The organism is Salipiger sp. (assembly GCF_048261495.1).
In the GTDB taxonomy this organism is placed as follows: Bacteria; Pseudomonadota; Alphaproteobacteria; order Rhodobacterales; family Rhodobacteraceae; genus Salipiger.
This window is the reverse complement of sequence record NZ_JBLXFX010000016.1, coordinates 1-55410: the sequence shown is the minus strand read 5'-3', so window position 1 is coordinate 55410 and position 55410 is coordinate 1. Positions and strand designations below refer to the sequence as shown.

The window sequence follows — 55410 nt, the reverse complement described above, 5'->3', positions numbered from 1 at the left end:
CTTCCTCAAAGGTGAAGGCGGAATGGATTTGTTGCGGGGCGGCACGGGCGATGACGAGCTCGACGGCGGCGGCAACAGCGACACGCTGTTCGGCGAAGAGGGGAATGACCTCATCGACGGCCGTGAAGGTTCCGACAGCATTGACGGGGGGACCGGCAACGACGTGATATACGGCGGATCGTCGATGGATACGATCCTGGGCGGGAGCGGCGACGACACGATCCTGGGGGGCGACGACGGAGACCGCATCGAAGGCGGTGCGGGCAATGACATGCTCTTCGGTGACCATGGAGCGGACACCTTCGTCTACGACGCATTCGCCGGCCATGACGTCGTGCGGGATTTCGAAGTCGGCATGGATACGTTCGAGATGGTCGGCATCGATCAGGCCGACGTGACGCTCACCGCAGTGGGCACGGGCGACACGCTGGTCGAGGTTGCCTCGCTGGACATCAAGATCCTCGTCGAGAACGTCACCGTGGCAGAACTGTCGTCCTTCTCGGACTTCGACTTCGTCTGAAACCGATCGGGGGGGCCTTCGGGCCCCTCCGGCGACCGGCCCGGGCGACCCGGGCGCGGATTTCGCGAACATGCTGTCCCGATCCCCCGTGCGGGGCAAGGGCCGCGAAACCGGCACCGCCCTGTTCCGGACCGCCTTCGGGACCTTCATGACAGGGCGCCACGGGTCGGTACCGTTCGGCTCAGGCGGGACGGCGAAGGTCGAGGAGGCAGGCGAGCGGCATCGCTTTCCGGTCGGTTCCGATGCTATCACGGGGGAGGTCGCACATTCGGGGCCGCTCGATCGCAATGGGTCGGGGCGACGATCCTGCGATCCCGCGCCGACGGTCGCACCGCCCGTGTTGCCTAGCCGCCGCCGGTAGATTTGACGCTGAAAGGACATTCGATCTGCCATGTCGAAGCGCAGGGATTCAAGCATATTTCGCCGCCTTGAATATTTCGAGGCAACCGCGCGCCATGGATCGGTCGCGCGCGCGGCCGCCGAGTTGGGCGTGACCCCGAGCGCGGTCAGTCACCAGTTGTCCGACCTCAAGCGTACCATCGGCGAGGATCTGTTCAGCCGTTCCGGGCGCGGGGTCGTCCTGACCAGCGCCGGTCAACGCCTGGCCGAAAGACTGTCAACCGCGTTCGGCATTCTGGAATCCTCGGTCTCGAGCGCCATCGGCGCCGAGCGAGCCTCGGTCAGCATAGCGGCCTGTTCGGCCTTCGGCCCGTACTGGCTGATCCCGCGCTTGCAGGAATTCAACGAGGCAAATCCCGACATAGATATCGAGATCCGGTTGTACTCGACGGATCCGGAACTGACGCAGGCATCGGCGGATTGCATCATTTCGGCACAGGAGGTGAAATCCGGCTACGCCTCCACGGATCTCTTCGAGGAGCGCGCCATCGCGGTCGCACCTCCCGGCATGGTCCGGGGCGGCCGGATCAACGGCGCTCCGCTGATCACCACCCATACCGAAAAGGATGAGCTGGGCGGTGACTGGCACTACATCGCGGAGGCAACGGGGGCCGTCCTTCCCCGCGATCCGAACTGGATCCGCTGCTCGCACTACATTCTCGCCCTCGAGGCCGCCAAGGCAGGGATCGGGGCAGCCATCATCCCGGATTTCGTCGCCGAGCAAGCCATCGGGGAAGGACGGCTCGAAGACCTGGGGCTCGGCGGGCATCGTCTCGAGGATCGCACCTACCGCATATGCTACAAGGAAATACGCGGGAACGAACCCGCGTTGCGTGCCGTCTCATCCTGGTTGGCGCGAACGGTTCGCGATGAAAGACAGGATGAGGATGAATAGCCCCGCGTTTCCCGGAGGTCATCAACCTTGCCCGGAAAGCACCGTCGGTTGTCCTGCAGGACCCGTCCGCTCAGAGTTCGAGCGCGGCGAGGCAGGCCTGGGCGATGTCGCGGTCCGGGGCGTCGGTTCCGGGGACCGTCGCCCAGCCGGCTTCCATGACGGCATCCCGCCGCTGATAGGTCGAGGCGGCACGGATCGTTGCCATCTTGTCCGCCCGTCCCGGGTCGGACTGCGCCATGTCGAGGCAGACCGGCACCATGGAGGCGACCACATCGTCGCGCGACATCGCCATCGCCCGGTCGTGCGCGGTTCCGCCGGTCACCCAGCCGCCCCATGTGAATCCGACGATGCCGACGACGGCCGCGCCGATCAGCGCGCCATAGATGCCGGGTCTGAGCCATTCGGGAGTGTTCATGTTCCGTCCTCCTGCGGGGAAAGCGCCGCGTCGCTGTGATTGGTCGTCCCGGTCGCGGCCGCATCGCGCTTCAGCGCCTTTTCAAGGTCGCTCGCGGTTGTCGCCCGGAGTTCCGTTCCCCCGGCGCGACGGCCCTTGCCACGCACCGTCAGGTAGGTCGCCGTCCGTCTGTAGGCCTCGAAGCTCAGCCCGTGGAGAAGCTCCTCTTCGACAAGAACCTCGTAGTCGCCCGCCGGCAGGTCGTCGGCGTATCCGGACAAGGTGAAAGTGTTCGAAAACGTCACCGTCGTTCTGGTCGACCGCATGGTCATCTCTGGTCTCCGCGATGTCGGCAGGGCCGTCGACCCGCACTATCGAAGCCCGGGGATGCCGGGCATGAGCGGTCGGACGATTGCCCCCTTGTACGCCGGGAGCGCAGGGCCGGCGCTGACCCATGTTAGTCCCGGCCAAGGACCCGGGGCGCGCGAACGCTTCGGGGGCAGGTGTCGACACTGACCTGTGTAAGGGCGCGGAGATCGGCTTGGGCATAGCCTTCTGGAAACAGGGACAAATCCCTGTCCCGCACCGAAGGATCGGAAAGAAGATGACCGCACGTGATATTCTCGACCCGCACCCGCCCGAATTCGACAGATTTCTTCATGCGCCGGTCGGCGAGGACCGGAATGGATCGGTCGTGACCGTCCTCTCCGCGCTTGCGCGGCTCGGGCTCGATCCATGGACGGAAACGGCGGAGCTGGCCACGCTGGGGCGCGAGGCCGCCCGGGTCCGGCTGGAGAGGCTGCTAGCGCGATTTCGGGACGTTCCCGTGCTGGCAGGCACGCACGGCAGGGTCGCACGGGACCTGAGCCGGTTGCTCCCGGACGGACTGCCGTCAGGTCCGCCGAAGCGCGCGGCCGCGACCGTCGGCGTCAGCCACCCCGGCACGAACGGTGCGATCTGGGCGGTGCTCGCGATCATGCTGTTTCTGGTCCAGATGTTCGTGATCGGCGGGGCGGGGTCAGGCGAATGACCGTCTCGACCGGGTCCGCAAGACCACCGGCCCATGCGGCGCACGGGACCGGAACGCTGTCGCCGCGCGAACAGGGCGTGCTCTGGGAGATGGAGGAACACTTCTGGACCAGTGGCGCGGACAATGCGCGGACGACCACATCGACCAATGCCGTCATGATCTTTCCCTATCCGCCCGGCATCCTGCAGGGCAACCAGATCTGGACCCATCTCAGGCAGAGGACCGGCTGGCGCTCCGTCGCCATGTCCGAGCGGCGCGTGACCCGGTGCGGCGACGTTGCGATCCTCACCTATCGGGTCTCGGCGGAAAAGCCCGACGTGGAGATCTTCAAGGCGCTCTGCGCCTCGACCTACCTGAGCGATGACGACAGGTGGCTGAGGATTTCCCACCAGCAGACCGTGGTGAGCTGAGACCCGGCAAGGCAACCGCGCGGGTGCAGGCACCGGGGCTAACCTGCGTCAGTACGGCGGGAGGGAAATGCGCGCCAGGTGAGACGTGCCCACCGAATATTTGGTGGTGCATCCTTTTCCGAGCACCCGAGAAGCGTGTGGGCGTGTCGACCGTCGAAAGGTCGGCACATCGGCACGCTTCTTATTCTCGGAACGTCCAAGAAAGGACAATCACCATGACTCCCGAACAGAACACGACCGCCGAGAAGATGACCTCCGTCAAGGCCGCGTGGGACAAGGCGCCCTCCGGTCCCGAGAAGGACGCGGCGCTGAAGCATTACGAAGCCGCCGAAAAGGCGAACACGGCAAAGAACGACGCCGAGACGAACAAGGAACTCGATGCGGCGACTCACGCCCTCGCGTGACCTTTCGCGTCTGACCTGATCTCCGGGGCCGCCTGCCTGAAACGGGAGGGCGGCCCTTTCATTTCAGCAGCGGTCCGGTCTGGTCCAGGTAGGCCGGATCGAACTCGGCAAGCTCCACCAGCCCGCGATGGTCGTGAAACGTCACATGGCCGTCCCGAAAGGTCACCAGCCCGCTTTCGCGAAGCTGGCGCAGGACCCGGTTCACGTGGACCGCACTCAGCCCCAACGTATCGGCGAGGTGATATTGCGTCAGCGGGCAGTCGAAACCGTCCTTGCTGCCCATCCCGACGAGCGCGAGCCTCGACCCCAGTTCCAGCAGGAAATGCGCCATGCGCGCATCGGCATCGCGCCGCCCGATCCCGACGAGATGCTCCACGACCATCGCCTCGTCCCTCGATGCGGCCCAGAGAATGGCGGTGGCGAGGCGGGGTGTCTGCGCGAATGCGTCAATCAGGTCGCTCGTCAGCACTTCGGCGGCCTCGATGTCCACGATCGGCTCGAAACTGTGGTCGGAGGTGCGCAGGAGAACGCTCCGCAGCCCGAGGAAATCCCCCGGCACCTGGAAATCCACGATCTGCCGGCTCCCGTCGGCCTGCAGCTTGTAGGAACAGACCCATCCCGCGGACAGGATGTAGGCGGCGCGGGCCGACTGGCCCTGATGCACCATGTCACGCCCCGCGACGAAGGACCGCCGACGCTGGTGCAGACGTTCGAGCACGGCCAGCTCGACCTTCGACAAGGTGACGAAGGCAGAGAGCTTGCGGGTCAGCGGGCTGTGCTTGGCGGATGTCATGGGGCCTCCCGGCGTGTGGTGACCCGAGTGCGGAATCCGGTCCCGACACTGCTTTGGATCAGTCCAGCATAGACCACTTCCTGTCAGAAGTACGGATGCATCCGACCCGAATTTTCCGACCGGTCACGATGCCAGGAAAGGAGACCCGGATGTCCATCGCGAGCGAACTTGCAGGTGAAGCGGCCCTGTCCATCTGCGAAGCGCTCCTGCTTGCCTTGAACGATCGCGGAGTGCTTCCGGAGCACGAGATCGCGGGCGTTCTGCGCGATGCCGCCGCAACGCACGAGAACGCCGTGGGGACCGACCTCGAAACCGAAAGGCACCGGGCCGTTGCCGCGTTGATCAACGCGATCATCGCCGGCGGCAATTCGGTGCGACGCTCGTGACCCGCTCCGGCACCCGCGGCGGACGCAGGAACGAAGACCATCCGACAACGAAGGAGACCGTCATTCTCGGCGTGATCGCCTGAGTCCGTAATCCATCACTGCAACCCCAGTCTCAGGAACCCGCGACATGTCCGCCAAGGAAGTCCGATTCAGTACCGACGCCCGCGACCGCATGCTGAAAGGCATCAACACGCTGGCCAATGCCGTCAAGATCACCCTCGGCCCCAAGGGGCGCAATGTCATCCTCGACAAATCCTGGGGCGCGCCGCGCATCACCAAGGACGGCGTCACCGTCGCCAAGGAGATCGAGCTTTCGGATCCCTTCGAAAACATGGGCGCGCAGATGGTCAGGGAGGTGGCCTCGCGCACCAATGACGAGGCCGGCGACGGCACCACGACCGCGACCGTGCTGGCGCAGGCCATCGTCAGGGAAGGCATGAAGGCGGTCGCCGCCGGCATGAACCCGATGGATCTCAAGCGCGGCATCGACAGGGCGGTGGCCGCCGTCGTGGCCGAGATCAGGACCATGTCCAGACCGGTCGGCGACAGCGACGAAATCGCCAAGGTCGGCGCCATTTCGGCCAACGGAGAGGTCGAGATCGGCCGGCAGATCGCGGCGGCGATGGCCAAGGTCGGCAAGGAAGGCGTGATCACCGTCGAGGAAAACAAGGGGCTGGAGACCGAGACCGAAGTGGTCGAGGGCATGCAGTTCGACCGCGGCTATGTCAGCCCCTACTTCATCACCAATGCGCAGAAGATGGTCGTGGAGTTGGAAGACTGCGTCATCCTGCTGCACGAGAAAAAGCTGACCACCCTCGCACCGATGGTGCCCCTGCTGGAGGCGGTCATCCAGGCCGACAAGCAGCTTCTGATCGTTGCCGAGACCATCGAGGGCGAGGCGCTGGCCTCTCTCGTGGTCAACAAGCTGCGCGGCGGACTCAAGGTCGCGGCCGTCAAGGCACCGGGCTTCGGGGATCGCCGGAAGGCGATGCTCGAGGATCTGGCGATCCTGACGGGCGGACAGCTCATTTCGGCCGACCTCGGGACGAAGCTGGAAACCGTGACGCTGGACATGCTCGGCGCCGCGAAGAAGATCGTTCTTACCAAGGATCATACCACGGTCATCGACGGGGCAGGCGACAAGGCCGGGATCGCGTCGCGCATCAACCAGATCCGCGGCCAGATCGAGGACACCGCCTCGGACTACGACAAGGAAAAGCTGCAGGAACGTCTCGCCAGATTGTCGGGCGGCGTGGCCGTGATCCGGGTCGGGGGCGCCACCGAGACCGAGGTGAAGGAGCGCAAGGACCGGGTGGACGATGCCCTCAACGCGACCCGCGCTGCGGTGCAGGAAGGTGTCGTGCCCGGCGGCGGGGCGGCCCTCGTCCACGCGGGCAAGGTGCTGGCCGGCCTGAAAGGCGACAACGCCGATCAGGATGCCGGCATCAAGATCATCCGCCGCGCGATCCAGGCCCCGCTCCGCCAGATCGCGGAAAACGCCGGGGTCGACGGTTCGGTGGTCGCCGGAAAGGTCATCGAGACCGCCAGCCCCACCTTCGGCTTCGACGCCCAGTCGGAGACCTACGGCGACATGCTTCAAGCGGGCATCATCGACCCGACCAAGGTCGTCCGGATCGCCCTGGAGGATGCCGCCTCGATCGCGGGCCTCCTGATCACGACGGAGGCGATGGTCGCGCAGAAGCCGGAACGCACCGGCGGCACCTCCGACGTCGATGCCATGGGCGGCATGATGTGATCCGGCCCTGCGCCGCTCCTTCACCGAAGGCGGCGGCGCGGAAGGCCGACCGACCGGCTCGGTCCCAAACCGGCCACAACCTCAACCCGGAAAGGAAACCGGATGTCCAAAGGCGACAAGACACGTGGAAACCGTGAAGCGAAGAAACCGAAAAAGGTGAAGGAGAAGGTCACCGCGACGGCCGATTTCTCCAAGGGGAAGACGCCGCTCAATATCGGTGACAAGCGGAAGTGACCTGACCCTCGGCGTGGCAACGGCGAGGATCAACCCTCTGTTGCGTCAGGTCGGCAAACGGCAGGGCCCGGGGCGAGGATTCAGGTTCGCAACCTGATCTCTCGTCCCGCAGGCATGCGTTCGACCCTGCGCGAGTCCGGTCCCGGCCGTCGCTCGCGGGCGATCCTGGATGACCGTGGCTGAGTCCTGCCGGAGCCGTCTTGCACGCCACGCGCAGGCGCGGAAGCGCCTTCGCCTCATGCGTTGTCACGCAGGCTGAGCCCGGCGAGCCGCCCGGTGACCGCTTTCCCGACGGTCTCGACAATGGCTTCTGGGAACGCATCGGGCAGGGCCCTTGCGGCACGGTCGAGGGCCTCGGCGGCTTGTGCTTCGACCTGCTCCACGATGCCCCGCGCGCGTTTTTGCGACAGCCCGGCGCGCAGGGCCGTCTGCACGAAGTGCCGGCCGTGGATCTTGTCGAACCGGTAGTGACGGCTGTTGCCGACCGACATCGCCATCCTCATCTGCTTGCGTTTGATCTGGCGGGCGTCCAGCGCCCCCTGCGCCGTCACGATGTCGTAGAGCGGGGTCATGCGATAGCTGCCGCCGGGGCTCAGGAAGACGCTGAAGTTCTTGGCATGGCCATCCGTGGCCCCCATCAGCCAGAAGACGATCTGGGCTTTGAGAAAGGTGTCCTGATCCTCGATCGGTGTGTCGCTGCCCCTGAGCAGGGTCAGCACATCGACCATGCCCGGCCCGCCCTCGTTCTGGTACTTCAGGGTCGGCGGGACCGAGAGCGCCTGACAGCAATCCTCCTGCGGCAGACGCAGCAACCGGCCGTCCCTGGTCCAGCGGCGATCGAAACGTTCGATGACCAGCGCCTTGGTGTCGCCGAAGGTTTCAATGGCGGCGGTGTTCACCGGCAGGCCGAAGGCTTCGGTGAGTTTCAGGCAAAAATATTCGTTCTCGACACTGTCCGAAAGGTCGATCCCTCCCGGCAGTTTGCCGATCTGCGTCTTGATGAGGTGGGTCGTCGGCGTCGTGCCGTGGGGCCTGATCCACCGACCGTCATGCCGAAGCAGCGCGGTCTTTTCCTGCGCGCCCGCGACGGAGATCCGGAAGGCGTCCTCGCGGCTCAGTCCGAGCGGCGCCTGGCTCAGCCCGTTCAGGATCCGTTCGATGGCCGCCTCATCGACCGGGTCGCCCTCGATCTTGCCGAGGGCGTCCGGAACCTCGTCCTCGCCTGCAATGAACTGAAGCGCCCCGACGCAATCCCTGCCGATCTTGCTAAGCATGCTGTAGGCATCGGTTCCGCGCGCGCCGACCTTCTCTGCGACAAGACGGCGAAGCTGGTCGGAATCGGGCAGCAGGTTTTCGAAGACGGCAGAGACGGGCTCGCCGCGATAGGGCGTCTCGCGCAGCGGCAGGGACAGGGAGACGGGCAGGGCGTGTTCCCAGCCCAGCCACTCATCTTCGTATGCAAAGCCGATGGCGCCGCTCGCCTCGCGGCTCAGCGTGCCGACACGGCGATTGTTGAGATGGACGCGCACGGGCGCATGGGCCGGGCGGCGCCCCATCAGAACAGCTCCTCGATGTCGCTGCCATGTCCCTTGGAGCGCGCGCCGATCCTGAATTCGAGGTCGAGAGCGGCAAGCACGGCCAGGATGGTTTCCAGCTTTGCGGGCTTTTCGCCGCTCTCGATCATCGAGACCGTCGCCTGACGAACGCCGGCCCGCTCGGCGAGTTGGCTCTGGGTCCAGTCGGCCTTCTTGCGGGCGCGCTGGATGATGGTGCCGATCTGTCGGGGGGTGCGTGCCAAATCATTCATGGGATGAGTATACGCCGCGGCGCATAAATCGTCAATATTCGTCATGGCGTATAATGGCACTTTATGCGCTTTGGCGTATATATAGTAATTATACGCAGCAGCGTATGAAAGCTACCCGATGCTCAGGCAGAGATACTTCAACTCCTGGTAGTCATCCATTCCGTGACGGCTTCCTTCGCGCCCCAGGCCCGACTGCTTCACCCCGCCGAAGGGCGCAAGTTCCGAGCTGATGATGCCGGTGTTGATCCCGACGATACCGAACTCGAGCGCTTCGGCCACCTTGTATATCCGGCTCATGTCCCGGGCATAGAAATACGAGGCCAGCCCGAAGATGGTGTCGTTGGCAAGGTCGATCACCTCGTCCTCGTCTTCGAACCTGAAGAGCGCCGCGAGGGGGCCGAAGGTCTCTGCCGTGGCGACCGACATCTCGCGCGTGGCGCCGGTGATGATCGTGGGGCCGAGGTAGTGGCCCGGGGCCTGCCGGACCTCGCCCTCGAGGATCACCTGCCCGCCCTTCGCGCGGGCATCCGCGATCTGGTTCTGCACCTTGGCGAGGGCATCGGCGCTGATCAGCGGGCCGAGCTCGGTGCCCTCCTCCAGCCCGTCGCCCATCCGCAGCGCCCCGACCCGCGACTTCAGCTTCTCGGCGAAGGCATCGTAGACCCCGGACTGGACGTAGAAGCGGTTGGTGCAAACGCAGGTCTGGCCGTTGTTGCGGAACTTGCTCAGGATCGCGCCCTCCACCGCCGCGTCGAGATCGGCATCGTCGAAGACGATGAACGGCGCATTGCCGCCGAGCTCCATCGAGCATTTCTTCACCTGCGCTGCGGCCTGCTTCAGCAGCAGGCGACCGACCTCGGTCGAGCCGGTGAAGGTCAGCTTGCGCACCTTGGGATTCTCGCAGAACTCCCGACCGATGTCGGAGGCCGCCGAGGACGGCAGGACGTTGAACACGCCCGCGGGGATCCCCGCGCGGTCGGCCAGGACCGCCAGCGCCAACGCGCTCAGCGGCGTCTCGGAGGCGGGCCGGGCGACGAAGGCACAGCCCGAGGCCAGGGCGGGCCCGGCCTTTCGCGTGATCATCGCGCAGGGAAAGTTCCAGGGCGTGATCGACGCGGCGACCCCGACGGGTTGCCGGATGACCATGATCCGCTTGTCCGGCTGATGGCCGGGAATGGTCTCGCCGTAGTTGCGTTTCGCCTCTTCGCCGTAGAATTCGATGTAGCTTGCGCCGTAGGCGATCTCGGCCCGGGCCTCGGCAAGCGGCTTGCCCTGTTCGCAGGTCAGGATCAGGCCCAGATCGTCGATGTTCGCGATCATCAGGTCGAACCACCTGCGCAGCAGTCCGGCCCGGTCCTTGCCGGTCAGCGCGGCCCAGCGTTTCTGCGCGATCTCGGCGGCGTCGATCGCCTGCGCGACCTGCCGGCGCGTCAGGTCGGCGACCTGCGCGATGACATCGCCGCGGGCCGGGTTCGTCACCTCGAAGGTCCCGGAGCCGCCCTCGATCCAGGCGCCGTTCGCATAGCCGCGATCCTGCAGGAGGGTGGGGTCTTTCAGCAATGTCTTCAGATCGGTGGTCGCGGTGGTCAAGGCAGCTCTCCTGTCATGTGTGACGGCCCGGGGGATCAGCCCCCGGACCGCGCGGTCGGATGGTCCATGCTTGCCCCGTCGGCAGGGCAGGAAGTGGCGCAGGCTCAGCCCGGCACGGCGCTTGCCGGTGCTTCGGTCGCCAGCAGACGACGGGCAATCACCTGCGCCTGGATCTCGCCGGCGCCCTCGAAGATGTTCAGGATGCGGGCGTCGCAGAGGATGCGGCTGATCTGGTATTCCAGGGCAAAACCGTTGCCGCCATGGATCTGCAGCGCGTTGTCGGCGGCGGCCCAGGCAACGCGGGCGGCCAGCAGCTTGGCCATGCCGGCCTCGACATCGCAACGACGGTCGCGGTCCTTTTGCCGGGCGCTGAAATAGGTCAGTTGTCGGGTCACCATGATCTCGACCGCCATCATCGCCAGCTTGTCGGCGACACGCGGAAAGTCGATCAGCGACTTGCCGAACTGGACCCGCTCGCGCGCATAGTTCAGCCCGACCTCGAGCGCGTTCTGGGCCACCCCGATGGCGCGGGCTGCGGTCTGGATGCGGGCGGATTCGAAGGTCTGCATGAGCTGCTTGAAGCCTTGCCCCTCGACACCGCCGAGCAGGTTTTCCGCATCGACACGGAAGCCGTCGAACCCGAGTTCGAATTCCTTCATCCCGCGATAGCCGAGCACCTCGATCTCGCTGCCGGAGAGGCCCGGAGACGGGAACGGCCCGGCCTCGGTGCCGCGGGTCTTTTCCGCCAGCAGCATCGACAGGCCCCGGTAACCCGCGCTGTCGGGATCGGTCCGCACCAGCATCGTCATGAGGTCGGCGCGGGCGGCGTGGGTGATCCAGGTCTTGTTGCCCGTCACCGCGTAGCCGTCCGCGTCCCGTACCGCCCGCGTACGCACCGAGGCCAGGTCCGAGCCGGTGCCGGGCTCGGTGAACACCGCCGTCGGAAGGATCTCGCCCGCGCCGATCAGCGGCAGCCAGTGCGCCTTCTGCGTCTCGGTGCCGCCGCCGAGGATCAGCTCGGCCGCGATTTCCGACCGTGTGCCCAGCGACCCCACGCCGATATAGCCCCGCGACAGCTCTTCCGAGACCACGCACATCGCCGCCTTCGACAGGCCGAGCCCGCCGAATTCCTCCGGAATGGTCAGCCCGAAGACGCCGAGCGCGGCCATCTCCTCGATCAGGTCGAGCGGGATGTAGCTGTCGTTCAGGTGCCAGTCATGGGCGAAGGGCGCGATCCTGTCGTCGGCAAAGCGGCGGAACTGTCCGCGGATCATCTCAAGTTCTTCATCGAGTCCGGTGTTGCCGAAGGTGATGAAGCCCCCGTTGTCCCGCATCAGCGCGACCAGGCGCCTGCGCGCGGCGGGCGTGTTGCCGCCCTCCACCAGCGTCCGCACCGCGGGGCATTGCAGCGCGTCGCGGTCCCCGGCGCCAAGGCCCATCTGGTGCAGCCGCGCGACTTCACCCTGGTTCATCGGCATCCCGCCCAGCACCTGCCCGAGGTATTCGCCGAACGCTATCTGAAGGATCAGCGCCTCCATCTCGCCGAACCGGCCGCTGTCGGACAGCCGTACTGCCCAGCCGCGCGTCTGGCGCAGGGCCTCGTCACAGGCGGCAAGCCAGGCGTAGCCGTGGGTTGCCGCCTGATGCTCGTCGAGCAGGTCGGCGGACAGGGTGTCGTCCACGACCACCATGGCGCGCACCGCCAGGCGGGCGCTCTCGGTCAGGGTCGCGACCGCCGTGACCGCCGCGCCGGTCAGGTCGAGCAGGGAGTCGAGGATCGCGGTCCGATCCCCGGTACGGGTCAGTGTGTCAGTCGTCATGGGATACTTTCCAAGGGATTTCGGAGGGCCGCCGGCGGCAACGCCACGGGCTCAGCCGGTCGCGGCCCCGCCCGGCGCGCCAAGGCCGAAGACGCGACGGACGGTGCCCGCCAGGATCAGGCCGCGTTCTGCCTCGCCGAGCCCCGGGTGATAGCGCACGGCGGCAAGGCTTTCGGCCCAGGATTGCCGGGTTTCCTCGTGGGTGGCATCGCTGGCCCAGAAGATCCGCCCGGCGCCGAAGGAAGCGACGGCATCGAGCAGGCCCTGCGCTTCCATGGCTCCGGGGTCGTCGAAATGTCGGAATGTCCGGTTCGGATGGCTCCATTTCAGCACCGTGCCGGGCAGGTCGCCGAGGCGGATCACCTCGTCCCATTCCCCGGTCGAACCGGCCCAGCCGCAATGGTCGATCACCAGCGTCAGGCCGGGAAAGCGGCGGGCGATCTCACGCGCGAGGCCCGGCAGCCTCGCCGACAGGAAGGCCACCGGCAGCCCCAGATCGGCGGCCACGGCAAACGCCCGGTCCCAATCGCCCGCAAGCAGGGCATCGCGTTCGGCGCGGCTTCCGAGGATCACCCGGAACCCCCGGCAGCCCGGGCTCTGCGCGGTGATCCTCATGAAGGCCTCGAGATCGGGGTCGTGCCGGGTGATGCGCTGCACGAAGGCGAACCGGTCGGGATGCAGGATGGCGGCCTCGACGGCGCGCAGGGGGATCGCCCTCGCGTGGCCGCCTTCGAGCATCACGGCGGGACTGGGAGCGCCACCGATCTGTCCCCAGCTCTCGTAAGCGATCATCGCCCGGATTCCGAGCGCATCCATAGCCGCCAGCGTGGCCTCCGTCCCGTGTTCGAGCCCGAGGTGGAACTGGCCGTCCACGATATCCATCGCGCCGCGCCCGGCGATCCCTCGGGCGGGCTGCGCGGCAGGGGTGCCCCGGTCGCGGCGCCAGGAGCCGTAGGGCGCCGCGACGCCCTTGCGCGCCGCGGCAAGCGCCTGCTCCATCCCGGCGCGGTCCAGCCGGATGCAATAGCCGGGCTTGCCGCGCTCGAACCGCCAGCTTTCCGCCATCGGCCCGGCATCCACCACGTCGAACCCCCACTCGTCCAGCAACCCGGCGACGACCGCGCGGGCCCCGGCATCGTCACCGGCGATCGGCAGGGCGCGGCGCTCGGGGTCGCCGGCGGGGCGGGGATCGGTCACCAGATCGCCCTGGAGGATGGCGTTGAACGCCTTGACCACCCTGGCCCCGGGCAGGTGCTGGGCCAGACGGCCGCCGGTGGTGTCCTCGTTCGCGTCAAGCACCGCATCCTCGCCGTCGCGCGCCGGGTAATGGTTGCAGGTGTCGATCACGATCTTGCCCTCGTAGGGCGCCGGATCCAGCCCGGAGATGGCGGAGAAGGGGATCGAGACGACCACCACCTCTCCGAACCGCGCCGCTTCCTCGGCGGTCCCAGTGGCGCAGCCGAGCGCTACGGCCGTGCTGCCGAGGGTGCGGGGATCGCGGCTGTTCGCGATCATCACCTCGTGCCCCTGGCCGCTGGCCGCCGCCGCGATGGCCCGCCCGATAAAACCCGCTCCGACAATCCCGATCTTCATGTTCGCCTCCTCCGGCATACCGTCCGGGGGCAAACTAGGATCGGCGGCGCGGCGGGCACAACGCACCTGGGGCGCATTTCAGTTATGCGGGTTTCGCGCCCTCCGGACGGCCCTGAGCGCGGTGCGCCGCAGCCCCGACCGCGATAGCTGTTATGCCCCGCTGCCGGCTTGTTCGCGGGGGCGGAAATTGCTTTCCCGGTCCCCGAAACTCGAACGCGCAGGGGGGTGACTGGGATGTATCAGACCTTGAGAGGGCTCAGGATCGTGGAGGTCGCCTCCTTCATCGCGGCCCCGAGCTGCGGGCTGCACCTGGCCCAGCTCGGGGCCGAGGTGATCCGGGTCGATCCCATCGGCGGCGCACCGGACCGCAGGCGCTGGCCGCTCGCCGCCTCGGGCGACAGCCTGTACTGGGAGGGCGTGAACAAGGGCAAGAAGTCGATCTCGCTCGACCTGCGCTCGTCCGAGGGGCGCGCGCTGCTGTTCGATCTGGCCGCCGCCCCCGGCGAGGGCAACGGTCTGCTGGTCACCAACCTGCCGCGCTCCGGTTTCCTCAAGCACGAGGAGATCGCGGCGCGCCGCCCCGATGCCGTGACGCTGCGCGTCACCGGCTGGGGCGACGGGCGCACCGCGCTGGACTACACCGTCAACAGCGCCATCGGCGTTCCGATGATGACGGGGCCCGAGGCGCTCGGCGACCGTCCGGTCAACCACGTGCTGCCCGCCTGGGACATCGCCACCGGCTACTATGCCGCCGTCACCCTGCTGGCAGCCGAACGGCAGCGGCGGCTGACCGGCGAGGGGCAGGAGATCCTGCTGGCGCTCGGCGACGTGGCCATGGCCTGCATGGGCCATATCGGACAGATCGCCGAGGTCAGCGTCGGGCAGGAGCGCCCCCGGCTGGGCAACGATCTCTACGGCGGGTTCGGGCGCGATTTCGCCACCGCGGAGGGGCGTCGGATCCAGATCGTCGGCCTGACCCGCCGGCAATGGGCCGACATGGTTCGCGCGCTCGACATCGGTGCCGGGATCGCGGCGCTGGAGGCCCGCACCGGGGCCGACTTCGCGGCGGACGAGGGCGCGCGTTACCTGCATCGCGAGGCATTGAACGGGATCGTCGCCGAAGCCGTCGGCCGCCACGACCTGCCGGCGCTTGCCGAACGGTTCGCGGGCACCGGGGTGTGCTGGGCGCCTTTCAACACGCTGTCCGAAGCCCTCGGCGCGCCGGGGCTGATCGAAGCGGCCAACCCGGTCTTTGCCGATGTCACCCATCCTTCGGGCGCGCGCTATCTCACGCCCGGCGCGGCGGCGGTGCTGGTCGGGCAGGAGCGCCGAGACCCGGCCCCGGCGCCGCGCATGGCAGAGCATACGGACGAGGTGCTCGCGCAGCTTCTCGACCTGCCGTCCCACCGCCTGCGTGCGCTGCGCGAGGCCGGGACCATCGCCTGACCCTCAGCCGGTGCGCCATCCGACCAGCGCGTCGTCGATCGCCGACTTGACCAGCGGGATGAACGCGCGCGTCGCCCGGGTCGGCACCCGCGCGCTCGGCGTGGCGATGGCCATTTCGCCCTGCATGGTCGGCGGATCGAAGGGCCGGGTCCGGATCTGCCCGGTCCGCACCCCCTGAAGCATCGCGGTTTCCAGCAGCACCGAAAACCCGAGGCTTCGGGCGACCATCTCGATGATCGAGGTGATCCCGTCGACCTCGTAGGCGACATCCAGCGAATGCCCCTCGGCGACCACCGCCGCCTCGACGATCATGCGGTGGCTGGTCTCGCGGCTGGGCAGGATCAGCGGCATCCTTTCCAGGTCGGCGATCCGGTAGCTGGGCTTGATCAGTTCCTCGAAATGCGGCGGAATGTCGTGCGCGGGCACCGCCACGCGCATCTGCTGCTGCCAGGTGTGCCAGATCGAGATCATCGCGGTCGGGCGCGGGTTGGCCAGGATCGCGACATCGCATTCTCCTTCGAGAATCCACTTGTAGACCGTGTCTCCGAACCCTTCGCGCATGGAGACCTGGATCTTGGGGAACCGTTCGCGCAGCCGGATCAACGCCGGCGGAAGGATCACGCTGCCGAACGCCGGGGTGCAGGCGACGACGACGTGACCGGCCGGGGCCTTTTCGGTGTCGATGACGTCGCGCTCGATCTCCTCGACATCCAGCAGAAGCCGGCGGGCATGGGTGTAGAGCCGTTCGCCCGCCTCGGTCGGCCGCATCCCGCGGGCGTGCCGCTCCAGAAGCTTGACCCCGAGCCCGTCCGCCAATTGCTGCAGGCTGCGCGTGATCGCGGGCTGGGCGATCCGCAGATGCGCCGCCGCCGCCGAGATCGACCGATGCTCGATCACCTCGACAAAGTAGCGAAGCTGCCTCAGATCCACGTGAGTACCTCTATTTCAGGCATATTCTATATCTCCATTTTATATTAGACGCATAATAGTCGTTTGACTAACCCTTCTTCTGTCGGGACGGCCCGCCGGGCCGGTCAATCCTTGGGAGGGGAAGCTATGGAATTTCAGCAACTCAGGCATTTCATCGCGGTGGCGGAGCATGGCAGCTTCTCCAACGCGGCGGCCAATCTCAGCGTCCCGCAGCCCAAGCTGTCGCGCTGCATCCGGGCGCTGGAGGACGAACTGGGCACGCCGCTGTTCTTCCGCACCGGGCGGGGCGTCGTGCTCAGCGAGGCCGGAGAATACCTGTTCGAGCAGAGCGCCGTCATCATCCAGGCGTCCCGGGCCATAGAGACCGGCATCCAGTCGATCACCGGCAATCCGGGGGGCACCGTGCGCATCGGTCTTCCCGCCAGCGTCGCGGCACTGGTCGCGCTGAACATCATCGACCGCATCGCCGAGACCTTTCCCCGCGTCGAGATCGAGATCGAGGAGGCCGGCGCGGCACATGTTCTGGAGTGGCTGAGCGCCGGTCGGGTGGATCTTGCGGTGCTGAGCGAGGCGCCGCGCGCCTCGACGCTGCTGACCCAGCCGCTGGCCGACGAGGACCTGTGCCTGGTCTGCCCGGCGGGTTCGGGCGAGGGGCCCGGCATCCCCATCGGCGAGGAGGCGCTGCGCGGCCGGACGATCCTGCTGACCGAGGGCAGCCTGCAGGCCTTTGCCGGGACCGGGTGTTTTGCCGATTGCGACCTGCGCCGCCTTGAAAGCATCGCCGCCAGCATCGACTTCGTCCGCCAGGGCAGGGGCTTTGCCCTGCTGCCCGCCTCGGCGGCCCATGCCTTTGCGCGGGACGGGGCGGTCGTCATCCGGCAGGTGGCGGGCCAGCGCCTGACCCGCAAGCTGTCGCTCGCCACCTCGACCCGCGCCCCGCTGTCCCCGGCCACCCGCAAGGTGGCCGATGTCGTCGCCGAGATCATCCGCAGGACCGTGTCCTGCCTGCCCGCGGAAGATGAGGGCGCCCGGCTCGTCGCCTGAGCGACGGGCCTTTCCTCTCCCCTCCGGCATCCTCTTTCGACCCGGAAGGGCCCGCGCCGCGCGACCATGTCGCGGCGCGGGCCCTCTTCGTTCAGGCGTCCGCCGGGGTGAACAGGGCGGGCAGGTCCATCCGCTTGACCTTGCCGGTGTTGGTCGTCGGCAGCTCGGACTCGCGCACGAAGGTATAGAGCCGGGGCCGCTTGTAGGACGACAGGCCGGACGCCAGCGCGCGTAGTTCGTCCTCGAGCGTCGCGGGATCGGCGTCGGGGCCGGCGATGACGACCGCGCCGACGATCTCGGTCTGGACCGGGTCGGCCACCGGCACGACATAGGCCAGGTGAACGTGCGGATGTTCGAGCAGCTTCTTCTCGACCTCGGCGGGCGAGACGTTGATGCCGCCGGTCTTGATCATCTCCTTGAGACGCCCGCGGAAATACAGGAACCCCTCGTCGTCGTGAAAGCCGAGATCGCCGGTGCGGAAGAACCCGTCCCCGGTGAAGGCGTCGGCGTTCTTGTCCGCGTCCTTGTAGTAGCCGATCGTCACGGAGCCGCGGATCTGGATTTCACCGATCTCGCCCGGTTCGCAGAGGGCCTGCGTCTCGGGGTCGACGATCCGCTGCTCGATGCCCGGCAGCGGCCGCCCGACGCTGACGTCGCGCTTGTGCTGCTCGGTCCGGCCGTCGATGATGTTGCAATAGCCGTAGGACTCGGTCAGCCCGTAGACATTGCACATCTCGGTCGCGCCGAAGCCGACGATGCGCGCGTTCTGCTCGCGGTTGCCCGACGACCCGCCGGTGCGTAGGCTCGTCATGTCGCGGTGGGGGCGGTCGGGGTGTTCCTGCATCGCCAGCACCATGTTGGAGGTGCCGTAGAAGATCGTGCAGCGCTCGGCCTCTATCAGCCTCATCGCCTCGCCGGGGTCGAAGAATTCCTGCAGCACGAGGCAGGCGGCATGGGTCAGCGCGTTGAACAGGATGTTCTCGCAACCCAGACCCCAGAACATCGAGATGGCGCACCAGATGCGGTCGCCTGGCACCGCGTGCATCCGGCTGCCGATATGCCACATGTTCTCGATCAGCGGCCAGTGGATGATCTGCACCCCCTTCGGAGTCGAGGTCGACCCGGAGGTATAGAGGAGCGCGGCGACATCGGTCGGTTTCACCGCTGCCGCCAGTTCGTCAAATCGCGCCGCCTCGCCCGCGCCGAGCGTCGCGATGCGCTCGATCGGGGTGCTGCCTGGCAGGCCCCGCTCGCCCGCGTGGATGAACCCGCGCAGCCGCGGCAGCCGCTCCGACAGATCGCCGATCTGCCCGAGAATGTCGACGTAGTCGTATTTCAGGAAGCGGCTGGCGTGGATCAGCCAGTCGGCATCCGAATGCTTGAGGATGTATTCCAGCTCTGTGGCGGTCACGTAGGTGTTGACCGACACCATCGTTGCCCCGATCGAGGCGATGGCGAGGTCGGCGATGATCCATTCGGGCCGGTTGCCCATCAGGATCGCGACGTGATCGCCGGGGGTCACCCCGTGCGCCAGCAACCCGCGTCCGAACCGCTGCACCTCCTCCCACAGGGTGCCGTAGCTGTAGCGCCGGTCTCCGGCGACCAGCGCGTCGAGGTCGCCGTACCGCCCGGCCTGTTCGGCCAGCAGCGCGGGAATGGTGCGGGCACGGGGCATATCCACGGGGTTCATCATCTCCATCATCCTTTCCTGGGAGGTTCTCAGCCCTGCGGGTGCAGGACGATCCGGCCGGCGACGCTGCCGCTTTCGATCAGGCGGTGGGCGTCGCGGGCCTCCTCCAGCCGCATCCGGCGCGACACGATCGGCTTGACCTGACCGCGCGCGACGATCTCGAGACATTGCTGAAGCTGGAGGCGCGTGGTCGAGGAGGCCGACAGCATGTCGATGTTCTTCGAAAAGATCTGCGCCGGGTTGAACGGGGTGAAATCGCCGGTCAGCTGGCCGATCATCAGCCAGCGCCCGCTGCGCGCCAGCGACCGGCGGATCGGCTGAAACATCAGGTTGCCGACGTTGTCGACGACCACGTTGACTCCCTTGCCATTGGTCAGCGCCTTGACCTGATCCGAGAAATCGGCGCCGCGTTCGTGCACCACCACCTCGTGGGCACCCAGTTCCTCGAGTTGCGCGACCTTGTCCTGCGAGGTCGTCTGCGCGATCACCCGGGCGCCCTGAAGCCGGGCAAGCTGCACCGCCTGCATCCCGAGGCCGCCGCCGGAGCCGGTGACCAGCACCGTCTCGCCGGCCTCGATATGGCCGACGTCGCGCATCGCGTTGAACACCGAACCCATCGTGCAGGCGACGACCGAGGCCAGGTGAAGCGGCACATTGTCGGGCACCAGCGCGACGTTGTCGTGCTCGACCGCGACCCGCTCGGCGTAGCCGCCGAACATGCCCCAGTCCCCGAGAAACTTCTTTTCCTCGCACTGGGTCTCGTGGTTGGTGCGGCAGTGCGAGCAGTGCCCGCAGATGTGGTAGCGCTGGGTCGTCGTGACCCGGTCGCCGGGGCGGAAGGTCGGCACGTCGCTGCCGACCCCGATCACCACACCGGCGATTTCGTGCCCCGGGATCAGCGGCAGCCGCACGCCGCGTTTCAGCACGCCGTTGCGCACCAGCACGTCGTGGTAGCACACCCCGCAACTGTCGACCTGGATCAGCACGTCCCTCGGGTCGACATGCGGTTCGGGCACGTCCCGCAGTTGCAGGGCCTCGATATCTCCGGGTGTCTCGACAACGATGGCTTTCATGGGGAATTCCTCGGATGGGAGTTTCTGTCGGGCATGACTTCCCCGTCCGCCCGGGCGACTGATCGGCCGGGCCTGGATATCGGTCATGCATGAAAGGTGGGGGCCGGCGTCAGGTCCGGCCCCGCATGGTCACATTTGCGACGGCAGGTAGGTCGATATGATCGGGAATGCGAGAAGCAGTCCCAGCACGCAGAGTTCGATCAGGACGAAGGGAAGGACGCCCTTGAAGATATCGGAGCCGGAGACCTTGCCGTCCGAGGCCGACATCACCGCGAAGAGGTTGATCCCGATCGGCGGGGTGATCGCCGCGATCTCGATCAGTTTCACGATGATGATGCCGAACCAGATCGGGTTCAGATCCATCGCGACCACCGACGGGAACAGGAACGGGATGGAGATCACCATCATCGTGACCGGGTCGATGAACATCCCGAAGATGAAGAACCCGATCACCACGCAGGCCATGAAGGTGAACGGCGTGAACCCCGAGGAGTTCATGAAGGCCGACAGGTCGGAGACCGCGCCGCTGAACAGCAGCATCCGCGAGAACAGCAGCCCGGCGATGATGATCAGGAACAGCGAGGCCGAGATCACCGCGGTGCGCTTGAGCGATCCGAGGAAGATCTCCATGGTCATGCGGCGCTTGATAAGCGCGATCAGCAGGGCCCCGACCGCGCCGACCGTACCGGCCGCCGAGGGCGACACCGTGCCGGTGTAGATCCCGGTCAGGACCGTGGTCGCCAGCAGCGCGACGGGCCAGATATCCCAGAGACTTGCGATCTTCTCGCGCAGCGGGAAGGTTTCCACCGACTCCGGCGCGAGCGAGGGGCGCGCCCTGACAGAAATCCAGACCATGAGCATCAGCATCAGCCCGGTCAGCAGGCCGGGAAGGATGCCGGCGATCAGCAGGCCTCCGATAGATTGCTCGGTCAGGAAGCCGAAGAGAACGATGGTCAGCGACGGCGGGATCATCGCCGCCAGCGTCCCCGAAGCCGCGATGCAGCCCGCGCCGAAGCCCCGGTGATAGCCCAGCCGGTCGATCTCGGGGAGGGCGACCCGGGTAAAGACCGCCGCGTTCACGATGGTCGAGCCGGAAATCGCCGCGAACCCGGCCGAGGCGAGGATGGTGGAATTGTAGACCCCGCCGCGCATTCCGCCGAGCCAGCGATAGCAGGCATTGTAGAGGTCGGTGATTATGCGCGACCCTCCCGCGAATTCCCCCATCAGGATGAACATCGGGATGACGGCAAAGGAGTATTTCGTCGACGAGGCCCAGACCGAGGTTTCGAAGGTGGTGAACAGAAAGCTGTCGCCGAGCAGCGCGTACATTCCCAGGATGGTGACCGAAAGAATGGAGATCGCGACGGGAATGCCGAAGGCGATCAGGCCGAGTACCGCGACAAGGCTGAGAAATCCGATAAGCGAACCGTCCATCACATTTCTCCTCCGCGGTCGATTTCGTCGTCGTCATGGCGGACCAGGAACATCAGGACGATCACGAGAATGGTGGCGCATACGCCGACGAACAGGCCGATCTTGAACGGGTAGACCGGGATCGAGACGATGCCGCCGCTCAGTTCCCCGAGCCGCAGGCTCTTGGTCATGCTGCGCCAGGCGCCGACGGCGATGACCGCGTAGCTGAGCAGCGACAGCGCGAGGGTCAGGTAGATGCGCAGGGTCCGCAGGATCGAGCCGCGTTCGAACCTGAAGAGATCGACCGAGATATGGGACCACCTCAGGACGACATAGGGCTGGGTCATGAAGATGATGACCGCGACGAACAGCTCGGTGATTTCGAGCGTTGCCGGGATCGGCCGGTCGAACAGCACCGAGCCCGCGGAATCGGCCGCGCCCAGGGCCGCGATCAGCAGGACGGCGGCGATGGCGACGGCAAGCAGCACATGCGCGAACCGGCGACAGAACACCGTGATGGGTGAAGGGTGTGACATTTGAAGCTTTCAGTCCTCGTCGAAGCGGCGCCCGGCACGGGGCCGGGGCGCCCTTGCATCACTTGGCCAGTTCGGCTCGGACCGCATCCACGACGGCGGCGGCGGTCCCGGCGTCCATACCGTCCGCCACCTGCTTCTCCTGCCAGAGCGCCAGCATGTCGGGAAGCAGACCGTCGACCTTGTCCTGTTCGGTGAAGGGGATCAGCCGGGCGCCGTCCGCTTCGGCCACCGCGACCGCCTGGTCCTCGAGCGCCGAAAGATTGGCGATCTCGTCCTCGAACACCGCCGCCGACGCCTCGTCCACGATGGCGCGCATGGCGTCATCCCATTCGTTGAAATAGATGTCGTAGCCGGCATAGAGCGTCGGGCCCGAGAGCGCGCCGAGGTTGATGTCGGACCAGTACTTGGCGACCTCGTAGACCTTGTAGGACTGGGCGGTATTGAAGCTGACCGCGACGCAGTCGATCACGCCCCGCTCGAGGCCTTCGTAGATTTCCGAGGTCGCGAGGCTGACCGGCGTCATGCCGAGGGCGCTGACGGCCACCGGCAGGAAATACCCGAAGGTCCGCACCTTGCGCCCGGCGAGGTCGGCCACGGTCGAAAAGGATTCGGTGCACATCATGTGGGACGAGGCGAGCCCGTGCTGCACGATCGGGTAGACGCCGACGCGCTCGGCCTCGGCAAGGTACAAGGGGTTCGAGGTGGTCAGTGCCCTCTGCGCACGCATGGCGGCCTCGGCATCCGGAAAGACCCCCGGCAGAGAGTTGGTCAGCCCGGCAATCGGCAGTTCGGACGGGTAATAGGCCGGGGCGGTGCCACCGATCTTGACCGCGCCGCCCGAGATCAGGTGGACGATCTCGGCCCCCGATCCCAGCGACCCGCTCCAGAAGAATTCGAAGGTCGTGTCACCGCCGGTCTTCTCCGTCACCTTGTCCGCGAAGGCCTGGTCGAAGGCGGCGCTGCTCGAATTGGCGGTGGTGAAATGGGCGACCTTGTAGTCTTCGGCGCCGGCCGGGATGGCCGCGAGGGCCAGCAGGGCTGCGGGTGCGATGGCGTATTTCATGGTTTCCTCCCGTGAACGTGTCGACGGCCGGACAAGCGGCCAGTCTCTTGTGGTGGCCGGCAATCTAGCAGCCGTCCCGCCGGGCAAATAGCCGCCTGCGAACCATAGCAGCTATTCACGGTGCGGCCCGGACAGGCCCCCGTCGAATAACTGCTATGGCACGACAGCGGCGCCGTCCGCGAGCTAAACCCCGGGCCGGAGAAACGCATTTTCTATGCGTCGCATGGGGAGAACTCGATGAGCGGAAACATCACTGCGGCGGTCTGCGGTGTCGGCACCACCGACTACGGCCGGCTTCCGGGTCAGTCGGCCTACGACCTCGGTCTGCAGGCCCTGCGCGCGGCGCTGGACGATGCCGGGCTGGCGCTGTCCGAGGTCGACGGGCTGATCGTCAACCGGATCCCGAGCTACCAGCGCTTTGCGGAACTGGCCGGACACGATCCCGACTACGTGCTGACAACGCCGGGGCAGGGGCGGTTCTCGGGGATCTGCATCGACACGGCCAAGGCGCTGGTGGAAAGCGGACGCTGCCGCACCGTGGCGCTGGTCTACGGCAACAGCGGCCGTTCGGACGGCATGACCTACGGCGGCAAGGACGAAAGCGCCTACGGCTCCGAGGGGCGGATGTGGTTTCCCTGCGGCATGACCTCGCCCGGGGCCTTCCACGCCCTGATGATGCAGCGCCACATGCATGAATTCGGCACCACGCCCGAGCAGATGGCGCATGTGCCGATCACCTTCCGCAGGCACGCCGCGCTCAATCCCAAGGCGGTGATGCGCGAGGAATTCGACCTCGACGGCTACATGAATGCGCGGCCGATCTGCGATCCGCTCAAGCTGCTGGATTACTGTCTCATCAACGATGGCGGTGCCGCGCTGATCGTCACCGGCGCCGACCGAGCGGCGGATCTGCGGAAGCCGCCGGTCCACATCCGCGGCTCGGCGCTGCGCACGGCCTTCGCGGGCTCGACCTTTCCGCCCGAGGATTACTGGTACGCGCCGCTGAACGAGGCCGCGACGCGCGGCTTTGCCGAGGCCGGGCTCGACCGGTCGGACATGGACGCGCTGATGGTCTACGACAACTTCACCCCCACCGTGCTGTTCAGCCTCGAGGGCTGCGGCTATGCCCCGCGCGGCGAAAGCGGCGCCTGGGTTTCCGAGGGCCACCTGTCGCTCGGCGGCAGCCTGCCGGCCAACACCTCGGGCGGGCACCTGTCGGAAAGCTACCTGCAGGGCTGGGCCCTGAACATCGAGGCGGTGCTCCAGATCCGGGGCGAGTGCGGCGCCCGCCAGGTCGCCGGCGCGCGGAACGTGCATTACGTGGCCGCCGCCCCCGTCTGCTCTTCCATCGTCTATTCCGGAGACGCGTCGTGACCGAAATCCCGCTCCCCCCGCTCGACGGCCCCGAACTGCCGTTCTGGCAAGGTCTGAAGGTCCACGAGGTCCGCGTGCAGCAATGCGGCGGCTGCGGCCGGCACCGGTTTCCCGCCGCCGCGATCTGCACCGCCTGCGGCAGTTCCGAGGCCGCCTGGGTCGCGGTCGCGCCCCGTGGCACCGTCGACAGCCATTGCACCTTTCACAAGGCCTATCTGCCCGGTTTCCAACCGCCCTACACGGTGATCCTGGTCCGGCTGGACAGCGGCGCAAAGGTCTTTTCCAACCTCGTCGGGGACACCCCGCCGCACATCGGCATGGCCGTCGAGGCGGTGTTCGAGCCGCTGACCGACGACGTGACCCTGCTGAAATTCCGCCCCGCCTGACCAAGGAGGTCCAATGTCCTATCTTCCTCGGGAGACGCCAACCCCGGCCCCCACCCCGGACGAGCAACCGTTCTGGGATGCCTGCAAGGCGCACGAGTTGCGCGTGCAATGCTGCCGCGATTGCGGGACCTTCCGCCATCCGCCCGTGCCGGTCTGCCACGACTGCGGCAGCACCGGGATCGACTGGCAGCAGGTCTCGGGGCGCGGCACGGTGTTCAGCTACACCATCGCGCATCATCCGACCCACCCCGCGCTGAATGCCGCGGTGCCCTACAACATCGCCGTGGTCCTGCTGGAGGATGCGGGCGACGTGCGGCTTGTCACCAACGTGATCGACGTGTCCCCCGAGGAGATGCGCGTCGGGCTGCCCGTCACCGTCGCCTGGGAGGACGCCGCCGACGGCTGGGTCCTGCCCCGGTTCCGTCGCCGGGAGGCCGACCAATGACCCGCCGCGTTCCGGACAGCTCTGCCGCCTTCGCCGATACCGCCGCCATCGCCGGCATCGGCGCCACGGAATTCACCCGTCGCGGCGGCATCACCGACCGCACCGAATTCGCGCTGCTCTGCGAGGCGATCCGCAAGGCCGCCGACGATGCCGGCATCTCGACCGACGAGATCGACGGCTTTTCCTCCTATGCCACCGAGCGCCACGAGCCGGTGCTGGTGCAGGCTGCGCTCGGGATGCCCGAGCTGCGCTGGTCCAACATGGTCTGGGGCGCCGGGGGCGGCGGCAGCACGGCATCGGTGATGAACGCCGCGATGGCGGTGCACGCCGGGCTTTGCAACTACGTCGTCTGCTACCGATCGCTTTGCCAGGGTCAGTACGAACGCTTCGGACAGTACCGCCCGCGCCCCACCGCCGGCAGTTTCATGGCGCCCTTCGGCCTGATGAGCCCGGCGCAGATGACCGCGCTGACCTTCCGCCGCCACATGAATGTGCACGACACCCCCGTCGAGGCGCTGGGTCACATCGCCGTCACCCTGCGCGAATACGCCACGCGCAACCCGGCCGCGCTGATGCGCAAGCCGCTCAGCCTCGCGGAGCATGCCGCGTCACGCCGGATCGCGGACCCGTTCCGTCTTTATGACTGCTGCCTCGAAACCGACGGCGCCGCCGCGGTGATCGTCACCAGCCGTGAGCGCGCCCGCGACCTGCGGCGGAAACCCGCGCGCATCCTTGCCGCCGCGCAGGCCAGCGGCGACCGCTGGGGCCTCGGCCCGATGGGGTCGCACAACATGCCGATCGAGACCTATCACTCGATCAACGCGCGCGAGACCGGGCGCATCCTGTTCGGGATGGCGGGGATGTCCCCCTCCGATCTCGACGTCGCGCAGATCTACGACGCCTTCACCGGCGTGCTGCTCATGGGGCTCGAGGATTACGGCATCTGCGAACCCGGCGGCGCCGCCGAGTTCGTGATGTCGGGCGGTCTCGGTCCCGAGGGCAAACTGCCGACCAACACAGCCGGAGGGCTGCTGTCCGAAGGCTACCTGCAGGGCTTCAACCTGATCCTCGAAGGGGTGCGCCAGATCCGGGGCGACTCGACCTCGCAGGTGGCGGATGCCGAGACCTGCCTCGTCACGTCGGGCGGCGGACAGGCGCATAAGAGCGCCATGATCCTTGCGGTCTGAGATCATGACGCCCTGCACCCCGATCCCCCTCGGCCGGACCGGCGCCACGCTCGGGGAAAGCCCGACCTGGGCGCCGGAGGAAAACGCGGTGTACTGGATCGACGTGATCGGGCGGCGCGTGCACCGCCACGATCTCGGGACCGGAAACGCGCGGGTCTACCCGGTCGGCGGCATCCCCTCGGCCATCGCGCTCGGCCGCGGCGGCCTCGTCGTGGTGCTGCGCAACGGGCTTGCCCTGCTCGACACCGTCAGCGGTGCCGAAACACCGCTGAAGCTGGATTTCGACTTCGGCAACGAACGCTTCAACGATGCCGCGCCGGATCGCGAGGGCCGGTTGTTCGTCGGTTCGATGGACCGCAGGATGACCGATCCGGTCGGCGGGCTGTGGCGGATCGACCCGGACCTGGGCATCACCCGGGTCGCCCGCGGCACCATCCTCGGCAACGGCATCGCCTGGAGCCCGGACGATCGCACGCTCTATTTCTGCGACAGCCGCGCCGGGCTGGTGCACGCCCATGCCTTCGACGCCGCGACGGGCGAGGTGCGCGACGGGCGCGTGCACCTGGACCTGCGCCAGACGGGCGCGCACCCGGACGGCTGCGCGATGGATGCCGAGGGCTGTCTCTGGGTGGCCGAGATGCCGACCGGCACCATCGGGCGCTACGATCCCGGCGGCCACAGGATCGACGAGATCCGACTGCCCGTGCCCCGGGTCACCAGCATGGCCTTTTGCGGGCCGGACCTGTCGCAACTCTGCATCACCACGATGCGATACGGCCTGAGCGACGACGCGCTAGCCGCCACGCCGCTGGCCGGGTGCACCTTTCTTGCCGAGTCCGGCGTGCGGGGGCTGCCGGTGCCGCTCTGCGCGCTCCGGGCGTGACCGCCCCGGTGGGTTGGTCACCCGGCGCGAGGGGTCAGGCCAGCATCTGGGCGTCGCCGCAGATCGACACCGCCTGACCGGAAATCGTGCGGCCGCGCGGGCTGGTCAGGAACAGGATCTGGTCGGCGATCTGGTCGGGCTGCACGTATTCCTTGAGCGAGGTGTAGGAAAACGCCTCGGCCTCGACCGCTTCGAAGCTCGTCCCGCGGCGCTGCGCCTTGGCTTCCAGCACCCTGCGCTGGCGGTCCCCGGCGACGATGCCGGGCAGGATGGCGTTGCAGCGGATGCCGTCCCGGCCCAGTTCGACCGCCAGCGACTTGGTAAAGCCGATCACCCCCCATTTCGCCGCCGCGTAGGGCGTGCGCATGGCAAAGCCGAGCCGCCCGGCCAGCGAGGAGAGGTTGATGATCGAGGCATTGCCGCTCTTGCGCAGGGCCGGCACGGCGAGGCGGGCACAGCGGAACTGCGAGGTCAGGCAGATCGCCAGCGTCGCGTCCCAGTCCGCCGGGTCGATCTCTTCCACCGGGCCGGTGGGTCCGGCGATGCCGGCGTTGTTCACCAGGATGTCGAGCCCGCCGAAATGCGCCAGCGCCGCCTCCATGAATTCCGCGATCTGCCCGGCGTCGCCCATGTCGGCGCGGCGGCGGAAGACCTCGTCGGGCAGGCCGTCCAGCGCCGCCTCGTCGATGTCGCAGGTGGCGACGCGGGCCCCCTCGTCGAGATAGGCCTGCACGATGGCGCGGCCGATGCCCTGCGCTCCGGCGGTGACGATGACGCACGCGCCCTCCAGGTTCAGTTTCACGGGATGATCCTCCTCCGATTGTCGTCCGTATCCATCGCGCCATGGGCGCGGATCAGCTCCGAGGCGGTGCGGATGTCCTCGGAAATCGCATGGGCCGCCGCCTCACCGTCGCGCGCGGTCAGCGCCTCGCACAGCATCCGGTGATGTTCGCGCGAATGATGCCCGCGCGAGCGCGTCATCTCTTCCTCCTGCGGCACCCCGGCTTCGACGCCGATGTCGAAGTTGATGATCGGGCCGGCCTTGAGCCAGAGCATGGTGATGACCTCCATCAGCGCGGGCGATCCCGCCGCGCGGTAGAGGGCAAAGTGCAGATCCTTGTTCGCCGCCACCGCCGCGGCACTGCCGTAGGCGCGATCCAGCACCTCGTCGAAACGCTCTGCCAGCACCCGGATACCGGCGATGTCCGATCGCGAGGCGCGCTCGGCCGCCAGCCGGGCGGCCTGACCTTCGGTCAGCATCCGCACCATGGTGAGGTCGGCGAATTCCGCATCCGTCATCAGCGGCACCATCACCGCGCGTTTCGGCGACACGTCGAGCGCGCCGCTCGCCGCGAGGCGACTCACCGCTTCGCGCACCGGCATCATCGACACCTCCAGCCGTTCCGCCAGGTCGCGCAGGGACAGCCGGTCGCGCGGACGCAGCGCGCCGGACAGGAGCATTTCGCTCAGCGTGTCAAACACCTGATCCGAAAGCGTTTGCCGACGGGCGGGTCGTAGCTGGTCGAGCGGTTGGGACATGAATTCGTGAACTCCGTGTTGACTCGCGCAACACCCTTCTGCAACTGTGATCTCAGATCACACCAGATCGGGCGCGACTGCAACAATTGATCTCCCGGCAGAGGAGGAAAGTCAGCCGGAAAGATCCGTCCCCCTCTCGGGTGTGGTTCTCAGACAAGGATCCAGGGAGGATACCATGACCACGACCAACACGACCCGCAGGGGATTCCTGCGGACGGGCGCGGCCGGCCTTGCGCTCGGCGTCGCTTCGCCCGCCTATCTGCGGGCGCAGGGCGCTCCGCTCAAGATCGGGCACCTGACGCCCACCACCGGCTTTCTCGGCCCGCTCGGCGAATATGCGCAGATGGGCATCAAGCTGGCGGTCGAGCACATCAATGCCAACGGCGGCGCCGGCGGGCGCCAGGTCGAGCTGGTCATGGAGGACAGCGTCAACCCGCAGACCGCGTCGACCAAGGCCGAGCGCATGTTCGAGCGCGACGGCGTCGACATGATCATCGGCGAGATCTCCTCGGCCTCCTGCCTGACGATCAGCCAGGTCGCTGCGCGCTACAAGAAGTGCTTCGTGAACACCGGCGGCAACTCGGACAGCCTGCGCGGGCAGGATTGCAACCGCTACATGTTCCACGTCGAGACCCAGAACTCGATGTACGTCAACGCCGAGGGCGCCTTCTTCAAGAGCCAGGATCTCGTCGAGGGCAAGAACTGGTACACGATGACGGCGGACTATGCGTTCGGGCATGACCTGCTGTCGGCGGCCAAGGCATTCCTCGACGCCAACGGCGGCGTCATCGCGGGCGAGGATCTGGTGCCCACCGATGCGACCGACTTCTCGTCCTACCTGCTCAAGATCCGTCAGGCCGAGCCCGATGTGGTGGCGCTGAACCTCGCGGGGACGCAGATCACCAACTTCTTCAAGCAATACGGCGAATTCGGCCTCGACTTCACGCTGGGCGGCTTCGGCTTCGACACGGTGTCGGCCTGGGCGGCCGGGGCGCAGAACTTCCGCGGCACCTGGCCCAACGTCTGGAACCATCTCGTTCCGAACGATGCCTCGCAGGTCTTCGTCAAGGCCTTCACCGACGCCTACGGCAAGCCGCCGGAGAACCAGGCCTGGGGCGATTACAACGCCGGCCTCATCATGGCGCAGGCGGTTGCGGCGGCGGGGGATGCCTCGGGCGATGCGCTCGTCGGCTATCTCGAAAGCTCCGAGGCGCAGTTCGACCTGATGAAGAACCGCAAGGGCTATTTCCGTCCGAGCGATCACCAACTCATCCAGGAGATCTACGCCATCACCGCGCTGCCGGCGGACGAGGTGAAGAATGAATACGACATCTTCACCACCTCCGAACCGCTGCCCGGGGCGGACGAACCGCTCGAGACGCTGGCACAAAGCGTCACCGGCGGCACCTGCAGCCTCTGATCTGCCGCGCGGGGCAGGGGCCGCGGCCCCTGTCCCGCCACCAAGAGAACTCGAATTCGGGAGGGGAGGCACCACATGCTGGGGCTCTTCATCGCGCAGGTCCTGAACGGGCTGCTGGACGGCACCTATTACCTGCTCATCGCGCTGGGTCTGTCGCTGATCTTTTCGCTGGGCGGGATCATCAACCTCGCGCACGGGGCGTTTTTTGCCATCGGCGCCTATCTGGCGATCCTCATCACGCCCCATGTCGGCTATTTCGGCGCGCTGATCCTGGTGCCGCTGATCGTCGCCGGGCTGGGGATGCTGACCGAGCGGTCGCTCTTCACCCGGTTCTACCGCATCGACCCGCTCTATTCGCTGCTGCTGACCTTCGGTCTGGCGATGGTGATCGAACAGGGGCTGCGCTGGATCTTCGGGGCCTCGCCGCAGAACTACAACATGCCCGACATCCTGCGCGGGCAGGTGTTCATGGGCGATTTCATCTATTCGCGCTACCGGCTGTTCCTGATCGCGGTGGCCGTCGTCGCCGTGGCCGGGCTCTGGGTGCTGCTGAACCGCACCTCCTTCGGACGCATCGTGCGCGCCGGGGTGCAGAACCCGGAGATCGTCGGCAGCCTCGGCATTTCGCTGCGTCCCTATCTCTCGGTCGTGGCGGGCATCGCCATCGGCCTTGCGGGACTGGCCGGGGTGCTGCTGTCGCCGATCTACACCATCCACCCGGCGATGGGGGCCGAGATCATCACCCTCGCCTTCGTGGTGGTGGTGATCGGCGGGCTCGGCTCGTTCTGGGGCGTCATCATCGCCGCCATCCTCGTCGGCCTGACCAAGGGCATCCTGGTGGCCGTCGGGCTGTCGTCCTGGTCCACCGCCGCCATCTACCTCCTGATGTTCGTCGTCCTTCTGCTGCGCCCGCGCGGCCTGCTGGGCGAACGCATCCTCCGCTTCGAGTGATCCCATGACCCGCATTCATCCGCTTCTGATCGCGGCCGCCGCGCTGGTCGCCCTGCCTTTCGTCATCCTGGCCGCCGGACTCACCTACACCTCCGCGACCGAGGTCGTGGTCTACGGCCTGGCCTGCATGGGACTGAACATCCTTGCCGGGCGCACCGGGCTGGTCAGCTTCGGCCACGGCGCCTGGTTCGGCATGGGGGCCTATTTCGCCGGGCTCACCTCGCTCGCCATGGGGGGCGCCTTCCTGGTGCCGTTGCTGGTGGCGGTGCTGGCGACCGCCGCCGTCTCGGCGGTCTTCGGGGCGCTGATCCTGCGCCGCCGGGGGGTGTACTTCTCGCTCATGACACTGGCGCTTTCGGCGCTTGGGTTCTCCATCGCCTTCCGCTGGACCGAGGTCACGGGCGGCGAGAACGGCCTCGGCGGCATCGACCGCCCGGCGTTCCTGGGCCTCGATTTCGAGATGTCCGAACCCTATTACTGGCTGGTCGCGGCGGTGGCCTTCGTCGTGCTGGTGCTGCTGTGGCGGTTCAACAACTCGCCGCTCGGCACCGTGCTGCTCGCGATCCGCGAGAACGAGCAGCGCGCCCGCTTTCTCGGCTACAAGGTCGACCGCTACAAGCTGGCCGCCTTCGTGCTCTCGGCGACGATCACCGCGCTGGCGGGGGTGCTGCTGCTCTACAAGAACCGCATGACCTCGGCCGAGCCGATGTCGGTGATCTTTTCCGGCGAGCTTCTGGCGATGGTGGTGATCGGCGGGATGCGCAGCTTTCTCGGGCCGGCGATCGGAGCGCTGTTCTACATCCTGTTCCGCGAATACCTGTCGATCTACACCGGCAACTGGCTGCTGTGGTTCGGCCTCGTCTTCATGGCCTTCGTGCTCTACGCCCGGGAGGGGCTGATCGGCATTCCCGGCCAGATCCGGCGCCATTTCAACCCGCCCGCCGAAACCGGCGCGGCGATGGCCGGGCGCCGGGCCGGGGTGCATCCGCTGCCGGAGTTCCTGAAACCGACCGACCATACCGACGCGCCGCTGCTGGTGGCGCAGGGCATCTCCAAGCATTTCGGCGGGCTCAAGGCCGTCGACGACGTCGACATCTCGGTGCGCGACCGCACGCTGCACGCGCTGATCGGGCCGAACGGGGCGGGCAAGACCACGGCGTTCAACCTGCTTTCGGGTCTCTACAAGCCCGACGCGGGCGAGGTGACGCTGGCCGGGCAACCGCTCTCGGGCCGCACCCCGGAGGAGATTTCGGCCGCCGGCATCGGGCGCAGCTTCCAGATCACCAACCTGTTCCCCTCGCTCAGCGTGCAGGAAAACATCCGCCTCGCGGTGCAGGCGGGGGATGCGCGCCGGATGAACCCGGTGATCCGCGCGCGGACCCTGTCGCAGGTGAACGAACGTACCGCTCAGATCATGGATTACGCGGGGCTTTCCGGCATGGAGGAGGCCGAGGCCGGATCGCTGTCCTACGGCGGGCAGCGGCTGCTCGACCTCGGGCTGGCGCTGGGGAACCACCCGCGCATCCTGCTGGCCGACGAACCGCTCGCGGGGCTCTCGGTGGCCGAGCGCGAGCGCATCGGCCTGCTGCTGAAGGCGCTGTCGCGGGACATCCCGGTGCTGCTGGTCGAACATGACATCGACCGGGTCTTCGAACTGGCCGACCACGTCACGGTGATGAACGAGGGGCAGGTCCTTCTCGACGGCACGGTGGACGACGCGCGCAACGACAAGCGCGTGCAGGAGGTCTACATCGGCTCCGGCACCTCGGCGGTGGCGGGCAGGGCGCGCGACAGCGCGGTGCAGGACAAGGTTCTGCTGTCGCTCGACAAGGTGAACGTGAGCTACGGCAAGAGCCACATCATCAACGACGTCAGCTTCGATCTGCGGCAGGGCGAGATCCTCGCGCTTCTGGGCCGCAACGGCGCGGGCAAATCGACGCTGCTGAAATCCCTCATCGGCATCGCGCCGGTCGGCAGCGGCGAGATCCGGCTCGACGGCACGCCCATCCAGGGCCTGCCCTCGGCCGCGATGGCCCGCGCCGGGATTTCCTACGTGCCGCAGGGGCGGGGGCTGTTCGCGGGCATGTCGGTCCGGGACAACCTCGAACTCGGTCGCATCCGCCGCCGGACGGGGGAGGGGACGCATTGGGACGAGGACCGGATCTTTGCCTATTTCCCCCGCCTGAAGGAGCGGATCGACACCCCGGCCGACTATCTCTCGGGGGGCGAACAGCAGATGGCCGCCGTGGCGCGGGCGCTGTCGGGCGACACCCGGGTGCTGCTGCTGGACGAGCCCTTCGAGGGGCTGTCGCCCGCCGTGGTCGAGCAGTTGTTCGAAACCTTCGACCGCTTGCGCCGGGAGGTGTCGATCATCATCGTCGATCACAACCTCGACCTCGCGCTGACGTTGTCGGACCGCACCGTCGCGCTCGAACGCGGCAGCATCATCCACGAAGGGCCCTCCGCCGCGCTGGCCCATGACATCGACCTGCGCCGTCAGGTTCTCTGGCTCTGAAGGAGGGACCAACATGAGTGATACGGTTGCCATCATAGGCGCGGGCCTCATCGGCCGTTCCTGGAGCGCGCTGTTCGCGCGCGCCGGATACCGGGTGCAGGTCTGGGATGCGGACCCCGGCGTTCTCGACCGTTTCGGCGCGGACATGGCCAAGCTCTGCGACACCCTCGTCGCCGAGCGGCTGCTGGAGGACCGCGACGCCACGCTGGCGCGCATCCGCACCGCCGCGACGCTCGAGGAGGCGGTGTCGGGCGTCGTCTTCGTGCAGGAGAACGGGCCCGAGAAGATCGAGGTGAAACGCGATCTCTTCGCCCGGCTCGACGCCGCGACACCACCGGATGCGGTCATCGCCTCCTCGACCTCGGCCATCGTCGCCTCGCGCTTCACCGAAACGCTGGCGCATCGCGGCCGCTGCCTTGTCGGCCACCCGGTCAACCCGCCGCACCTCGTCCCGGTGGTCGAGCTTTGCCCCGCCCCCTGGACCACCGCGGAGACGATGGACCGCGCGCAGGCCGTCTACGACCGGATCGGCCAGGTGCCCGTTCGCATGACCCGCGAACGCGACGGTTTCGTGCTGAACCGCCTGCAGGGCGCGCTGCTGGGCGAGGCACTGCGCCTGCTGGGCGAAGGCGTGGTCAGCGTGGAAGGACTCGACGCGACCATCAAGGACGGGCTCGGCCTGCGGTGGGCGCTGATGGGACCGATCGAGACCATCGACCTCAACGCGCCCGGCGGCATCGTCGACTATGCCACGCGCTACGGCGGCTTCTATGCCGGTCTTGCCGAGGAACCCGCCGGGCCCGAGGTGTTCTCGGTCGGGAACGCTGAAAGGATCGCCGCGACCTGGCCGCAGGATCGCAGCCCCGACACCATCCGCGCGCGGCAGGACATCCGCGACACGCGCCTTGCCGCGCTGCGCCGTCACCTCGCGTCCGAACAATCCTGAAGGAGAGACCCATGGCCAAACCCCGCAAGGTCATCATCACCTGCGCCGTAACCGGCGCGATCCACACGCCCTCCATGTCGAAATACCTGCCCGTGACCGCGTCGGAGATCGCCGACGCGGCGATCGGCGCGGCCAAGGCCGGTGCGGCGGTGGTCCACCTGCACGCCCGCGATCCGCAGGACGGCCGCCCCGACCAGTCCCCCGAGGCGTTCACGCCCTTTCTCGGGGTCATCAAGCAGGCCAGCGATTGCGTGGTGAACATCACCACCGGCGGCGCGCCGACCATGACCATCGAAGAGCGCGTCCGCCCCGCCGAAACCCACCGCCCCGAGGTCGCCTCGCTCAACATGGGGAGCATGAATTTCGGCCTGTTCCCGATGCTGAAGCGGTTTCCCGATCTCGAACACCAGTGGGAACGGGACTATGTCGGCAACAAGAACATCATCTTCAACAACAGCTTCGGGCAGATCGAATACATCCTGTCGACGCTCGGTCCGCTGGGCACGAAGTTCGAATTCGAATGCTACGACACGGCGCATCTGCACAACCTCAAGTACTTTCTCGACGAAGGGCTGGTGAAGGGGCCGCTGTTCATCCAGACCGTGTTCGGCCTGATGGGCGGCACCGGCGCCCATCCCGAGGACGTGATGCACATGAAGCGCACCGCCGACCGGCTGTTCGGCGACCAGTACCGCTGGTCCGTGCTGGGTGCGGGCAAGAACCAGCTTCCCATCGCCGCGATGGCCGCCGCGATGGGCGGCAACGTCCGCGTCGGGCTCGAGGATTCGCTCTGGGTCGGTCCGGGCCAGCTTGCCCGCAGCAATGCCGAGCAGGTCACCAAGGCCCGCCAGATCATCGAGGGGCTGGGGCTGGAACTTGCCACGCCGGACGAGGCGCGTGAGATCCTGGAACTGAAGGGCGCGGACCAGGTCGGCTTCTGATCCCGCGCACCCGACGAACGGGCCATCCCGCGAGGGCGGGGTGGTCCGCCTCGATTCCGGGCGGCTGCGGCGCGAGGTCGGCGGCGCGGGCCCTTGCCGCTTGTCCGGGGCGCGGATCGGACGCAGGATCGGCGGACCCGAGGCACAAAGGCGCGCGAACTTGGCCGATCTCCTGCTGATGAACCCCAATTCCGACGTCGCCACGACGCGGGCGATGGTCGCCATCGCGCGGACCATCCTGCCCCGGATCGGCGGCTGGACCGCGCCCTCCGGCCCGGGGATGATCGTCACGGACGAGGCGCTGCGCACCGCGGCTGAGCTTGTCGCCGCTGCCGTCCTGCCGCCGGTCCGCGGCATCATCGTCTCGGCCTTCGGGGATCCGGGCCGCGCGGCCCTGTCCCGGCGCATGGCCTGCCCGGTGGTGGGCATCGGCGCTGCGGCGGCGCGCGCCGCCGGTGCGGGCGGGCGGCGCTTTGCGGTGGTGACGACCACGCCCGGCCTGCGGACGAGCATCGACGCGCTGATGCAGGCCGAGGCGGGAGCGGGCAGCTACGCGGGGTGTCATCTCACCCCCGGCGATCCGGTCGCGCTGATGGCGGATGCCGATCGCCTCGATGCCGCGCTCCTTGCCGGGATCGAGACCGCCGCGCGCGACGGCGCAGGGGCGGTCATCATCGGCGGTGGTCCCCTGGCCGAGGCCGCGGAGCGCCTTGCCGCCGTCAGTCCCGTTCCGCTCGTCGCACCGATCCTGGCCGCGGCGCGGGAGTTGCGCCACCATGTCGGGGCGGAGCAGGGCGCGGATTTGCCCCCGGAACGTGCCGATTCGGTGAAATTCCTGCCTCGTTGATGGGCAGAGGATCGTTTGTGGTCCAATAAATAGGCACCGCGCCGCAACGCGGCACGCCCTCTCCCGGGTGACACGTTTCGCCGCTGGCCAGAGGCGAAAGCCGCTTGCCACTCTTTCCTCCGTTGACTCGTCCCACGTGTCCCCTGCGCCCGCCGCAGCCGGTCACGGGGGGCGGACATAAAAAAAGCGCCGGACCATGCCGGCACAACTCGGAGGTATTCATGTCCAAACTCGGAAAGGGCTTTGCCGTTCTGGCGACCGCGGTCGTCGTCGCCTGCGGCACGCTCACTCAGGCGCAGGGTACGCTGCGCGTCGGGATGACCGCGGCGGATATTCCGCTGACCACCGGCCAGACCGACCAGGGCGGCGAAGGGATGCGGTTCATGGGCTACACGGTCTATGACTCGCTCATCGAATGGGATCTGACCAGCGCCGACAAGCCGTCGGTCCTGATCCCCGGCCTGGCCACCGAATGGTCCGTGGGCGAGGATGAGCTCACCTGGACGTTCAAGCTGCGCGACGGCGTCACCTTCCACGACGGTTCGCCCTTCACGGCCGAAGTCGCGGTCTGGAACCTCGATAAGCTGCTGGTGGATTCCGCGGAACAGTACGACCCCCGCCAGTCGGCGCAGGGCAAGAGCCGGATTCCCGCCGTCGCCTCCTACAAGGCGGTCGACGACCTGACGCTCGAAATCACCACCAAGGCGCCGGACGCGACGCTGCCCTACCAGCTTGCCTGGATCCTGATGTCGTCGAAGGCGAACTGGGAAGCCAATGACAAGGACTGGGAAAAGGTCGCGCTGGCACCCTCGGGCACCGGACCGTGGAAGCTGGAGACCTTCGTCCCGCGCGAGCGTGCCGAACTGGTGCCGAACGCCGATTACTGGGACGCGCCGCGGGTTCCGAAGCTCGACAAGATGGTGCTGATCCCGCTGCCCGAACCCAACGCCCGTGCCGCCGCGCTGCTGTCGGGGCAGGTGGACTGGATCGAGGCACCCGCGCCCGACACCATTCCGGCGATGACCGGCAACGGCTTCGTCATCTCGTCGAACGCCTATCCGCACAACTGGACCTGGCACCTGTCGCGGCTCGAAGGGTCGCCCTGGAACGACATCCGGGTGCGCAAGGCCGCCAACCTCGCCATCGACCGCGAAGGCATGATGCCGCTTCTCGGCGGCCTGATGGTGCCGGCCAAGGGCTTCCTGCCGCCGTCCTCGCAATGGTTCGGCACTCCCACCTTCGACGTGACCTATGACATCGAGGCCGCCAAGGCGCTGATGACCGAAGCCGGGTTCGGCCCGGAGAACCACCTGAAGGTCAAGGCGCTGATCTCGCCCTCGGGCTCGGGCCAGATGCTGCCGCTGCCGATGAACGAATACATCCAGCAAAGCCTTGCCGAAATCTGGATCGACGTCGAGTTCATGGTGGTCGAGTGGAACCAGATGATCAACCTGTGGCGGGCCGGGGCTGCCGATGCGGCGGTCGAGGGCGCTCAGTCGATCAACTTCACCTACTTCATCCAGGACCCGTTCACCGGCCTGATCCGCCACCTGGACGAGAACCTCATCGCGCCCAACGGCACCAACTGGGGCCACTACAAGGACCCGGAGATGCAGGAGCTGTTCAGCCAGATCAAGACGACCTTCGATCCCGAGGCGCAGAACGCCGTGCTGCAGAAGACGCACGAGAAGTTCGTCAACGAGGCGCTGTTCCTCTTCGTGACCCACGATGTCGCGCCGCGCGCGATGTCGCCCAAGGTGACGGGCTTCGTGCAGGCGCAGAACTGGTATCAGAACTTCTCGTCCATCTCGATGGCCGACTGAGGGCCCGGTCCCCTCGCCCCCGCCGCCCGGTCGCGGCGGGGGCCCCCTTTCCAGGAACGAACCCGTGCTCACCTATCTCATCCGACGCCTGATCCTCGTGCTGCCGGTCGCCTTCGGCGTCTCGGTGATCTGCTTCATGCTGGTCCAGATCGCCCCCGGCGATCCGCTGACCGCCATCATGCCGGTGGATGCCACCGCCGAGGAACAGGCCGCGATGCGCGCCGCCTACGGGTTGGACAAGCCGCTCCCGGTCCAATACGCGATCTGGATCGGCAACCTCGCGCAGGGCGACATGGGCAAGTCCATCGCCACAGGGCGGCCCGTCGCGGGCGAGGTCTTCGGCGCGGTGCAGAATTCCCTGCTTCTGGCGGTCAGCGCCGCCGTCATCGCCTTTCCCATCGGCATCTTCCTCGGCTTCCTCGCCGGGTATTTCCGCGACAGCTGGATCGACCGCGCGGTGACCGCGCTGTCCATCACCGGGGTTTCGGTGCCGAACTACTGGCTGGGGATCGTGCTGGTCATCATCTTTTCGGTGAACCTCGGCTGGTTGCCGTCGATGGGCGCGGGGCCGGGCGGGTCCAGCGCCTGGGAATGGGACTGGCTGCACATGCGCCACCTGATCCTGCCCGCCGTCACCCTTGCCGTGGTGCCCATCGGCATCGTGTCGCGCACCGTGCGGGCGCTGGCGGGCGACATCCTCACGATGGACTTCGTGCAGGCGCTCTATGCCAAGGGCATGAGCCGGGCCGACGTCCTCCGCCACGTCGCGCGCAATGCCGCCGCCACCGCGCTGTCGGTCATGGGGCTGCAACTGGGCTACCTGCTGGGCGGTTCGATCCTCATCGAGACGGTGTTCAACTGGCCCGGCTCCGGCTTCCTGCTGTCCAACGCCATCTTCCAGCGCGACCTGCCGCTGCTGCAGGGCACGATCCTCGTGCTGGCGCTTTTCTTCGTCGCCATGAACCTCATCGTCGACGTGGCGCAGGCCGCCATCGACCCCCGCATCCAGAGGACCTGAACCATGGCCCTTGCGGAGACCTCTCCCGCCGTCGCCCCCAAGCCGAAACCGCAGGGCTACTGGTCCGGCGTCCGCGCGCGCCTCGTGCGCGACCCGCTGACGATGATCTGCCTCGCGGTGATCCTGGCGCTGATCCTGTCGGCGATCCTCGCGCCGTGGCTGGGGCTGGCCGATCCCTACAGGGGCTCGATGATCGCGCGGCTGAAGCCGCTGGGCACCGAAGGCCACCTGCTCGGCACCGACGAGCAGGGGCGCGACATGCTCGCCCGGCTGATCTACGGCGGGCGGCTGACGCTGTTCATCGGGCTCATGCCGGTGGTGCTGGCGTTCTTCATCGGCTCGGTGCTGGGGATCGTCGCGGGCTATGTCGGCGGGCTGACCAACACCATCATCATGCGCACGGTCGACGTGTTCTTCGCCTTTCCCTCGGTGCTGCTGGCCATCGCCATTTCCGGCGCACTGGGGGCGGGGATCGTCAATTCGCTGGTCTCGCTCACCATCGTCTTCATCCCGCCGCTGACCCGCGTGGCCGAAGCCGTCACCTCCGGCGTCCGCGCGCTCGACTACATCGACGCGGCGCGTGCCACCGGGGCCGGTGCCTGGACGGTGATCCGGGTACATGTGATCGGCAACGTGCTGTCGCCGATCTTTGTCTACGCCACCTCGCTGACCTCGGTCTGCATGATCCTCGCCGCCGGGTTGTCGTTCCTCGGCATCGGGGTGCGCCCGCCGGAACCGGAGTGGGGGCTGATGCTGAACACGCTGCGCTCGGCAATCTACGTCAACCCGTGGCTCTCGGCGCTTCCCGGCGTGATGATCTTCATCACCTCGCTGTGCCTGAACCTGCTGAGCGACGGCCTGAGGAGTGCCATGAATGTCCGCGACTGACCCCCGTGCGGCCGGGGCCGCGACACGCCCGCTGATCTCGGTCCTGAAGCTCAAGAAACATTTCCCGGTGCGCGGCGGGGTCTTCGGGCGGACGCAGGCCGTGGTGCAGGCGGTCGACGGCGTCTCCTTCGACGTGAAACCGGGCGAGACGCTGGGCATCGTGGGGGAATCCGGCTGCGGCAAGTCCACCACCGCCAAGCTGCTGATCGGCCTGACCGAACGCGACGACGGCGATATCCTGTTCGACGGTCACGCGCTCGGCGCGCAACTGACCCTCAAGGACCTGCGCAAGAACGTTCAGATGGTGTTCCAGGACAGCTACGCCTCGCTCAACCCGCGCCTGACGATCGAGGATTCCGTCGCGTTCGGCGCCAGGGTTCAGGGCCTCGACAACCCGGAGGACCGGGCGCGGGCGTTGATGGAGCGTGTCGGCCTCGACCCGGACCGCTTTGCCCACCGCTATCCGCACGAGCTGTCGGGCGGTCAGCGCCAGCGGGTGAACATCGCCCGCGCGCTTGCCATGTCGCCGCGTCTGGTGGTGCTGGACGAAGCGGTCTCGGCGCTCGACAAGTCGGTCGAGGCGCAGGTGCTGAACCTGCTGTCGGACCTGCGCAAGGAGTTCGGCCTCACCTACATCTTCATCAGTCACGACCTGAACGTGGTGCGCTACATCTCCGACCGCATCCTGGTGATGTATCTCGGCGAGGTGGTCGAGGTCGCGCCGGTCGACTCGATCTGGACGGAACAGGCCCACCCCTACACGCGCTCGCTGTTCTCGGCGATGCCGTCGATGGACCCCGACAACCGGACCAAGGAACCTCCGCTCGCGGGGGATCCGCCGAACCCGATCAACCCGCCGCCGGGCTGCCGTTTTCACACGCGCTGCCGCTTTGCCGCCGATGTCTGCAAGCTGCGGGTGCCGAAGCTTGCGGGGATCGCGCGCAATGCGGATCACCTTGCCGCCTGCCACCTCCATGACGCGGAATCCGGCCATCCGGGCGCGGGGAAGGGGATTCCGGCATGAGCGACAAGCTTCTCGACATCCGCAATCTCACCATCCGCTTCAAGGGCAAGCGGACGGTGCACGCCATCAACGACGTCTCGCTCGGCATGGAGCAGGGCGAGACGCTGGCCCTGCTGGGGGAAAGCGGGTCGGGCAAGTCGGTGACGCTGAAGGCGCTTCTCGGCCTGTTGCCGCCGAAACGCTCAGAGGTGTCGGGCTCCATGCATGTGAACGGCATCGACGTGCTGTCGCTCTCGGGCAAGAAATTGCAGAAATACCGGGGCGGCGAGGTGTCGATGGTGTTTCAGGAACCGGCGCTGGCGCTGGACCCGGTCTATACCGTCGGCCACCAGATCGCCGAGTCCGTCATGCGCCACAAGGGGGTGAGCAAGGACGAAGCGCTGTCGGTCGCGCTGGAAATGCTCGACCGGGTGCGCATCCCCTCGGCCAACCGGCGGCTTCACAACTACCCGCACGAGCTCTCGGGCGGGATGCGGCAACGGGTGATGATCGCGCTGGCGCTGGCCTGCAGGCCGCGCCTTCTGCTGGCGGACGAACCGACCACCGCGCTCGACGCGACGGTGCAGATCCAGATCCTGCTGCTGCTGCGCGAGTTGCAGAAGGAGTTCGGCATGGGGGTGATCTTTGTCACCCACGACATCGGCGTGGCGGTGGAAATCTCGGAACGGATCGCGGTGATGTATGCCGGGCAGATCGTCGAGGAGGGCACCACCCACGAGATCATCCGCAACGCCCGCCATCCCTATACGCGCGGCCTTTTGGCAGCCAACTTGCACGACGTGGCACGCGGAGAGCGGCTCAACGCCATCCCCGGCGCGCCCCCCGCGCTTGAGGTGAAACCCGACGCCTGTTCCTTTGCGCCGCGTTGCCCTCTGGCGCTGCCGGAATGCCGTGACGGGCTGCCGCCGATGATCCACCCCTCGGAACGCCGCCGCATCGCCTGCCTGCGCGCCGAAGAGCCCATAGCCGCAGAGTGAGCCCATGCTGATCGACAAGGACCCCTATCGCTGCTTCATGCCCTACGAACCCGTTCCGGTGGCAAGCGCGCCCGAAGGGCCGCTGGCGGGGCTGACCCTTGCGGTCAAGGATATCTACCATGTCGCCGGCTACCGCACCGGATCGGGCTGCCCGACGGCCCTGGCCATGAGCGAGGTCAAGACCCGCACGGCGCCCGCCGTGCAGACGCTGCTGGACGCGGGCGCGCGGTTCGTGGGCAAGACCCATACGGACGAACTCGCCTGGTCGATGTACGGCATGAATGCGCATTTCGGCACGCCGGTGAACCCCGCCGCGCCGGATCGCATCCCCGGCGGCTCCTCCTCCGGCTCGGCCTGTGCCGTGGCGGGCGGGCTGGCGGATATCTCCGTCGGCTCGGACACCGGCGGATCGGTGCGTGCGCCTGCCAGCTTCTGCGGCATCTGGGGGATCCGTCCAACGCACGGGCTGATCCCGCTCGACCTCGTGCAGCCGCTGGCGCCCTCCTACGACACCTGCGGCCTGTTCGCCCGCGACGGTGAAACCCTGCTGCGGGCGATGTCCGTGCTGCTGGGCGGGGACAGCGCGCCGCTGCCGGAGAGGCCCGACTGGCTCTGGCCCGCCGACATGATGACGCAATTGAGCCCCGAACAGCGCGCGGTCTGCTCCGAGGCCTTCAAGGGCATCGCCACCCCGCGCGAAGTGCTGATCTATCCCGACCCCGGCGGCGCTGCTGCCGCCTATGACACCTTTCTCACCACGATGGGCGGGGATGCGCAGCAGGCCATCGTTCCGTTCATCCGGTCCTGCGGGATGCCGTTGGTGCGCGGGATCGACGGACGCGCCGCTGCCGCCGAGGCGCTGACCGCCACCGGGATCGCCGAAGCCGTCACCGCCCGCGCCGCCTTCCGCGCCCATGCCGACGCGGTACTTGGCCGGGCGGGGGTGATGCTTGCGCCGGTGGTTCATGACGCGCCGTTCCGGCTCGACGCGCCGGTCGAGGTCTTCGACGGCTTCCGCCATGTCTCGCAAAGGATGCTCTGCGTCGCGGGGCTTGCCGGCCTGCCGCAGGTGACGCTGCCCGCGGGGCGCGTCGACGGCGCGCCCTACGGCGTCTCGCTGATCGGGCCGCGCGGCTCGGACCTGTCGCTGATCCGGCTGGCGATGACCCTTGCCGCAACCCCGGTGGAGCCCGCATGACCTGTCCCGTCGAAGCGAAACTGGAAGCCATGGGGCTGGCGCTGCCGCCCTCCGCGCCGTCGCGCGCGCTGTTCCTGCCGGGCAAGATCAGCGGCAACCTGCTGTTCCTCTCCGGACAGATCTGCGAATGGGAAGGCGTGCCGAAATATTTCGGCCCCGTGGGCGAAGGCTTCGATCCGTCCGAAGGCCGGGCGGCCGCGCGGATGTGCGCGCTGAACCTGCTCTATTCGATCAAGGCCGTCGCGGGGTCGCTGTCCCGCGTGTCGCAGGTGATGAAGCTGAACGGCTACGTCGCGGCACCCGCAGGCTACGGCGACGGGCCCTTCGTGGTGAACGGCGCGTCGCAACTGTTCATCGACCTCTACGGCGAGCCCGGGCGCCACGCCCGCACGGCAGTCAACGTCGCCTCGCTCCCCGCCAACGCGCTGGTCGAAGTCGAGGCGGTCGTGGAACTGCACTGACCGGGCTGCGCCCCACCGTTGTGAACTCACACTGAAGTGCAGTTCCTGATATGTCGTTCTATTCCAATCGGTTCTGAATTTCCATCAGCTTGGTTTCGAAGACTTCCGCTGGCGTTCGGTAGCCAAGGCACTTGCGCGGCGTTGAATTGAGGCGCTGGCAAATCGACCTTAAATATCGATTTGTCAGCGCCGTCGGTTCGGTTGAGCGGGGCAGGTACTTCCGCAGCCTGTTGTTCGTATTCTCAACGGTGCCTTTTTGGTACCGCGCTTGCGGGTCACAGAACCACGCATCCGCGCCGATCCCGGCCTTGAGGTGCTGCCAGGCTGAGAACTCGGTGCCGCGATCAAAGGTGATCGACTGGCGCATCGGCGGGCAGGGAGCCAGCCCTGGATCAGCGCTTCCATGATGGGCTTGGACTGGCGATCCTCGTTGCGCATGACGACAGCGTAGCGGCTGACGCGCTCAACCAGAGACGTCACGTTCACCTTTCCATGCTCTTTGCGGAACATCATCAGATCGCATTCCCAGTGACCGAACTCTGCGCGTTCCGTGATGTGCTCAGGCTGTGCGACAGGCTCTGCCTGTCGAAGATGTGGGTCCGCTTGTGCCTGCGATAGGCACGGGGCCTGCGGCGACGTCGATGCTCCGGCAGGTGGCGATAGAACTGCTCGTCGCGACCGTCCTTGGAATAGGCAAACCGATAGATCGTCTCATGGCTGACGCGGATCGGATGGCGTTCCAAACGCATGCGACCTGCGATCTGTTCCGGCGACCAGCCAGCTTTGACCCTGTCTTCGACGGCTTCCTTCAGTTCAGGGTAAACGATCATCTTGCGATGGATCGCGCGGCGCGTCTCGTATTTGTCCTGAGCGACAACCGCATGATAGCCATTCAGCTCCGGCAGTTCGTCGTCCGTATATCGGTTCCGCTTGATGTCCCGGTAGATCGTGCAGGGCGCGCGGCCCAAGCGATCAGCGATCTCCGCTATCGGCATTTTGGCTTCAAGCCACTTTGCGAGCTTGCGTCGTTCGTCCAGCTTCAGGTGACAATAGTGGATTCCCATTCGCCTTACTCCATGCAACTCTCTGTATTCGTACAGAATTTGCACTTCGTTCGTGAATCCACCTCGCGGCGACCGCACATCCTGTAATCCGGCTTATGTTAAATAAATCCGGTGCACCTCGGGGTCAGGCCGGAGGCGGGCCGGAGCTGCCGCGCGGGATCAGTTCGACCTCGATCACCTCGGAGGGGCCGTCTCGCGTGCCGGTCTCGATCATGCTCAGCAGCAGTTCGGCCGCCCGCACGCCGATGACGGTGCGCGGCTGGCGGATGGTGGTCAGTGCGGGCGCGAGGTGGCGGGCGATCTCGATATTGTCGAAGCCGACGACCGAAACATCCTCGGGGACGCGCAGGCCGGCGCGCTGCACCTCGCCCATGAACCCCGCCGCCATCTCGTCCGAGGAGAGGAACAGCGCGGTCGGCCGGTCCTCGGACGCCAGCCACAGATGCGCGGCGGCGGCCCCGGATTCCATGCTGAAATCGCCTTCGAGAATCCAGTCCTCGCGCAGCGGCAGCCCGACGGAATGCAGCGCCGAGCGGAATCCTTCGAGCCGCGTTTCGGTCAGCACGTTGGCGGGCGGCCCGGTAACGTGACCGATCCGCGTATGCCCCAGCCGCACGAGGTGACCCACCGCCAGCGCCGCGCCGCGCGCATTCTCGACCCGGACCGAAGGCAGATCGGCGCCCATCCATTCGCAGGCCAGCACGATCGGCGGGCGCGCGGGAATGGCCAGCACCTCGGGCGACAGCGTGCCGTCGAGCAGCACGAGACCGTCCGCCTGCCCCGAGGCAAGGTAATGCGCAAGCCGGCGGTCGGCGTCGGGCCCGGATTGCGTGTCGGCGATCAGCATCCCGTATTCCGCCGGCGTCAGCACCGAGGCGAGCCCGGCGAGGATCTGGGCAAAGAAGGAATTGGCGATGTTGGGCAGCAGCACGATCACCGTCCCGGTCCGCTGCCGCCGCAGGTTCGAGGCGGTGGCATTCACCCGGTAGCCGGTGTCGGCGACGGCGGCCAGAACCGCCTCCCGAGTCGCCTTGGCCACCACCAGCGGCTTGGACAGGGTGCGGCTCACGGTGGCCGTCGAAACCCCCGCGACGCGCGCAACATCCTGAATCGTGGCGATTTTCCGGTCCATGTCCATCCCTGTCGAGTGCCCCACCATGCCCCGAAAAATTTTTCTTGTAAACGATTGCAGTCTTTGTCAGGCTCTCATGCAAACGATTACACGCGTTTGCACGATGCGCTGGAGAGGAGACCGGCGCAAAGGAGGACATCTTGAAGACGATCAAGGGCCCTGCGCTGTTCCTGGCGCAGTTCGCGGGCGACTCCGCGCCGTTCGACACATGGGACGGCATCACCCGCTGGGCGGCGGATTGCGGCTATGTCGGGGTGCAGGTTCCCAGCTGGGACGCGCGGCTTTTCGACCTTGCCCGTGCCGCCGAGAGCAAGGGCTATTGCGAGGATTGGGCCGGGCAGGCGCGTGACAACGGCATCACCGTGACCGAGCTTTCGACGCATCTGCAGGGGCAGCTCGTCGCGGTACATCCGGCCTATGACATCGCCTTCGACGGCTTTGCCGACCCCTCGGTGCGCGGCAATCCGGCGGCGCGGCAGCTCTGGGCTGTCGACCAGGTGGAAAAGGCGATCCGCGCCTCCGCCAACCTCGGGATCGGCGCCCTGCCGACCTTTTCCGGGGCGCTGGCCTGGCCCTATGTCTATCCCTGGCCGCAACGCCCGGCGGGGCTGGTCGAGGCGGCCTTCGACGAACTGGCCGCGCGCTGGCGCCCGCTGCTGGACCTGGCGGAGGAGCACGGGGTGAACCTGTGCTACGAGATCCACCCCGGCGAGGATCTGCACGACGGCGTCAGCTTCGAGATGTTCCTCGAACGTGTGAACAATCATCCCCGCGCCATGATGCTCTACGATCCCAGCCATTACGTTCTGCAATGCCTTGATTACGCGGCACATCTCGACATCTATGCCGAACGTGTCGGGGCCTTCCACGTCAAGGATGCCGAATTCAACCCGACCGGCCGGCAGGGGGTCTACGGCGGCTTCCAGTCCTGGGTGAACCGCGCGGGGCGGTTCCGGTCGCCGGGCGACGGACAGGTGGATTTCGGCGCGATCTTTTCCAAGCTGGCGGCGATGGATTTCGACGGCTGGGCGGTGGTCGAATGGGAATGCGCGCTCAAGCATCCCGAGGACGGCGCCCGCGAAGGCGCCGCCTTCGTGCGCGATCACATCATCCGCGTGACGCCTCACGCCTTCGACGATTTCGCCGGCAGCGGCGCGGACGATGCCGCGAACCGCAAGATGCTGGGGCTGTCATGACCCGGTTCGCGGACAGGACCGGACCGATCCGGCTCGGCATGGTCGGCGGCGGACAGGGGGCCTTGATCGGTTCGGTCCACCGGGTCGCGGCGCGGCTCGACGGGGCCTATGAGCTCGTGGCGGGCGCGCTGTCCTCGACCCCGGACAGGGCGCGGGCCTCGGCGGCGGAGGTCGGTCTGCCCGAGGACCGGACCTATACCGATTTCACCGAGATGGCCAAGCGCGAGGCGCGGCTCAAGGACGGGATCGAGGCGGTGGCCGTCGTCACGCCGAACCACATGCACCTGCCCGTCGCGCGCGAATTCCTAAAACGCGGCATTCACGTGATCTGCGACAAGCCGCTGACCGGCACGCTGGCCGATGCACGCAAGCTGGAAGCGGCGGCGGGGAAATCCGACGCGCTGTTCATCCTGACCCACAATTACACCGGCTATCCGCTCGTGCGCGAGGCCCGCGCCCGCATCGCCGCGGGCGAGCTGGGCGATATCCGCCTCGTGCAGGTGGAATATGCCCAGGACTGGCTGGCCGAAGCGCCGGACCCCGACAACAAGCAGGCCGACTGGCGCACCGATCCGGCGCGCAGCGGCGCGGGCGGGGCGACCGGCGACATCGGCACCCACGCCTGGAACCTCGCGCGGTTCGTCACCGGGCTGCGCCCCGAAGCGCTGGCCGCCGATCTGCAAAGCTTCGTTCCGGGCCGACGGCTCGACGACAATGCCCATGTCATGCTGCGCTTCGAGGGCGGCGCACGCGGGATGCTCTGGTGCAGCCAGGTTGCCGCGGGGGCGGAAAACGGCCTTCGCCTGCGGGTCTACGGCTCCGGCGCCGGGCTGGAATGGCACCAGGAGAACCCCAATCGGCTGCTTGTCACGCCGCTGGGCGGGCCGACCAGCATCGTCACCCGCGCCTCTGGCGCGACGGGCCCGGAATCCCGTCGCCTGACCCGTATCCCGCCCGGTCATCCCGAGGGCTTTTTCGAAGCCTTCGCCAATATCTACGGCGAAGCCGCGCAGGCGATCCGCGCCGCCCGCACCGGCGCCCCGCTGCCCGCCGACGTGACCTTTCCGACCATCGCGGACGGGGTCGAGGGCGTCGCCTTCGTCGATGCCTGCGTGCGGTCGTCCCGGCGCAACGCCGCCTGGGTGACGCTGTGAGCGCAGTCCTGTCCGCGCGCGGGATCACCCGCAGTTTCGGACCGATCGAGGTCCTGCACGGGGTCGATTTCGACCTCGTCCCGGGCGAGATCCACGCCCTGATCGGCGAGAACGGCGCCGGCAAGTCGACCATGATGAAGATCCTCGGGGGCTACCTGTCGCCGACCACAGGCGCGCTCGAACTCGACGGCAGGCCGGTCGCCTTTGCCGATCAGCGCGCGGCCGAAGCCGAGGGCATTCTGATGATCCATCAGGAATTCAACCTCGCCCTGCAACTGACGGTCGAGGAGAACCTCTTTCTCGGGCGGGAAAAGCGGCGCGGTCCGTTTCTCGACAGCCGGGCCATGCAGGCCGAGGCGCGCGAGCTGCTGGCGCGGCTGGATTGCCATGTCGACCCGCGCACGCGGGTGCAGGATCTTTCGGTGCCCAACCGCCAGATGGTCGAGATCGCCCGCGCGCTCGGACGCCGCGCGCGGGTGCTCATCATGGACGAACCGACCGCCGTGCTGACCGGGCGCGAAACCGACGTGCTGCTGGGGCAGATCGAACGGCTGAAGGCGCAGGGGACGGCGATCCTCTACACCAGCCACAAGCTGGACGAGATCGCGCGCATCGCAGATCGCGTCACCGTCCTGCGCGACGGCAGCCACATCACGACCCGCCCGGCCGAAGGCTTCACCGAACACGCGATGGCCGAGGCGATGGTGGGTCGCGACCTTTCCGACCTGTTCCCGGCCCGCCCCGCCGCCTCTGACGAGGTGGTGCTCGAGGTCGCGAACCTCTCGGTGGCGGGCCATGTGCGCGACGCCTCGTTCACGCTGCGCCGGGGCGAGGTGCTGGGCTTTGCCGGGCTGGTGGGCGCCGGGCGGACCGAGCTGATGGAGGGCATCGTCGGCCTGCGCCCGGTCACCGGCACGGTGAAGTTGAACGGCAAGCCGCTGAAACCCGGCTCCGTCCTCGCCGCGCGCGAGGCGGGGCTGGTCTACCTGACCGAGGACCGCAAGGAAAAGGGCCTGCTGCTGGGCAAGCCCCTGACCGAGAACCTGACCCTGCTCGCCCTCGACCGCTTCGGGGCGCCGTTCATCGACAAGCAGGCCGAGGAGGCGGCGCTGACCCGCGCCATTTCCGAATTCGACATCCGCGTGAAGGACCGCGCGATGCTGGCGGGCAGCCTGTCGGGCGGCAATCAGCAGAAGCTTCTGCTGGCCAAGACCATGCTGGCCGAACCGCAGATCGTCATCATCGACGAACCGACCCGCGGCATCGACATCGGCACCAAGCAGCAGATCTACGATTTCATCGCCGCCCTCGCGGCGCAGGGCAAGAGCATCATCGTCGTGTCCTCGGAACTGCCCGAGGTGATCGGGCTTTCGGGCCGCGTGGTCGTCATGGGCCGTGGCCACATCGCCGGAGAGCTGACCGGCGCCGAGATCACCGAAGACGCGATCCTGCGCCGCGCCATGGGCGTCGGCGAACTGACCGGAGCTTCCACATGACCGACACGACCGCCGCCGCCTCCACCGCCACGCGCCGCCGCTTTTCCCTGCACACGCTCGGCCCGGTGCTGGCGCTGATCGCGCTGGTGATCCTCGGAGCGTCGCTGAATTCCAACTTCCTCAGCTACGGCAACGTCACCAACGTCCTGGCGCGCTCGGCCTTCATCGGGATCATCGCGGTCGGCATGACCTTCGTCATCACCGGGGGCGGGATCGACCTGTCGGTCGGCTCGATGGCGGCCTTCGTGGCCGGGACGATGATCCTTGCCATGAACGCCCTCGTGCCGACCCTCGGCATCGGCGTGCCGCTGGTGATGGCGGGCATGGCCGTGGCGCTGCTCGCCGGGCTTGCGGCGGGGTGGCTGAACGGCGTGCTGATCGCCAAGGTGGGGATCGAACCCTTCATCGTCACGCTGGGGGCGATGGGCGTCTACCGGTCGCTGACCACCTGGCTTGCCGACGGCGGCACGCTGTCGCTGAACTTCGACGCCCGCAGCTTCTATCGTCCGGTCTACTACGACGGGCTGCTCGGGGTGTCCTGGCCGATCATCGTCTTCGCGCTGGTGGCGATCCTGGGCGAGATCGCCATGCGCAAGACCCCGTTCGGGCGGCACTGTGCCTCGCTCGGGGCCAACGAACAGGTGGCGCGCTATTCCGCCGTCAAGGTCGACCGGGTCCGCATGGCCACCTACATCCTGCTCGGCATGCTCGTCGGGCTGGCCACCATCATGTACGTGCCGCGCCTCGGCTCGGCCTCCGGGTCGACCGGCGTGCTGTGGGAACTCGAAGCCATCGCCGCCGTCATCATCGGGGGCACCGTGCTCAAGGGCGGCTTCGGCCGGGTCTGGGGCACCGTGGTGGGCGTGCTCATCCTCAGCCTGATCGACAACATCCTCAACCTCGCCTCGATCGTCTCGCCCTATCTCAACGGCACGATCCAGGGCGTCATCGTCATCCTTGCCGTGGTGTTGCAGCGGCAGGGCAAAACCGCCGAGTGATCGGCAAAAACGGGAGGAATACCATGAACCGCAGAACGATTTTCAAGGGCGCCGCGCTCGGCCTCGCGCTTGTCGCGGGGCCGGTGGCCGCGCAGGAGACCAAGGTGATCGGGGTCGCCATCCCCTCGGCCACCCATGGTTTCATGGGCGGGTTGAACTACCACGCCCAGGCCGCCATCGAGCGCCTCGAAGCGACCTATCCGCAGCTCGACTTCGTGCTCGCCACCGCCGGGGACGCGGGCAAGATGGTCAACGACATCGAGGACATGGTCGCCACCCGCAACATCTCGGCCCTCGTGGTGCTGCCCTTCGAATCCGAGCCGCTCACCGCGCCGGTGCAGGCGGTCAAGGAACAGGGGATCTGGGTCACCGTGGTCGACCGCGGCCTGTCGGTCCCGGGGATCGAGGATCTGTATGTCGCGGGCGACAACACCGGCTTCGGCCGCGTCGCGGGCGAGTATTTCGCGGAGAACCTCAAGGAAGGCGACAATGTCGTGGTCCTGCGCGGCATTCCGACGACGCTCGACAACGAGCGGGTCGATGCCTTCCAGGCGGCCATCGAGGGCTCCGGCATCAACGTGCTCGACATGCAGCACGGCAACTGGAACCGGGACGACGCCTTCAACGTGATGCAGGACTTCCTGTCCAAGTACGACGACATCGACGCCGTCTGGGCAGCGGATGACGACATGGCCATCGGCGTGCTCGAAGCCATCTCTCAGGCCGGGCGCGACGACGAGATGTGGGTGGTCGGCGGTGCCGGCATGAAGGAAATCATCAAGCGCATCATGGACGGCGACCCGATGCTGCCGGTCAACGTGACCTATCCCCCGGCACAGATCGCGACGGCCATCGAGCTGACCGCGCTCGGCCAGGTGTCCGACACGCCGGTCGCGGGCCGGTTCATCATCGGCAGCCAGCGCATCACGCCGGACAACGCCGAGCAGTTCTACTTCCCCGACAGCCCGTTCTGATCCGGAAGACGACACGGGCGGCCCCGGCGGGGCCGCCTCCTCCGGCCCCCTCCCTGCCCCGATCGACATGTCCGCCCCGAGCCCGTCGGCCCCGCCCCGGCGCGGACCGAAGATGTGTCACGCAAGCCCTCTCCCAACTTGATCGCTTGCATAAGGTACGATACCTTATAATGTGCTATGCACTGACCTCAGCTCCGGCCCGCCGGCAGATCCGCGCCGGCACCGGGACGCAGTCACGGACACATCACGGGAGGAGACACCATGACATTGCACACCCTGCTGCGGGCCGCCGCCTGCAGCCTCGGGATGGCCATTGCCATCCCCGCCGCCGCGCGGGCCGACGACATCACCCTGCGCTATTCCAACTGGCTGCCGCCGGGCTATTTCGTGCTGACCGACATCGTCGAACCCTGGATCGCCGATGTCGAGCGCGTCACCGAGGGTCGCGTCAAGATCGAGGTGCTTCCCAAGGTCGTCGGGACCGTCGCGGGCCAGTATGATGTGCTGATCGACGGCCTCGCGGATGTTTCCTTCCTCACGCCGAGCTACACGCCGGGCCGCTTCCCGCTGATCGACGGGATGGAGCTGCCCTTCCTCGGGGATTCCGCGCTGCGCCGCTCGCCGGCAAGCTGGCGCGCCTACGAGAAATACATCGCCCCCACCGGCACCTTCGACGAGGTCCAACTCATCAGCCTGATCGCGGGAAACACCGCGCATATCGTGACGACCTCCAAGGAAATCGCCTCCAAGGACGATCTGGCCGGGCTCAAGCTGCGCACGCCCTCGCCCTCGGTCTCCGAGATGGTAACGCTGCTCGGCGGGACGCCGATCAGCAAGCCCTTCACCGAGATCTACGAACTCGCGGCGGGCGGCGCCATCGACGGCGCGGTGATCCCGTTCGAGACGATGGAGGCCTTCAAGCTCGAAGGCGCGCTGAAGCAGATCACCGTCGTCCCCGGCGGGATGGTCAACACGATCAACATCCTTGCCATCAACAAGGACAAGTGGAACCGCATCTCCGAAGCCGACCGCGAGGCGATCATGTCCATCTCGGGCGAGGTCGTGGCCCGGCGGTCCGGCGAGGTTCACCAGGCCAACACCGACAAGGCGATGGCCTCGCTTCCCGAAGCCGGTGTCGCCTTCGCCACCATCCCGGACGCGGCGATGCCCGCCATCACCGAGGCGCTGCAGCCGATCCGCGACGCCTGGGTCGCCCGCGCCAAGGAGGCTGGGATGGACGACCCCGAAGCCTTCCTCGAAGCGCTCGAAGCGGATATCAAGGGCGACTGACCGCCCTGCCCCGCGCAACGGGAAAACCCGGCCGGATCCTCTCCGGCCGGGTTTTTCATGTCGCGCGACGGCGATCAGAACAGCAGGTTCGGCAACCAGAGCGACAGCACCGGCACCAGCACCAGCAGCGCCAGTCGCAGGATGTCGATCACCACGAAAGGCGCGACCCCCCGGAAGATGGTCGAGATCGGGATGTCCGGATTGACCGACCGGATCACGAAGAGGTTGATGCCGATGGGCGGCGTGATGAGCCCGATTTCCGCCGCGACCACGACGATGACGCCGAACCAGATCGGATCGTAGCCCAGCCCCGTCACCACCGGAAAGAACACCGGCAGCGTGATCAGGATCATCGAGATGGTTTCGAGCAGGCAGCCCAGCACCAGGTAGACCAGCACGATGATCGCGATCACCCCGAGCGGCGGAAGTCCCGCCGTCTGCACCAGCGCCTGAAGATGGGTGTGGACTCCGGTCATGTTGACGAATTCCACGAAGACGTTGGCCCCGAACACCACCCCCAGAAGCGCGGTCGTGACCAGCGCGGTGTCGACGAAGATTTCGCCCAGCTGCACCAGCGACAGCGACCGGCTGAACACGGCAAAGACCAGCGCCCCGGTCGCACCGATCCCCGCCGCCTCGGTCGCGGTGAAGAATCCGCCGTAGATGCCGCCGATCACCAGCGTGAACAGCGCCAGCACCGGCCAGATCGTGACGAGCGAGGCCAGCCTCTCGGGCCAGCCCGAGCGTGCGGTCCGGGGCGCCGCCGCCGGGTTGCGCCAGACCACGTAGCGCACCGCGATCAGGTAGCCGATGACGCCCAGCAGGCCGGGCACGAAGCCCGCCGCGAACAGCATGCCGATGTGGGACTGCGTGGAAATGCCGTAGATCACCATGACCACGCTCGGCGGGATCAGGATGCCCAGCGTGCCGCCCGCCGCCACCGTTGCCGCCGCGAGCCGGTCGCTGTAGCCCCATTCCCGCATCGGCGGGATCGCCACGCGCGACATCGTCGCCGCCGTCGCCACGGAGGAGCCGCAGATCGCGCCGAAGCCGCCGCTGGCCAGAATCGTCGCCATGCCCAGCCCGCCCCGCCGATGGGCGAGGAACAGTTGCGCGGTGCGGAACAGGTTGCCCGAAATCCCCGCCCCCGCGACCAGGTTGCCCATCAGCACGAACAGGGGCAGGACCGACAGCGAATAGCTCATCGTCGAGCCCTGCGCCGCCATGCCCAGCATGCTGCGCGTGGGGTTGAGGCCGAGTTCCGAGAACAGCCCGAAGGCCCCCACCAGCACCAGCGCCACAGCGATGGGCAGGCGCAGGAAGATCAGCAGGAGCGCCCCGGCGAAGGCGATGAAGGTCGCGGTCATGTCATGTCCCCTTGGCGCGACGCGGTTTCAGCGCCAGACCGGCGGCAATGACCGCGCAGAGCGCCGTAAGCACCGCAAGACCGTGCAGACCCCACCAGACGGTGCTCCAGTGCAGCCCGAGCTGGTAGAGCACCTCGCCGCTGCGCGCGGCCCGCTGCGCAGACAGCGCGAATTGCCAGGCCAGCGCCGCGAAGATCGCGCCGAGCAGCAGCGCGGTGGCGATCCGGACGATGCGTTCCGGCAGACCGCCGGCGCGCATCGGCAGCAGATCGACGGAAATATGCCCTTCCCGCAGTGCCAGCAGCGGAAAGGCGGTAAAGGCCATCACGGCCATCAGCAGCTCGATCAGCTCGGTGCCGAAGGACAGCGGCGCGTTGAAGAAATTGCGCAGCAGAACGTCGGAAAACACCAGCGCCATCAGGGCGAAGAGGCATAGGGCGGTGATGACCGACAGCGCGGCGCGTAGCGCGCGGATCATGGCCTGCACCGGGTCGAAACTCTGCTCATGGCCCCCTCCTGGCAGCGGCATCCGGGATATGCCGCCGCATCGTAATCAAGCGTATGATAAGCGCAAGGAATAACCCCGCGCCACGGCCTACAGTTTTCCGGTCAACTCCGGCACCGCTTCGAAGAGGTCGGCGACGAGGCCGAAGTCGGCGACCTGGAAGATCGGGGCCTCTTCGTCCTTGT

54 protein-coding genes and 1 pseudogene (1 of these 55 only partly in view) are annotated in these 55410 nt (G+C 67.3%); 34 read left to right on the top strand and 21 right to left on the bottom strand.

From position 1 onward, the window contains the following. A protein-coding gene (locus tag ACN0RJ_RS21280) for a calcium-binding protein (RefSeq protein WP_417725582.1) crosses the window boundary here: on the top strand, positions 1-520 show its 3' end. It extends 1544 nt beyond the left edge of the window; 520 of the gene's 2064 nt are visible here — the last part of the coding sequence; its start codon lies off the left edge, out of view; the stop codon is at positions 518-520. 391 nt (positions 521-911) lie between these two features. After that, on the top strand, positions 912-1814 hold the full coding sequence (locus ACN0RJ_RS21275; protein WP_417722734.1) for a LysR family transcriptional regulator: 903 nt from the start codon (positions 912-914) through the stop codon (positions 1812-1814). A 70-nt stretch (positions 1815-1884) separates the two neighbouring features. Here the strand turns inward: ACN0RJ_RS21275 and ACN0RJ_RS21270 are convergent, their stop codons facing one another. After that, positions 1885-2229, bottom strand: a complete 345-nt coding sequence (locus ACN0RJ_RS21270) for a hypothetical protein (RefSeq protein WP_417722733.1) — start codon at positions 2227-2229, stop codon at positions 1885-1887. Then, complete coding sequence (locus ACN0RJ_RS21265) at positions 2226-2540, bottom strand: hypothetical protein (RefSeq protein WP_417725581.1); 315 nt, start codon at positions 2538-2540, stop codon at positions 2226-2228. Before ACN0RJ_RS21265 ends, ACN0RJ_RS21270 begins: the two co-directional genes overlap by 4 nt. Positions 2541-2812: 272 nt before the next feature. Between ACN0RJ_RS21265 and ACN0RJ_RS21260 the strand changes: the two genes are divergently transcribed. The 3 genes from ACN0RJ_RS21260 (at position 2813) to ACN0RJ_RS21250 (ending at position 4052) form a co-directional block, all read left to right on the top strand. Then, the gene (locus ACN0RJ_RS21260) at positions 2813-3238 is read left to right on the top strand and encodes a hypothetical protein (protein ID WP_417725580.1); all 426 of its coding nucleotides are present in this window, start codon (positions 2813-2815) and stop codon (positions 3236-3238) included. Next, positions 3235-3648, top strand: a complete 414-nt coding sequence (locus ACN0RJ_RS21255; protein ID WP_417722730.1) for a hypothetical protein — start codon at positions 3235-3237, stop codon at positions 3646-3648. The genes ACN0RJ_RS21260 and ACN0RJ_RS21255 overlap by 4 nt, the downstream gene beginning before the upstream one ends. Before the next feature lie 215 nt (positions 3649-3863). Beyond that, on the top strand, positions 3864-4052 hold the full coding sequence (locus ACN0RJ_RS21250) for a hypothetical protein (RefSeq protein WP_417725579.1): 189 nt from the start codon (positions 3864-3866) through the stop codon (positions 4050-4052). 58 nt (positions 4053-4110) lie between these two features. On the opposite strand, the gene ACN0RJ_RS21245 is transcribed toward ACN0RJ_RS21250, so the two are convergent. Further along, positions 4111-4845, bottom strand: coding sequence for a Crp/Fnr family transcriptional regulator (locus ACN0RJ_RS21245; RefSeq protein ID WP_417722728.1), 735 nt, complete (start codon positions 4843-4845; stop codon positions 4111-4113). Positions 4846-4994: 149 nt separating this feature from the next. Here ACN0RJ_RS21245 and ACN0RJ_RS21240 point away from each other — a divergent pair, with 149 nt between their 5' ends. The 3 genes from ACN0RJ_RS21240 (at position 4995) to ACN0RJ_RS21230 (ending at position 7221) form a co-directional block, all read left to right on the top strand. Next, on the top strand, positions 4995-5231 hold the full coding sequence (locus ACN0RJ_RS21240; RefSeq protein WP_417722727.1) for a hypothetical protein: 237 nt from the start codon (positions 4995-4997) through the stop codon (positions 5229-5231). A gap of 127 nt (positions 5232-5358) precedes the next feature. Continuing rightward, the gene (gene groL, locus ACN0RJ_RS21235) at positions 5359-6987 is read left to right on the top strand and encodes a chaperonin GroEL (RefSeq protein WP_417725578.1); all 1629 of its coding nucleotides are present in this window, start codon (positions 5359-5361) and stop codon (positions 6985-6987) included. A gap of 102 nt (positions 6988-7089) precedes the next feature. Further along, entirely contained in the window at positions 7090-7221 is a 132-nt protein-coding gene (locus tag ACN0RJ_RS21230) for a hypothetical protein (protein ID WP_417722725.1), read from the top strand. Positions 7222-7457: 236 nt separating this feature from the next. Here ACN0RJ_RS21230 and ACN0RJ_RS21225 read toward each other — a convergent pair whose 3' ends face one another. The 5 genes from ACN0RJ_RS21225 to ACN0RJ_RS21205 form a co-directional block, all read right to left on the bottom strand. Then, complete coding sequence (locus ACN0RJ_RS21225; RefSeq protein WP_417725577.1) at positions 7458-8777, bottom strand: type II toxin-antitoxin system HipA family toxin; 1320 nt, start codon at positions 8775-8777, stop codon at positions 7458-7460. Next, positions 8777-9028, bottom strand: a complete 252-nt coding sequence (locus ACN0RJ_RS21220; RefSeq protein WP_417725576.1) for a helix-turn-helix domain-containing protein — start codon at positions 9026-9028, stop codon at positions 8777-8779. The genes ACN0RJ_RS21225 and ACN0RJ_RS21220 overlap by 1 nt, the downstream gene beginning before the upstream one ends. A 111-nt stretch (positions 9029-9139) precedes the next feature. Then, on the bottom strand, positions 9140-10618 hold the full coding sequence (locus ACN0RJ_RS21215) for an NAD-dependent succinate-semialdehyde dehydrogenase (protein ID WP_417725575.1): 1479 nt from the start codon (positions 10616-10618) through the stop codon (positions 9140-9142). 104 nt (positions 10619-10722) lie between these two features. Beyond that, positions 10723-12438, bottom strand: coding sequence for an acyl-CoA dehydrogenase family protein (locus tag ACN0RJ_RS21210; protein ID WP_417725574.1), 1716 nt, complete (start codon positions 12436-12438; stop codon positions 10723-10725). A gap of 51 nt (positions 12439-12489) precedes the next feature. After that, positions 12490-14031 (bottom strand): amidohydrolase family protein, encoded by a 1542-nt coding sequence (locus ACN0RJ_RS21205; protein WP_417725573.1) that lies wholly within the window; start codon positions 14029-14031, stop codon positions 12490-12492. Between the two features lie 234 nt (positions 14032-14265). Here ACN0RJ_RS21205 and ACN0RJ_RS21200 point away from each other — a divergent pair, with 234 nt between their 5' ends. Then, on the top strand, positions 14266-15477 hold the full coding sequence (locus tag ACN0RJ_RS21200; RefSeq protein WP_417725572.1) for a CoA transferase: 1212 nt from the start codon (positions 14266-14268) through the stop codon (positions 15475-15477). A gap of 3 nt (positions 15478-15480) precedes the next feature. On the opposite strand, the gene ACN0RJ_RS21195 is transcribed toward ACN0RJ_RS21200, so the two are convergent. Then, the gene (locus ACN0RJ_RS21195) at positions 15481-16407 is read right to left on the bottom strand and encodes a LysR family transcriptional regulator (RefSeq protein WP_417722718.1); all 927 of its coding nucleotides are present in this window, start codon (positions 16405-16407) and stop codon (positions 15481-15483) included. 126 nt (positions 16408-16533) lie between these two features. On the opposite strand from ACN0RJ_RS21195, the gene ACN0RJ_RS21190 reads away from it, so the two are divergent. After that, positions 16534-17451, top strand: coding sequence for a LysR family transcriptional regulator (locus ACN0RJ_RS21190; protein ID WP_417725571.1), 918 nt, complete (start codon positions 16534-16536; stop codon positions 17449-17451). A gap of 91 nt (positions 17452-17542) precedes the next feature. Here ACN0RJ_RS21190 and ACN0RJ_RS21185 read toward each other — a convergent pair whose 3' ends face one another. From ACN0RJ_RS21185 to dctP, 5 genes are all read right to left on the bottom strand, one after another. After that, positions 17543-19144 carry a class I adenylate-forming enzyme family protein gene (locus tag ACN0RJ_RS21185; RefSeq protein WP_417725570.1) on the bottom strand — a complete coding sequence of 534 codons (1602 nt, stop codon included), beginning with the start codon at positions 19142-19144 and terminating at the stop codon, positions 17543-17545. Between the two features lie 26 nt (positions 19145-19170). Continuing rightward, entirely contained in the window at positions 19171-20214 is a 1044-nt protein-coding gene (locus tag ACN0RJ_RS21180; RefSeq protein ID WP_417725569.1) for an alcohol dehydrogenase catalytic domain-containing protein, read from the bottom strand. 129 nt (positions 20215-20343) lie between these two features. Further along, positions 20344-21648 carry a TRAP transporter large permease gene (locus tag ACN0RJ_RS21175; protein WP_417722714.1) on the bottom strand — a complete coding sequence of 435 codons (1305 nt, stop codon included), beginning with the start codon at positions 21646-21648 and terminating at the stop codon, positions 20344-20346. After that, the gene (locus ACN0RJ_RS21170; protein ID WP_417722713.1) at positions 21648-22163 is read right to left on the bottom strand and encodes a TRAP transporter small permease subunit; all 516 of its coding nucleotides are present in this window, start codon (positions 22161-22163) and stop codon (positions 21648-21650) included. Before ACN0RJ_RS21170 ends, ACN0RJ_RS21175 begins: the two co-directional genes overlap by 1 nt. Before the next feature lie 58 nt (positions 22164-22221). Then, entirely contained in the window at positions 22222-23226 is a 1005-nt protein-coding gene (gene dctP / locus ACN0RJ_RS21165; protein WP_417725568.1) for a TRAP transporter substrate-binding protein DctP, read from the bottom strand. A 237-nt stretch (positions 23227-23463) separates the two neighbouring features. Between dctP and ACN0RJ_RS21160 the strand changes: the two genes are divergently transcribed. Genes ACN0RJ_RS21160 through ACN0RJ_RS21140 form a run of 5 tightly spaced genes read left to right on the top strand, consistent with a single transcriptional unit; the run spans position 23464 to position 27501 of the window. Next, positions 23464-24600, top strand: a complete 1137-nt coding sequence (locus tag ACN0RJ_RS21160; RefSeq protein WP_417725567.1) for a thiolase family protein — start codon at positions 23464-23466, stop codon at positions 24598-24600. Next, the gene (locus tag ACN0RJ_RS21155; protein WP_417725566.1) at positions 24597-24986 is read left to right on the top strand and encodes a Zn-ribbon domain-containing OB-fold protein; all 390 of its coding nucleotides are present in this window, start codon (positions 24597-24599) and stop codon (positions 24984-24986) included. The genes ACN0RJ_RS21160 and ACN0RJ_RS21155 overlap by 4 nt, the downstream gene beginning before the upstream one ends. A gap of 13 nt (positions 24987-24999) precedes the next feature. Beyond that, the gene (locus ACN0RJ_RS21150) at positions 25000-25431 is read left to right on the top strand and encodes a Zn-ribbon domain-containing OB-fold protein (RefSeq protein WP_417725565.1); all 432 of its coding nucleotides are present in this window, start codon (positions 25000-25002) and stop codon (positions 25429-25431) included. Then, positions 25428-26618 carry a thiolase C-terminal domain-containing protein gene (locus tag ACN0RJ_RS21145; RefSeq protein WP_417725564.1) on the top strand — a complete coding sequence of 397 codons (1191 nt, stop codon included), beginning with the start codon at positions 25428-25430 and terminating at the stop codon, positions 26616-26618. Before ACN0RJ_RS21150 ends, ACN0RJ_RS21145 begins: the two co-directional genes overlap by 4 nt. Positions 26619-26622: 4 nt before the next feature. Then, positions 26623-27501 carry an SMP-30/gluconolactonase/LRE family protein gene (locus ACN0RJ_RS21140; RefSeq protein ID WP_417725563.1) on the top strand — a complete coding sequence of 293 codons (879 nt, stop codon included), beginning with the start codon at positions 26623-26625 and terminating at the stop codon, positions 27499-27501. A gap of 34 nt (positions 27502-27535) precedes the next feature. Here the strand turns inward: ACN0RJ_RS21140 and ACN0RJ_RS21135 are convergent, their stop codons facing one another. Continuing rightward, entirely contained in the window at positions 27536-28303 is a 768-nt protein-coding gene (locus ACN0RJ_RS21135) for an SDR family oxidoreductase (protein ID WP_417725562.1), read from the bottom strand. Continuing rightward, positions 28300-29040 carry a GntR family transcriptional regulator gene (locus tag ACN0RJ_RS21130; RefSeq protein WP_417722705.1) on the bottom strand — a complete coding sequence of 247 codons (741 nt, stop codon included), beginning with the start codon at positions 29038-29040 and terminating at the stop codon, positions 28300-28302. The genes ACN0RJ_RS21135 and ACN0RJ_RS21130 overlap by 4 nt, the downstream gene beginning before the upstream one ends. Before the next feature lie 175 nt (positions 29041-29215). Between ACN0RJ_RS21130 and ACN0RJ_RS21125 the strand changes: the two genes are divergently transcribed. The 13 genes from ACN0RJ_RS21125 (at position 29216) to ACN0RJ_RS21065 (ending at position 44049) form a co-directional block, all read left to right on the top strand. After that, the gene (locus ACN0RJ_RS21125; RefSeq protein WP_417725561.1) at positions 29216-30460 is read left to right on the top strand and encodes an ABC transporter substrate-binding protein; all 1245 of its coding nucleotides are present in this window, start codon (positions 29216-29218) and stop codon (positions 30458-30460) included. 75 nt (positions 30461-30535) lie between these two features. After that, complete coding sequence (locus ACN0RJ_RS21120) at positions 30536-31411, top strand: branched-chain amino acid ABC transporter permease (protein WP_417722703.1); 876 nt, start codon at positions 30536-30538, stop codon at positions 31409-31411. Positions 31412-31415: 4 nt separating this feature from the next. Beyond that, entirely contained in the window at positions 31416-33926 is a 2511-nt protein-coding gene (locus ACN0RJ_RS21115; protein WP_417725560.1) for an ATP-binding cassette domain-containing protein, read from the top strand. Between the two features lie 13 nt (positions 33927-33939). After that, positions 33940-34872 (top strand): 3-hydroxyacyl-CoA dehydrogenase, encoded by a 933-nt coding sequence (locus ACN0RJ_RS21110; RefSeq protein ID WP_417722701.1) that lies wholly within the window; start codon positions 33940-33942, stop codon positions 34870-34872. A gap of 11 nt (positions 34873-34883) precedes the next feature. Further along, positions 34884-35813, top strand: coding sequence for a 3-keto-5-aminohexanoate cleavage protein (locus tag ACN0RJ_RS21105; RefSeq protein ID WP_417722700.1), 930 nt, complete (start codon positions 34884-34886; stop codon positions 35811-35813). Positions 35814-35973: 160 nt separating this feature from the next. Then, entirely contained in the window at positions 35974-36660 is a 687-nt protein-coding gene (locus tag ACN0RJ_RS21100) for an aspartate/glutamate racemase family protein (protein ID WP_417725559.1), read from the top strand. Positions 36661-36881: 221 nt separating this feature from the next. Next, a complete protein-coding gene (locus ACN0RJ_RS21095; protein ID WP_417725558.1) occupies positions 36882-38483 on the top strand; it encodes an ABC transporter substrate-binding protein in 1602 nt (533 codons plus the stop codon). 64 nt (positions 38484-38547) lie between these two features. After that, positions 38548-39501, top strand: a complete 954-nt coding sequence (locus ACN0RJ_RS21090; RefSeq protein WP_417722697.1) for an ABC transporter permease — start codon at positions 38548-38550, stop codon at positions 39499-39501. A gap of 3 nt (positions 39502-39504) precedes the next feature. After that, positions 39505-40389 (top strand): ABC transporter permease, encoded by an 885-nt coding sequence (locus ACN0RJ_RS21085; RefSeq protein WP_417722696.1) that lies wholly within the window; start codon positions 39505-39507, stop codon positions 40387-40389. Further along, positions 40376-41413, top strand: coding sequence for an ABC transporter ATP-binding protein (locus ACN0RJ_RS21080; protein WP_417725557.1), 1038 nt, complete (start codon positions 40376-40378; stop codon positions 41411-41413). The genes ACN0RJ_RS21085 and ACN0RJ_RS21080 overlap by 14 nt, the downstream gene beginning before the upstream one ends. Further along, complete coding sequence (locus ACN0RJ_RS21075) at positions 41410-42390, top strand: ABC transporter ATP-binding protein (protein WP_417725556.1); 981 nt, start codon at positions 41410-41412, stop codon at positions 42388-42390. Before ACN0RJ_RS21080 ends, ACN0RJ_RS21075 begins: the two co-directional genes overlap by 4 nt. A 4-nt stretch (positions 42391-42394) precedes the next feature. After that, positions 42395-43588 carry an amidase gene (locus ACN0RJ_RS21070; protein WP_417725555.1) on the top strand — a complete coding sequence of 398 codons (1194 nt, stop codon included), beginning with the start codon at positions 42395-42397 and terminating at the stop codon, positions 43586-43588. Then, complete coding sequence (locus tag ACN0RJ_RS21065; protein ID WP_417725554.1) at positions 43585-44049, top strand: RidA family protein; 465 nt, start codon at positions 43585-43587, stop codon at positions 44047-44049. The genes ACN0RJ_RS21070 and ACN0RJ_RS21065 overlap by 4 nt, the downstream gene beginning before the upstream one ends. Before the next feature lie 58 nt (positions 44050-44107). Here ACN0RJ_RS21065 and ACN0RJ_RS21060 read toward each other — a convergent pair. Both ACN0RJ_RS21060 and ACN0RJ_RS21055 read right to left on the bottom strand, forming a co-directional pair. Then, positions 44108-45113: pseudogene (locus tag ACN0RJ_RS21060) on the bottom strand (IS30 family transposase). A gap of 124 nt (positions 45114-45237) precedes the next feature. Further along, entirely contained in the window at positions 45238-46245 is a 1008-nt protein-coding gene (locus tag ACN0RJ_RS21055; protein WP_417722989.1) for a LacI family DNA-binding transcriptional regulator, read from the bottom strand. A 140-nt stretch (positions 46246-46385) separates the two neighbouring features. Between ACN0RJ_RS21055 and ACN0RJ_RS21050 the strand changes: the two genes are divergently transcribed. The 6 genes from ACN0RJ_RS21050 (at position 46386) to ACN0RJ_RS21025 (ending at position 53353) form a co-directional block, all read left to right on the top strand. Beyond that, positions 46386-47441, top strand: coding sequence for a sugar phosphate isomerase/epimerase family protein (locus ACN0RJ_RS21050; protein ID WP_417722990.1), 1056 nt, complete (start codon positions 46386-46388; stop codon positions 47439-47441). Further along, positions 47438-48595 (top strand): Gfo/Idh/MocA family protein, encoded by a 1158-nt coding sequence (locus tag ACN0RJ_RS21045; protein ID WP_417725553.1) that lies wholly within the window; start codon positions 47438-47440, stop codon positions 48593-48595. The genes ACN0RJ_RS21050 and ACN0RJ_RS21045 overlap by 4 nt, the downstream gene beginning before the upstream one ends. Further along, on the top strand, positions 48592-50091 hold the full coding sequence (locus tag ACN0RJ_RS21040; protein WP_417725552.1) for a sugar ABC transporter ATP-binding protein: 1500 nt from the start codon (positions 48592-48594) through the stop codon (positions 50089-50091). The genes ACN0RJ_RS21045 and ACN0RJ_RS21040 overlap by 4 nt, the downstream gene beginning before the upstream one ends. Then, positions 50088-51089, top strand: a complete 1002-nt coding sequence (locus tag ACN0RJ_RS21035; RefSeq protein WP_417722993.1) for an ABC transporter permease — start codon at positions 50088-50090, stop codon at positions 51087-51089. The genes ACN0RJ_RS21040 and ACN0RJ_RS21035 overlap by 4 nt, the downstream gene beginning before the upstream one ends. 23 nt (positions 51090-51112) lie before the next feature. Continuing rightward, positions 51113-52063 (top strand): ABC transporter substrate-binding protein, encoded by a 951-nt coding sequence (locus ACN0RJ_RS21030; protein ID WP_417722994.1) that lies wholly within the window; start codon positions 51113-51115, stop codon positions 52061-52063. Between the two features lie 261 nt (positions 52064-52324). Beyond that, on the top strand, positions 52325-53353 hold the full coding sequence (locus ACN0RJ_RS21025) for a TRAP transporter substrate-binding protein (protein ID WP_417725551.1): 1029 nt from the start codon (positions 52325-52327) through the stop codon (positions 53351-53353). Between the two features lie 74 nt (positions 53354-53427). On the opposite strand, the gene ACN0RJ_RS21020 is transcribed toward ACN0RJ_RS21025, so the two are convergent. The 3 genes from ACN0RJ_RS21020 to ACN0RJ_RS21010 all read right to left on the bottom strand — a co-directional run. Beyond that, positions 53428-54720 (bottom strand): TRAP transporter large permease, encoded by a 1293-nt coding sequence (locus ACN0RJ_RS21020; protein ID WP_417722996.1) that lies wholly within the window; start codon positions 54718-54720, stop codon positions 53428-53430. Position 54721: 1 nt separating this feature from the next. Continuing rightward, the gene (locus ACN0RJ_RS21015) at positions 54722-55249 is read right to left on the bottom strand and encodes a TRAP transporter small permease (protein WP_417722997.1); all 528 of its coding nucleotides are present in this window, start codon (positions 55247-55249) and stop codon (positions 54722-54724) included. Between the two features lie 66 nt (positions 55250-55315). Next, positions 55316-55410, bottom strand: a 95-nt coding sequence (locus ACN0RJ_RS21010) for an electron transfer flavoprotein subunit alpha (protein WP_417722998.1), incomplete at its 5' end; no start/stop codon positions are given.

Excerpts from the sequence above, each read along its gene's own strand:
- ACN0RJ_RS21085 (WP_417722696.1), top strand. The coding sequence starts at position 39,505 with ATGGCCCTTGCGGAGACCTCTCCCGCCGTCGCCCCCAAGCCGAAACCG.
- ACN0RJ_RS21225 (WP_417725577.1), bottom strand. The coding sequence starts at position 8,777 with ATGGGGCGCCGCCCGGCCCATGCGCCCGTGCGCGTCCATCTCAACAAT.
- ACN0RJ_RS21170 (WP_417722713.1), bottom strand. The coding sequence starts at position 22,163 with ATGTCACACCCTTCACCCATCACGGTGTTCTGTCGCCGGTTCGCGCAT.
- ACN0RJ_RS21275 (WP_417722734.1), top strand. The coding sequence starts at position 912 with ATGTCGAAGCGCAGGGATTCAAGCATATTTCGCCGCCTTGAATATTTC.
- ACN0RJ_RS21065 (WP_417725554.1), top strand. The coding sequence starts at position 43,585 with ATGACCTGTCCCGTCGAAGCGAAACTGGAAGCCATGGGGCTGGCGCTG.
- ACN0RJ_RS21240 (WP_417722727.1), top strand. The coding sequence starts at position 4,995 with ATGTCCATCGCGAGCGAACTTGCAGGTGAAGCGGCCCTGTCCATCTGC.
- ACN0RJ_RS21095 (WP_417725558.1), top strand. The coding sequence starts at position 36,882 with ATGTCCAAACTCGGAAAGGGCTTTGCCGTTCTGGCGACCGCGGTCGTC.
- ACN0RJ_RS21035 (WP_417722993.1), top strand. The coding sequence starts at position 50,088 with ATGACCGACACGACCGCCGCCGCCTCCACCGCCACGCGCCGCCGCTTT.
- ACN0RJ_RS21175 (WP_417722714.1), bottom strand. The coding sequence starts at position 21,648 with ATGGACGGTTCGCTTATCGGATTTCTCAGCCTTGTCGCGGTACTCGGC.
- ACN0RJ_RS21210 (WP_417725574.1), bottom strand. The coding sequence starts at position 12,438 with ATGACGACTGACACACTGACCCGTACCGGGGATCGGACCGCGATCCTC.
- ACN0RJ_RS21220 (WP_417725576.1), bottom strand. The coding sequence starts at position 9,028 with ATGAATGATTTGGCACGCACCCCCCGACAGATCGGCACCATCATCCAG.
- dctP (WP_417725568.1), bottom strand. The coding sequence starts at position 23,226 with ATGAAATACGCCATCGCACCCGCAGCCCTGCTGGCCCTCGCGGCCATC.
- ACN0RJ_RS21030 (WP_417722994.1), top strand. The coding sequence starts at position 51,113 with ATGAACCGCAGAACGATTTTCAAGGGCGCCGCGCTCGGCCTCGCGCTT.
- ACN0RJ_RS21025 (WP_417725551.1), top strand. The coding sequence starts at position 52,325 with ATGACATTGCACACCCTGCTGCGGGCCGCCGCCTGCAGCCTCGGGATG.
- ACN0RJ_RS21265 (WP_417725581.1), bottom strand. The coding sequence starts at position 2,540 with ATGACCATGCGGTCGACCAGAACGACGGTGACGTTTTCGAACACTTTC.
- ACN0RJ_RS21250 (WP_417725579.1), top strand. The coding sequence starts at position 3,864 with ATGACTCCCGAACAGAACACGACCGCCGAGAAGATGACCTCCGTCAAG.
- ACN0RJ_RS21145 (WP_417725564.1), top strand. The coding sequence starts at position 25,428 with ATGACCCGCCGCGTTCCGGACAGCTCTGCCGCCTTCGCCGATACCGCC.
- ACN0RJ_RS21080 (WP_417725557.1), top strand. The coding sequence starts at position 40,376 with ATGTCCGCGACTGACCCCCGTGCGGCCGGGGCCGCGACACGCCCGCTG.
- ACN0RJ_RS21150 (WP_417725565.1), top strand. The coding sequence starts at position 25,000 with ATGTCCTATCTTCCTCGGGAGACGCCAACCCCGGCCCCCACCCCGGAC.
- ACN0RJ_RS21140 (WP_417725563.1), top strand. The coding sequence starts at position 26,623 with ATGACGCCCTGCACCCCGATCCCCCTCGGCCGGACCGGCGCCACGCTC.
- ACN0RJ_RS21245 (WP_417722728.1), bottom strand. The coding sequence starts at position 4,845 with ATGACATCCGCCAAGCACAGCCCGCTGACCCGCAAGCTCTCTGCCTTC.
- ACN0RJ_RS21230 (WP_417722725.1), top strand. The coding sequence starts at position 7,090 with ATGTCCAAAGGCGACAAGACACGTGGAAACCGTGAAGCGAAGAAACCG.
- ACN0RJ_RS21105 (WP_417722700.1), top strand. The coding sequence starts at position 34,884 with ATGGCCAAACCCCGCAAGGTCATCATCACCTGCGCCGTAACCGGCGCG.
- ACN0RJ_RS21180 (WP_417725569.1), bottom strand. The coding sequence starts at position 20,214 with ATGAAAGCCATCGTTGTCGAGACACCCGGAGATATCGAGGCCCTGCAA.
- ACN0RJ_RS21260 (WP_417725580.1), top strand. The coding sequence starts at position 2,813 with ATGACCGCACGTGATATTCTCGACCCGCACCCGCCCGAATTCGACAGA.
- ACN0RJ_RS21045 (WP_417725553.1), top strand. The coding sequence starts at position 47,438 with ATGACCCGGTTCGCGGACAGGACCGGACCGATCCGGCTCGGCATGGTC.
- groL (WP_417725578.1), top strand. The coding sequence starts at position 5,359 with ATGTCCGCCAAGGAAGTCCGATTCAGTACCGACGCCCGCGACCGCATG.
- ACN0RJ_RS21270 (WP_417722733.1), bottom strand. The coding sequence starts at position 2,229 with ATGAACACTCCCGAATGGCTCAGACCCGGCATCTATGGCGCGCTGATC.
- ACN0RJ_RS21115 (WP_417725560.1), top strand. The coding sequence starts at position 31,416 with ATGACCCGCATTCATCCGCTTCTGATCGCGGCCGCCGCGCTGGTCGCC.
- ACN0RJ_RS21125 (WP_417725561.1), top strand. The coding sequence starts at position 29,216 with ATGACCACGACCAACACGACCCGCAGGGGATTCCTGCGGACGGGCGCG.
- ACN0RJ_RS21190 (WP_417725571.1), top strand. The coding sequence starts at position 16,534 with ATGGAATTTCAGCAACTCAGGCATTTCATCGCGGTGGCGGAGCATGGC.
- ACN0RJ_RS21020 (WP_417722996.1), bottom strand. The coding sequence starts at position 54,720 with ATGACCGCGACCTTCATCGCCTTCGCCGGGGCGCTCCTGCTGATCTTC.
- ACN0RJ_RS21205 (WP_417725573.1), bottom strand. The coding sequence starts at position 14,031 with ATGAAGATCGGGATTGTCGGAGCGGGTTTTATCGGGCGGGCCATCGCG.
- ACN0RJ_RS21120 (WP_417722703.1), top strand. The coding sequence starts at position 30,536 with ATGCTGGGGCTCTTCATCGCGCAGGTCCTGAACGGGCTGCTGGACGGC.
- ACN0RJ_RS21130 (WP_417722705.1), bottom strand. The coding sequence starts at position 29,040 with ATGTCCCAACCGCTCGACCAGCTACGACCCGCCCGTCGGCAAACGCTT.
- ACN0RJ_RS21055 (WP_417722989.1), bottom strand. The coding sequence starts at position 46,245 with ATGGACCGGAAAATCGCCACGATTCAGGATGTTGCGCGCGTCGCGGGG.
- ACN0RJ_RS21160 (WP_417725567.1), top strand. The coding sequence starts at position 23,464 with ATGAGCGGAAACATCACTGCGGCGGTCTGCGGTGTCGGCACCACCGAC.
- ACN0RJ_RS21200 (WP_417725572.1), top strand. The coding sequence starts at position 14,266 with ATGTATCAGACCTTGAGAGGGCTCAGGATCGTGGAGGTCGCCTCCTTC.
- ACN0RJ_RS21075 (WP_417725556.1), top strand. The coding sequence starts at position 41,410 with ATGAGCGACAAGCTTCTCGACATCCGCAATCTCACCATCCGCTTCAAG.
- ACN0RJ_RS21185 (WP_417725570.1), bottom strand. The coding sequence starts at position 19,144 with ATGATGAACCCCGTGGATATGCCCCGTGCCCGCACCATTCCCGCGCTG.
- ACN0RJ_RS21110 (WP_417722701.1), top strand. The coding sequence starts at position 33,940 with ATGAGTGATACGGTTGCCATCATAGGCGCGGGCCTCATCGGCCGTTCC.
- ACN0RJ_RS21070 (WP_417725555.1), top strand. The coding sequence starts at position 42,395 with ATGCTGATCGACAAGGACCCCTATCGCTGCTTCATGCCCTACGAACCC.
- ACN0RJ_RS21015 (WP_417722997.1), bottom strand. The coding sequence starts at position 55,249 with ATGCCGCTGCCAGGAGGGGGCCATGAGCAGAGTTTCGACCCGGTGCAG.
- ACN0RJ_RS21255 (WP_417722730.1), top strand. The coding sequence starts at position 3,235 with ATGACCGTCTCGACCGGGTCCGCAAGACCACCGGCCCATGCGGCGCAC.